This window comes from Pontibacter cellulosilyticus, assembly GCF_014306105.1.
GTDB classification, from domain to species: Bacteria; Bacteroidota; Bacteroidia; order Cytophagales; family Hymenobacteraceae; genus Pontibacter; species Pontibacter cellulosilyticus.
Genome location: NZ_JACRVF010000007.1, coordinates 114,590 through 163,439, shown reverse-complemented (window position 1 = coordinate 163,439; position 48,850 = coordinate 114,590). Strand labels below are relative to the sequence as shown.

General features: G+C 46.9%; 42 protein-coding genes and 1 pseudogene (1 of these 43 only partly in view). 23 read left to right on the top strand and 20 right to left on the bottom strand.

Annotated elements, in window-relative coordinates; translation table 11 throughout:
* From H8S84_RS20165 to H8S84_RS19200, 3 genes and pseudogenes are all read left to right on the top strand, one after another.
* Positions 1–127: pseudogene (locus H8S84_RS20165) on the top strand (glucose-1-phosphate thymidylyltransferase); the annotation flags it as partial.
* A 76-nt stretch (positions 128–203) separates the two neighbouring features.
* Positions 204–1,688: an MBOAT family O-acyltransferase gene (locus H8S84_RS19205; protein WP_187069006.1), complete on the top strand. Its 1,485-nt coding sequence runs from the start codon at positions 204–206 to the stop codon at positions 1,686–1,688.
* Positions 1,689–1,691: 3 nt separating this feature from the next.
* Complete coding sequence (locus H8S84_RS19200; protein WP_187069005.1) at positions 1,692–2,663, top strand: hypothetical protein; 972 nt, start codon at positions 1,692–1,694, stop codon at positions 2,661–2,663.
* Here H8S84_RS19200 and chrA read toward each other — a convergent pair.
* Positions 2,653–3,825, bottom strand: a complete 1,173-nt coding sequence (gene chrA / locus H8S84_RS19195) for a chromate efflux transporter (protein ID WP_187069004.1) — start codon at positions 3,823–3,825, stop codon at positions 2,653–2,655. The two genes, H8S84_RS19200 and chrA, sit on opposite strands and share 11 nt — an antisense overlap.
* Positions 3,826–3,888: 63 nt before the next feature.
* Positions 3,889–4,872, bottom strand: a complete 984-nt coding sequence (locus H8S84_RS19190) for an isopenicillin N synthase family dioxygenase (RefSeq protein WP_187069003.1) — start codon at positions 4,870–4,872, stop codon at positions 3,889–3,891.
* 103 nt (positions 4,873–4,975) lie between these two features.
* On the opposite strand from H8S84_RS19190, the gene H8S84_RS19185 reads away from it, so the two are divergent.
* Positions 4,976–5,812: a hypothetical protein gene (locus H8S84_RS19185; RefSeq protein ID WP_187069002.1), complete on the top strand. Its 837-nt coding sequence runs from the start codon at positions 4,976–4,978 to the stop codon at positions 5,810–5,812.
* Between the two features lie 92 nt (positions 5,813–5,904).
* Here H8S84_RS19185 and floA read toward each other — a convergent pair whose 3' ends face one another.
* The 3 genes from floA to proS form a co-directional block, all read right to left on the bottom strand.
* Positions 5,905–6,897 (bottom strand): flotillin-like protein FloA, encoded by a 993-nt coding sequence (gene floA, locus H8S84_RS19180; protein WP_187069001.1) that lies wholly within the window; start codon positions 6,895–6,897, stop codon positions 5,905–5,907.
* A gap of 5 nt (positions 6,898–6,902) precedes the next feature.
* Positions 6,903–7,382, bottom strand: coding sequence for an NfeD family protein (locus tag H8S84_RS19175; protein WP_187069000.1), 480 nt, complete (start codon positions 7,380–7,382; stop codon positions 6,903–6,905).
* 165 nt (positions 7,383–7,547) lie between these two features.
* Positions 7,548–9,026: a proline--tRNA ligase gene (gene proS, locus H8S84_RS19170; protein ID WP_187068999.1), complete on the bottom strand. Its 1,479-nt coding sequence runs from the start codon at positions 9,024–9,026 to the stop codon at positions 7,548–7,550.
* Between the two features lie 186 nt (positions 9,027–9,212).
* On the opposite strand from proS, the gene H8S84_RS19165 reads away from it, so the two are divergent.
* The 5 genes from H8S84_RS19165 (at position 9,213) to H8S84_RS19145 (ending at position 16,784) form a co-directional block, all read left to right on the top strand.
* Positions 9,213–10,403, top strand: a complete 1,191-nt coding sequence (locus tag H8S84_RS19165) for a hypothetical protein (RefSeq protein ID WP_187068998.1) — start codon at positions 9,213–9,215, stop codon at positions 10,401–10,403.
* 14 nt (positions 10,404–10,417) lie between these two features.
* Entirely contained in the window at positions 10,418–11,929 is a 1,512-nt protein-coding gene (locus H8S84_RS19160) for an OmpP1/FadL family transporter (protein WP_187068997.1), read from the top strand.
* A gap of 155 nt (positions 11,930–12,084) precedes the next feature.
* On the top strand, positions 12,085–14,316 hold the full coding sequence (locus H8S84_RS19155; RefSeq protein ID WP_187068996.1) for a S9 family peptidase: 2,232 nt from the start codon (positions 12,085–12,087) through the stop codon (positions 14,314–14,316).
* Positions 14,317–14,442: 126 nt separating this feature from the next.
* Positions 14,443–15,879, top strand: coding sequence for a S41 family peptidase (locus H8S84_RS19150; protein ID WP_187068995.1), 1,437 nt, complete (start codon positions 14,443–14,445; stop codon positions 15,877–15,879).
* Between the two features lie 98 nt (positions 15,880–15,977).
* Positions 15,978–16,784 (top strand): hypothetical protein, encoded by an 807-nt coding sequence (locus H8S84_RS19145; protein WP_187068994.1) that lies wholly within the window; start codon positions 15,978–15,980, stop codon positions 16,782–16,784.
* 16 nt (positions 16,785–16,800) lie between these two features.
* On the opposite strand, the gene H8S84_RS19140 is transcribed toward H8S84_RS19145, so the two are convergent.
* From H8S84_RS19140 to H8S84_RS19130, 3 genes are all read right to left on the bottom strand, one after another.
* Positions 16,801–17,667, bottom strand: coding sequence for a RelA/SpoT domain-containing protein (locus tag H8S84_RS19140; RefSeq protein ID WP_187068993.1), 867 nt, complete (start codon positions 17,665–17,667; stop codon positions 16,801–16,803).
* 179 nt (positions 17,668–17,846) lie between these two features.
* A complete protein-coding gene (locus tag H8S84_RS19135; RefSeq protein WP_187068992.1) occupies positions 17,847–19,292 on the bottom strand; it encodes an aldehyde dehydrogenase in 1,446 nt (481 codons plus the stop codon).
* A 57-nt stretch (positions 19,293–19,349) separates the two neighbouring features.
* Positions 19,350–20,138: an SDR family oxidoreductase gene (locus H8S84_RS19130; protein ID WP_187068991.1), complete on the bottom strand. Its 789-nt coding sequence runs from the start codon at positions 20,136–20,138 to the stop codon at positions 19,350–19,352.
* Between the two features lie 122 nt (positions 20,139–20,260).
* Between H8S84_RS19130 and H8S84_RS19125 the strand changes: the two genes are divergently transcribed.
* The 4 genes from H8S84_RS19125 to kynU all read left to right on the top strand — a co-directional run bounded on the left by H8S84_RS19125 (position 20,261) and on the right by kynU (position 24,202).
* Positions 20,261–20,800 (top strand): 3-hydroxyanthranilate 3,4-dioxygenase, encoded by a 540-nt coding sequence (locus H8S84_RS19125; protein ID WP_187068990.1) that lies wholly within the window; start codon positions 20,261–20,263, stop codon positions 20,798–20,800.
* An 86-nt stretch (positions 20,801–20,886) separates the two neighbouring features.
* On the top strand, positions 20,887–21,459 hold the full coding sequence (locus H8S84_RS19120) for a GNAT family N-acetyltransferase (RefSeq protein ID WP_187068989.1): 573 nt from the start codon (positions 20,887–20,889) through the stop codon (positions 21,457–21,459).
* Between the two features lie 79 nt (positions 21,460–21,538).
* The gene (locus H8S84_RS19115) at positions 21,539–22,630 is read left to right on the top strand and encodes an amidohydrolase family protein (RefSeq protein WP_187068988.1); all 1,092 of its coding nucleotides are present in this window, start codon (positions 21,539–21,541) and stop codon (positions 22,628–22,630) included.
* A gap of 297 nt (positions 22,631–22,927) precedes the next feature.
* Positions 22,928–24,202 carry a kynureninase gene (gene kynU, locus H8S84_RS19110; protein ID WP_187068987.1) on the top strand — a complete coding sequence of 425 codons (1,275 nt, stop codon included), beginning with the start codon at positions 22,928–22,930 and terminating at the stop codon, positions 24,200–24,202.
* A 77-nt stretch (positions 24,203–24,279) separates the two neighbouring features.
* Here the strand turns inward: kynU and H8S84_RS19105 are convergent, their stop codons facing one another.
* On the bottom strand, positions 24,280–25,638 hold the full coding sequence (locus H8S84_RS19105; RefSeq protein ID WP_394368006.1) for an alanine/glycine:cation symporter family protein: 1,359 nt from the start codon (positions 25,636–25,638) through the stop codon (positions 24,280–24,282).
* A 183-nt stretch (positions 25,639–25,821) separates the two neighbouring features.
* Here H8S84_RS19105 and H8S84_RS19100 point away from each other — a divergent pair, with 183 nt between their 5' ends.
* The 3 genes from H8S84_RS19100 (at position 25,822) to H8S84_RS19090 (ending at position 29,166) form a co-directional block, all read left to right on the top strand.
* Positions 25,822–27,084 (top strand): cation:proton antiporter, encoded by a 1,263-nt coding sequence (locus tag H8S84_RS19100; protein ID WP_187068985.1) that lies wholly within the window; start codon positions 25,822–25,824, stop codon positions 27,082–27,084.
* 27 nt (positions 27,085–27,111) lie between these two features.
* Complete coding sequence (locus H8S84_RS19095) at positions 27,112–27,699, top strand: alpha-ketoglutarate-dependent dioxygenase AlkB family protein (RefSeq protein ID WP_187068984.1); 588 nt, start codon at positions 27,112–27,114, stop codon at positions 27,697–27,699.
* Between the two features lie 66 nt (positions 27,700–27,765).
* On the top strand, positions 27,766–29,166 hold the full coding sequence (locus H8S84_RS19090) for an FAD-dependent oxidoreductase (RefSeq protein ID WP_187068983.1): 1,401 nt from the start codon (positions 27,766–27,768) through the stop codon (positions 29,164–29,166).
* 5 nt (positions 29,167–29,171) lie between these two features.
* Here the strand turns inward: H8S84_RS19090 and H8S84_RS19085 are convergent, their stop codons facing one another.
* The 4 genes from H8S84_RS19085 to H8S84_RS19070 all read right to left on the bottom strand — a co-directional run bounded on the left by H8S84_RS19085 (position 29,172) and on the right by H8S84_RS19070 (position 33,901).
* Positions 29,172–29,942, bottom strand: a complete 771-nt coding sequence (locus tag H8S84_RS19085; RefSeq protein WP_230407263.1) for a LytR/AlgR family response regulator transcription factor — start codon at positions 29,940–29,942, stop codon at positions 29,172–29,174.
* The gene (locus tag H8S84_RS19080; protein ID WP_187068982.1) at positions 29,920–30,975 is read right to left on the bottom strand and encodes a sensor histidine kinase; all 1,056 of its coding nucleotides are present in this window, start codon (positions 30,973–30,975) and stop codon (positions 29,920–29,922) included. The genes H8S84_RS19085 and H8S84_RS19080 overlap by 23 nt, the downstream gene beginning before the upstream one ends.
* A 50-nt stretch (positions 30,976–31,025) precedes the next feature.
* Positions 31,026–31,667 (bottom strand): tetratricopeptide repeat protein, encoded by a 642-nt coding sequence (locus tag H8S84_RS19075; protein WP_187068981.1) that lies wholly within the window; start codon positions 31,665–31,667, stop codon positions 31,026–31,028.
* A 62-nt stretch (positions 31,668–31,729) separates the two neighbouring features.
* The gene (locus tag H8S84_RS19070; RefSeq protein ID WP_187068980.1) at positions 31,730–33,901 is read right to left on the bottom strand and encodes a TonB-dependent receptor; all 2,172 of its coding nucleotides are present in this window, start codon (positions 33,899–33,901) and stop codon (positions 31,730–31,732) included.
* 238 nt (positions 33,902–34,139) lie between these two features.
* Here H8S84_RS19070 and H8S84_RS19065 point away from each other — a divergent pair, with 238 nt between their 5' ends.
* Positions 34,140–34,670, top strand: coding sequence for a DUF4168 domain-containing protein (locus H8S84_RS19065; protein ID WP_187068979.1), 531 nt, complete (start codon positions 34,140–34,142; stop codon positions 34,668–34,670).
* 70 nt (positions 34,671–34,740) lie between these two features.
* Here the strand turns inward: H8S84_RS19065 and H8S84_RS19060 are convergent, their stop codons facing one another.
* The 3 genes from H8S84_RS19060 to asnS form a co-directional block, all read right to left on the bottom strand.
* Positions 34,741–36,315 (bottom strand): hypothetical protein, encoded by a 1,575-nt coding sequence (locus tag H8S84_RS19060; RefSeq protein ID WP_187068978.1) that lies wholly within the window; start codon positions 36,313–36,315, stop codon positions 34,741–34,743.
* A gap of 86 nt (positions 36,316–36,401) precedes the next feature.
* Positions 36,402–37,889: a hypothetical protein gene (locus H8S84_RS19055; RefSeq protein WP_187068977.1), complete on the bottom strand. Its 1,488-nt coding sequence runs from the start codon at positions 37,887–37,889 to the stop codon at positions 36,402–36,404.
* A gap of 115 nt (positions 37,890–38,004) precedes the next feature.
* Positions 38,005–39,444: an asparagine--tRNA ligase gene (asnS, locus tag H8S84_RS19050; protein ID WP_187068976.1), complete on the bottom strand. Its 1,440-nt coding sequence runs from the start codon at positions 39,442–39,444 to the stop codon at positions 38,005–38,007.
* A 273-nt stretch (positions 39,445–39,717) separates the two neighbouring features.
* Between asnS and rpoN the strand changes: the two genes are divergently transcribed.
* Both rpoN and H8S84_RS19040 read left to right on the top strand, forming a co-directional pair.
* Entirely contained in the window at positions 39,718–41,157 is a 1,440-nt protein-coding gene (gene rpoN / locus H8S84_RS19045) for an RNA polymerase factor sigma-54 (protein ID WP_187068975.1), read from the top strand.
* Positions 41,158–41,267: 110 nt separating this feature from the next.
* Entirely contained in the window at positions 41,268–41,888 is a 621-nt protein-coding gene (locus H8S84_RS19040; RefSeq protein ID WP_187068974.1) for a hypothetical protein, read from the top strand.
* A 135-nt stretch (positions 41,889–42,023) separates the two neighbouring features.
* Here H8S84_RS19040 and H8S84_RS19035 read toward each other — a convergent pair whose 3' ends face one another.
* On the bottom strand, positions 42,024–43,418 hold the full coding sequence (locus tag H8S84_RS19035) for a T9SS type A sorting domain-containing protein (RefSeq protein WP_187068973.1): 1,395 nt from the start codon (positions 43,416–43,418) through the stop codon (positions 42,024–42,026).
* A gap of 240 nt (positions 43,419–43,658) precedes the next feature.
* On the opposite strand from H8S84_RS19035, the gene H8S84_RS19030 reads away from it, so the two are divergent.
* Both H8S84_RS19030 and H8S84_RS19025 read left to right on the top strand, forming a co-directional pair.
* Complete coding sequence (locus H8S84_RS19030; protein WP_187068972.1) at positions 43,659–44,441, top strand: enoyl-CoA hydratase-related protein; 783 nt, start codon at positions 43,659–43,661, stop codon at positions 44,439–44,441.
* A gap of 189 nt (positions 44,442–44,630) precedes the next feature.
* Positions 44,631–45,347, top strand: a complete 717-nt coding sequence (locus H8S84_RS19025) for a TapB family protein (protein WP_187068971.1) — start codon at positions 44,631–44,633, stop codon at positions 45,345–45,347.
* A 75-nt stretch (positions 45,348–45,422) separates the two neighbouring features.
* Here H8S84_RS19025 and H8S84_RS19020 read toward each other — a convergent pair whose 3' ends face one another.
* Together H8S84_RS19020 and H8S84_RS19015 are read right to left on the bottom strand one after the other, a co-directional pair.
* Positions 45,423–46,253 (bottom strand): hypothetical protein, encoded by an 831-nt coding sequence (locus H8S84_RS19020; protein ID WP_187068970.1) that lies wholly within the window; start codon positions 46,251–46,253, stop codon positions 45,423–45,425.
* A 91-nt stretch (positions 46,254–46,344) separates the two neighbouring features.
* Complete coding sequence (locus H8S84_RS19015) at positions 46,345–47,061, bottom strand: ABC transporter ATP-binding protein (protein ID WP_230407262.1); 717 nt, start codon at positions 47,059–47,061, stop codon at positions 46,345–46,347.
* 223 nt (positions 47,062–47,284) lie between these two features.
* Between H8S84_RS19015 and H8S84_RS19010 the strand changes: the two genes are divergently transcribed.
* Together H8S84_RS19010 and H8S84_RS19005 are read left to right on the top strand one after the other, a co-directional pair.
* Complete coding sequence (locus H8S84_RS19010) at positions 47,285–47,869, top strand: DUF4142 domain-containing protein (protein ID WP_187068969.1); 585 nt, start codon at positions 47,285–47,287, stop codon at positions 47,867–47,869.
* Between the two features lie 85 nt (positions 47,870–47,954).
* Entirely contained in the window at positions 47,955–48,515 is a 561-nt protein-coding gene (locus H8S84_RS19005) for a DUF4142 domain-containing protein (protein WP_187068968.1), read from the top strand.
* A gap of 48 nt (positions 48,516–48,563) precedes the next feature.
* Here H8S84_RS19005 and uvrA read toward each other — a convergent pair whose 3' ends face one another.
* A protein-coding gene (gene uvrA / locus H8S84_RS19000) for an excinuclease ABC subunit UvrA (protein WP_187068967.1) crosses the window boundary here: on the bottom strand, positions 48,564–48,850 show its 3' end. 2,620 nt of this gene lie beyond the right edge of the window; 287 of the gene's 2,907 nt are visible here — the last part of the coding sequence; its start codon lies off the right edge, out of view; the stop codon is at positions 48,564–48,566.

The window sequence follows — 48,850 nt, the reverse complement described above, 5'->3', positions numbered from 1 at the left end:
CGGCTGCATCGAGGAGGTGGCTTACCGCATGGGCTTTATAAATGCCGAGCAGCTGCAAAGGATCGCCGAGCCACTGCGCAAGAGCGGCTACGGCGACTACCTGCTAAGCGTGCTCAGAGAAGCTTAATATATACATGGCAGCCTGCACCTATATGTACAGACGTGAACACCATTCTTTTGCTGTAGTATAGTTGTAGGTTGCCATGTTATTTAACTCTTTTGAGTTCTTAGTATTTTTCCCGACAGTGGTGGGTTTATACTTTCTGCTGCCGCACCGCTTTCGTTGGGTTTTGCTGCTCATTTCCAGCTACGCCTTTTATATGTTTTGGCGTGCAGCGTATGCGATTATACTTCTTGTCTCCACAGTAGTAGATTATACTTGTGGGCGCATGATGGGGCGCTATACAGACAGTGAGAAGTATAAACGAAAACCGTGGCTATGGCTCAGCCTTATCTCCAACCTGGGCATCCTTGTAGCCTTTAAGTACTTTAACTTTTTTAGCGACACAACTGAAAGCCTCTCCAGGTGGTTGGGTATAGCATATGCTGCGCCGGCATTTGAGCTGCTGCTGCCCATGGGCATCTCGTTCTATACTTTCCAGACGATGAGCTATAGTATAGATGTGTACCACGGCAGGATTAAGCCGGAAAAACACCTGGGTATATTTGCATTATTTATATCATTTTTTCCTCAGTTGGTGGCGGGCCCAATAGAGCGGGCCGGTAATCTTTTGGGCCAACTCAAGCAGCGGCACGAGTTTAATTACCAGCGCGTAACCAGCGGACTCAGGCTAATGACGTGGGGCTTGATGAAAAAAGTGGTGATAGCTGACCGCCTGGCCTTGATGGTAAATCAAGTGTACAACGACCCAACAGCCTATGAAGGTATTCCGCTTATCATCGCTACTGTTTTTTTTGCCTTTCAGATCTATTGCGATTTCTCAGGTTATTCTGATATGGCTATAGGCGCAGCCAGAGTGATGGGATTTAAACTGATGGAAAACTTCCGGAGGCCATACTTCGCTGCATCCATTAGAGAGTTCTGGGCCCGGTGGCACATTTCGCTTTCCACTTGGTTTCGTGATTACCTCTACATCCCGCTTGGGGGTAGCCGAGTTGTAAAATGGCGCTGGTACTACAACTTGTTTATTACCTTCGTAATTAGTGGCTTTTGGCACGGTGCCAACTGGACCTTTATAGTATGGGGAGCTCTACACGGCATTTTTCTAATCGCCGGTGAAGTAATAAAGAACCAAAGCCACTTGCTGCCCAGAAGTATAGGCTTGGCCAAGTTACCGCAGCTGCAGAGGTTTATGCAGGTAGCGGCTATTTTTATACTTGTTTGCCTGGCGTGGGTGTTTTTCAGAGCAAATTCTATAACAGACGCCTTGTATATTTGCAGCCACATGATTTCTGGCCTGAGTGACTCGGTTAATGCCATAGTACATGACACAGATGGTCTTAGAAATACATGGCTTTTTCTGGGGCAAACAAGAACATCATTCCTGATAGCTTGTGGCGTTATACTTTTACTTGTTCTGGTGGAGTGGTTGCTAGAGCATCAAATCAGGCTTAGGGTTGCCTCGCTGCCTGCAGCTGTTAGAATAGCTGCTTACGGGGCTGTAGTGGCATTTATCTACTTATTTGGCAGCTTTAAGGAGACAGAGTTTATCTATTTCCAGTTTTAAGATATGAGAAAACTCCTGAGCAGGATCTTTGCTGTACTGGCCGTAGCGGTAGCTTTTTACGTCCTGGCGGTAGCATTACTGTTTACGTTCGGGAATGTGAACTGGCTGCCGAATGTAAAGTATACTTTAGGCGGAACAGGCTATACGTTGCTGCGGCTTCAGGAGGCTAAAAAGCAGAAGGATATAGAGGTGCTGTTCATCGGGTCTTCTCAAGTTTACAGGGGCTTTGATACCAGGCTTTTTGAAGAGCGCGGTATAAGCGCGTTCAACTTAGGCACTTCCTCCCAAACACCCGCTGACTCCTACTATTTGCTCAGGGAAAACCTGCAGCAGTTTAACCCCAAAGTGGTAGTTATGGACCTGTTCTGGGAGATTTTAGCCGAAGAAGGAGTAGAGGCTGGGGTAGATATAATATCAAACTCAGAAATAAGCAACAACATGGTGGAGATGGTGTGGCACCGCAAAGACCCGATGCTGCTGAACACATTGTTACTAAGTGGTGCGAGAAGCACCTTTAAGCCATTAGATCCATCTGACCAGGAACAGTTTGAAGAGTACCAGTATGTACCGGGAGGGTTTGCTGAATCGCACAGAAGGGAAAACAAACTTTCACCAGAGTCTTTAAGCTCACTAAGACCATACACTTTTACTACTGCGGAAATGCAGCTGAACTACATCCGAAAGATTGCTGAATTGTGTGCAGAGCAGCAGGTGATCTTAGTTTTTGTGGTTGCCCCTGTTACAAAGGAACTGAAGGACAGTGTTGAAAATTACGATGCTTACACAGCAGTAATAACTAAGCTAGCCCAAGAGAGCAACGCCAACCTTATAGACTACAATATCAAGCCCGGTTTAAAGCTCTCTTCCCGGTACGACTTTTTGGATGCAAATCATCTGAGCCAGTCTGGGGTAATAAAGTTTAACAAGCTATTGCTGTCTGACCTGCAGCGCATCGTGCCAACGCTTAGTAAATAACAATCCCGAGAAGTAAGCCTGTAAGTATAAGTATAGGCGGTGGAATTTTCGTGAACATCAGCAGCGCAAAAGTTACCACCACAATACTGAAGTTGAGAATAGTATTTTCGACAGGATGGTATAGAAGTATGGCTGCGGCTACCACCATGCCAGAGCTTACTGCGCTAACGCCCTCCAGAGAAGCTCGTACCACCCTATACTTTTTAAGCTCATCCCAGAAGCGGATAACAAAAAAGATAAGGAAAGTGCCGGGCAGGAAGATCCCTACCGTAGCCACAAAAGATCCAAGCAACTGCCCTGGAATTCCAAACCTGCGCATGGCTAAATTCCCGACAAAAGAGGCAAAAGAGAAGGTAGGTCCAGGCAAGGCCTGCACAATGGCGTAACCAGAGAGGAATTCCTCGCCGGTAAGGTAGTGCTTAAAGTCAACGAACTCGGTATACAGCAGCGGGATAAGCACCTGGCCGCCACCGAAAACAAGGCTGCCGTTACGGTAAAAGTTCTCAAACAAACGTACCGGTAACGAAGAGGTAAAAGCACCGAGCACGGCTGCCGTAATCAACACCCCTACGTAAAGTATAAAGTTTGCCCATTCAATCTTTATTTTCTTGTCCTTCTCCTCGGGGTGTTGCCTAAACCGCAGGGCAGTAACGGCGCCACCCGCAATTAGTAAAAGTGGCAATACCCACGGCGAACTAAAAAAGTAGGCTAGTACGGCCGAGATCATCATCAGCACAATGCCTGTTTTAGTGTTCACCACCTTTGAACTGATCATGTATGCCGCGTAAGCTACAAAGCCCACGGCCATGGGCTGTATAAAATTCAGGAACTTAAGCGAAATGCCTTGGTCTTGTAAGTATGAAATGGCAATGGCCGCAATACCCATGATGATAGCGGCAGGCGTTATCCAGACCAATAGGGTAAGGTAGGCAAGGTTTGGTCCGCCTATTTTGAAGCCGATTGCTGTTATTGTTTGGGTGGAAGTGGGGCCGGGTAAAATAGAGCAAAGGGCATTCAACTCGATCAGTTCCTGCTCTGTAAGGTAGTGCCTCCTGTCTACGAGCAGCTTAAACATCATAGCAATGTGCGCTTGCGGGCCCCCAAAAGCAGTAAGGGCCAGTAGCAGTACGTCCTTCAGGAAGATGTAGTAGCGCAAACTCATCGCATAAAAATAAAAAAAGAGAGACAGCTTTCGCCATCTCTCTTTAATTTATTGCTTATAAACTTATGCTTTTTTAAGACCAAGCTCTACAAGGCGCTCGTTCAGGTATTCTCCTGCTGTTGCGTCCGGGTAGGCTTTCGGGTTTTTCTCGTCTATGCAGCTCTCCAGGCAAGTCAGGTCCATTTCAGAACGTGGATGCATAAAGAACGGAATAGAGAAGCGGGAAGTATGCATCAACTCGCGCGGCGGGTTAACCACACGATGGATAGTAGACTTCAGCTTGTTGTTTGTTAAGCGGGCAAGCATATCGCCTACGTTAACCACTACCTGCTCTGGCAGGGCCGTAATCGGAATCCACTGGCCATCGCGGCGAAGCACCTGCAAGCCATCTGCACTGGCACCCATCAGCAACGTGATCAGGTTAATATCGCCGTGCTCTGCAGCACGTACAGCGTCAGCCGGTACGCTGTCCGGGTTCTCGATAGGGAAGTAGTGGATAGGGCGTAGAATGCTATTGCCAAACTTTACCTTATCGTCGAAATAGTTTTCGTCCAGGCCAAGATGAATAGCAATAGCGCGCAGTACTTCTTTACCTGCAGCCTCTAATCTTCTGTAGGCTTCTAGCGTTACTTCTTTAAACTCGGGTACTTCTGTCGGGAAGATGTTCTCAGGGTACTCCTCTTTGATAGGATCGCTGTCCGGAATATCACTTAGCTCCTGGCCTACATGGTAAAACTCCTTTAGGTCACCAGTGTTAAAGCCTTTTGCTTTCTCTTTTCCCTTACCTACATAGCCACGCTGGCCAGCAAGTTCTGGGTGTTCATATTTTTGTTTCACCTCATCTGGTAAGGCGAAAAATTTTTGTGTAGCAGCATACAGTTTTTCGGTTAAATCATCGCTAAGACCGTGGTTGCGCAAAGCAATAAAACCAATGTTCTGGTACGCATCGCCCAGTTTTTTTACAAATCGAGCCCTTCTTTCCGCATCACCTGATGTGAAATCTGCCAAATCCAGGGAAGGAACCTCATCGAACAATATTTCGCTCATATAGTTATTTCTGTATACTTTTTTGTGTTCTTCTCGTAGTTCGCAATATACGAAAAAAATAAAATCGCTAAATTAGCTGTAACGCTAACCAATCCTTAATTTCATGAAAAGAACCTATTTGTTACTAGCCTCTGCACTCATGCTTGGCTTTTCTGCCTGTGATACCGCCCGACAGACGCAGGAAAATGAATCTCAAAGCCCTGCTGCAACAGCTATAGGGGGGCCTACCCCAACAGGTGCTGTTATGAGCAAAAATGGTTTGCGGGTATTTGCATTTAACGATTCGCAGCAATACCCTGAGTCACAGCTACGCTTAAACGTGCCACCGGCAGGCGGAGTAGTAGAGGCTGGGCCGGTTCAGTTTGATTATGATCTGTCTAACTTCCAGCTTACGCGCATGACACCGCACTCTAATGCTGAGCACATGGCAAACTCGCAGGAGGGGCAGCATATACATAATATTGTAGATAATGAGCCTTACACAGCACATTATCAAACAGAGTTTACAAAAGATTTAGCAGAAGGCGATCACGTGATCCTGTCGTTCCTGTCAAGGTCTTACCACGAGAGCTTAAAGCACAAAGGCGCTTATGACCTACGTATGGTAACTGCCGGCAAGCCAACAGAACGTATGGAGTTTGACATGAATGCGCCGCACATGTTCTACAGCCGTCCTAAAGGTGAGTACGTTGGCAAAGACACAGAGCAGGTGATGCTGGATTTCTACTTAGTAAACACTGAATTGTCGCCTACAGGAAATAAAGTGCGTGCTACTATAAATGGTACCGAGTTTATACTTGATAAGTGGATGCCGCACATCATGGAGGGGCTTCCGATGGGTGAAAACACCATTAAGCTTGAGCTAATAGACAATAACGGTAGCCTTATACCTGGCCCGTACAACAGTGTAACTCGCACATTTACACTTAAAGCTCAATAGCAGAAAGTAAATAAAGTATAAATAAAAAACCGCCTGCTCCAATCAACTGGGGCAGGCGGTTTTTTATTGCTTAATTTAAAAACTAAGTATGATTATTCTTTAGACTTTCCAGGGCCACCTCCCTGCTGTCCAGGGCTGGCGATAGAGTTACGCATATCTGTATCAGACTGTATGTTCTGCATTTTATAGTAGTCCATTATGCCCAGGTTGCCGCTGCGGAAAGCTGCTGCAATAGCTTGCGGAATTTCCACTTCGGCCTGAATCACGTTAGCACGCGCCTCCTGCGCTTTAGCTTTCATTTCCTGCTCCACGGCTACGGCCATGGCGCGGCGCTCTTCTGCTTTGGCCTCAGCCACTTTTAGGTCAGCTCCCGCCTGATCTATCTGCAGCTTGGCACCAATGTTTTCGCCAACATCAATATCAGCAATATCAATAGACAATATCTCATAGGCAGTACCCGCATCAAGTCCTTTTTGTAGTACCAGCTTAGAGATGATATCCGGGTTTTCCAGAACGCTTTTATGAGAGGTGGAAGAACCGATTGAGGTTACAATGCCTTCGCCAACACGGGCAAGTATGGTCTCTTCGCCGGCACCACCCACTAACTGATTAATGTTGGCGCGTACGGTTACACGTGCTTTCGCGATCAACTGAATACCATCCTGGGCCACAGCGGCTACGTTTGGTGTGTTGATCACTTTAGGGTTTACAGATGTGGTTACGGCTTCAAAAACGTTACGACCAGCCAGGTCGATGGCTGTTGCCTGCTTAAACGATAGCGGGATATTAGCCTTGTCGGCAGAGATAAGGGCTTTGATAACGGTTGGCACGTTGCCGCCTGCCAGGTAATGTGTTTCCAGTTCAGTGGTTGTAAGATCGATGCCAGCCTTTGTAGAGTTGATCATGGAATTTACAATGAGACTTGGCGGCACCTTACGGATACGCATAAATACAAGTTCCAGTAAGCCTACTCTAACCCCCGAGAAAAGAGCAGTGATCCAAAGGCTGATCGGAACAAAGTATAAAAAGATCATGAGCAGGACTATACCTCCTGCAATCAAAAGTAATAAGGACAAGTTTTCCATCTGGGTTAGGTTAGCTTACTTTCTTCTACTGTTATTTTATTTTGATTAAGCTTAATAATGCGAACTGAGGTATTGGGCGGCAGAAACTCACCTTTGGTTTGTACTTCGTGGTGGCGTTCTCCAAAAACGGCTGTTCCTTGCGGGCGCAAGGCAGATACTGTTTTGCCGACGTCTCCCACAGTTAAAGCATGTGGGTGCTCGTCGTTAACACGGCTCCGGTTCTGGTTTTTTAAGGCAAAGCGTGTCCAGCTATCAGACCTGAAACTATAGACAAAAGCCAATGCCCCTATAAGTACCGTAACGGCAAGTATGGCATGTCCTGTGTTGGTGCCCAGTGCAGCATAACCTATCCAGATGCCAATACAGGTAAGCACAAAGCCTAGTATGCCAACAATGGTGGTGCCCGGTACAAAGATCAATTCCACTACCAAAAGCAAAAGCCCGATACCGATGAGCAGAATGACAGTAATCCAGTCTAATAGCATAAGTTGGGTGCTTGTGTAAGTAAATATAGTGATTAATTGCTGATTGTTCGTTGTTGGGTGCTGTAAAATGCACACGCAAGGGATGAAAATACAAACGCCACCTCCCAAGCAGAGAGGTGGCGTTTGAAAACTGCTGAAAAAAGATCAGCAACAAATAATCAATACTTAATACGCTTTGGCAAAGTATACACGCTGTTTGCTTGGTTTGCCGGTAAGCATATCTACGCCGTCCTCTTCTGGTGTATCAATGGCAATACAACGAATAGTGGCCTTTGTCTCTTCTTTAATACGTTCTTCTGTCTCAGGTGTGCCATCCCAGTGGGCAAGTACAAAACCACCTTTTGTTTCCAGCACTTCCTTGAACTCTTCGTACGTGTCTACTTTAGTAGTATGAGACTCACGGAAGGAAAGTGCTTTTTCGAAGATATTTTTCTGGATCTCGTCAAGTAAAGCAGGAATGTGATCTGCAAGGCCTGCAAATTGCTGTGTGCTCTTTTCTTTTGTGTCGCGGCGTGCAATCTCGGCAGTCCCGTTCTCAAGATCGCGAGCTCCGATGGCAACGCGTACTGGTACACCTTTTAACTCCCATTCGGCAAACTTAAAGCCAGGTCGTTCAGTATCACGATCATCAAACTTCACGCTAACACCTTTAGCCTCCAGCTCACGCTTCAGTTGGTTTACTTTCTCACTGATCTGCGCCAACTGCTCCTCACCTTTGTAAATAGGCACAATCACTACCTGGATAGGAGCTAGGTTAGGAGGTAATACCAGGCCTTCGTCATCAGAATGAGCCATTACCAGTGCACCCATCAAGCGCGTGCTCACACCCCATGATGTTCCCCATACGTGCTCTAGCCCACCTTCTTTAGTCGCAAATTTCACGTCAAAGGCTTTAGCAAAGTTCTGGCCAAGGAAGTGTGACGTACCTGCCTGCAACGCCTTGCCGTCCTGCATCAATCCTTCAATGCAATAGGTATCCAGAGCGCCGGCAAAACGTTCGCTAGGGGTTTTTACCCCGCGAATTACAGGCAAGCCAATATACTGCTCTGCAAAGTCAGCATACACGTTCATCATCTTCACGGTTTCTTCAATGGCCTCCTCTGCCGTAGCGTGTGCTGTGTGGCCCTCTTGCCACAGGAACTCTGCTGTGCGCAGGAACAGGCGCGTACGCATCTCCCAGCGCACTACGTTTGCCCACTGGTTAATCAGTAGAGGCAGGTCGCGGTAGCTCTGTATCCAGTTTTTGTAAGTGTTCCAGATTACAGCCTCCGAAGTAGGACGTACAATTAGTTCTTCTTCCAGTTTGGCATTAGGGTCTACGCGCAGTTTTCCTGGCTTATCAGGATCGGCTTGCAAGCGGTAATGCGTTACTACAGCGCATTCTTTGGCAAAACCCTCGGCATTCTGCTCTTCAGCCTCAAACAAGCTCTTGGGCACAAACAGCGGGAAGTATGCGTTGGAATGGCCTGTGGCTTTAAACATATCGTCTAGCACACGCTGCATTTTCTCCCAAATGGCAAAACCGTAAGGTTTGATAACCATACAACCACGTACCGCAGAATTCTCTGCTAAGCCTGCTTTTTTTACCAGCTCGTTATACCATAAGGAGTAATCTTCGCTTCTTTTTGGTAGCCCTTTGCTCATCTTTTGTTAAAATTTATACTATATCGCTAATGATTAATGTTTTTGGAATAATAATTGCTTTAATTGTACCTGAGAGTCAAATATCATTCTGGCTCAAAAATACGTTTAATATATTAGACTATTGATAAGGATTTGCGCCCATGTGTGTTTATCTTTGATATAGAGGAATTTACTACAGAGATGGCCATGAAAAAGTTTACGATATACGCCTTAGCTCCCGCACTAGCGCTTTTTGCACTGGGTTGCAGCGGTCCTTCGGCAATGCAGTCTACAGAGTATGATGATATGTACTATAGTTCTTCGGACAAAACCACTTATGCAGAGCCGGAGGCAAGATCGTACGATGGGCTAACTGAAACGGATAACAGAGAGCAGCAAAGATATAGTGAAAGCAGCAATGCAGTTACTGATAACTACTATGCCGAAGATTACGAATACTACGATGGCAGAGAGTATAACCCGCGCAATAATTGGTACAGGCCAAATTACTCGTATGTAGATCCGTATTGGGGAAGCGCCTATACGCCTCGCCATTATGCCTACAGTCGTTATAACTCTCCGTTCTATGATCCATTCTATGATCCGTTTTACCATGACCCATTCTTTTACGACCCATTTTACCGCAGACCATTCTGGAACAGTGGCGTGTCTGTAATTATCAGCTATAACTACGGCTGGGGAAATTGGGGCAGACATCATCCATACTACAGCCGCTGGTATCCGCACAACCCATACTACCACCATGGTTATTATAGCGGTTTTTACGGTAACAACTGGTATGGCAACAGATGGGTTTATGATAGCCCTATCATTGTAAACCGCATTAAGACACAATATGGCCCCCGCGATGCACGTGGAGGTGTGGTTACAGACGGCAACAGAGGCAATGGCGGCAGACCAGTAAGAGGTGAGGCTTATCAAGGAGATGTTATAGGCACAGAAAATGCACGTCCGTCACGCTCTAGCGATGCGGTGGCAGCGCCACAAACAGGTTCTGAAGCGAAACCGTCTATACCATCGCGTCCGAGTCGTACTGAGTACTATGACCCAAGCCAAGGTAGAAGCCGCGGCACAAGAGAGCGAGGCAATATTAATGAGCAGCGGCAGCAGAATGAACGCCGTGTGATACAGCCTTCAGAGCGACGCAGCCGTGAGTATACACCTACACCTAGGTCTACGGAAAGCAGACCTAGGACCCGCGAGTACAATATGCCGCAACAGCGCCAGCGTAGCACAGAGAGCAGGCCAAGTTATGAGCCGCGCCGCGAAAGTTCACAGCCTTCCCGCTCAAGCGAGGTAAGGCGCGAAAGCAGCAGCAGTAACTCATCATCCGGAAGTAACAACAGTGGCAGCGGCCGCCCAAAAAGAGGACAATAACCTAGATACACCCCATGAACATACATAAGCTAATTCTAGCCAGCCTGGCGTTAACGCTGGGCTGGTCAGGCAGCGCCTTTGCCCAGAACGAGGTAGACGCTTTGCGCTACACCCGACTCGGAGTAACTGGTTCTGCACGCATTCAAGGTATAGGAGGAGCACAATCTGCACTTGGTGCAGATATCTCTACCATCTCGTCTAACCCAGCTGGATTGGGTATGTTTCGCAGGTCGGAAGTTAGCATTAGCCCCGGCTTACAGTTTAACAGCACCCAAACAAAAGTTGGTGGCTTCTCGCAATCTATCGATCAGAACGCTGTAAGTATACCACATGCTGGTTTGGTTATTAGCAAACGAGACGAATACGAAGGTAGTGACTGGACCGGAGTTAACTTCGGTGTCAGTTTTACCAGACTAAATAATTTTAACCAGCGCCGGTCTTATAGTAACACTGCAGCCTCAGATCAACTAACGATTGTAGAATATTTTGCAGAGCAGGCCAATAAAAAAGGTGTTACCCTAAACGACCTGAACTCAGAGTTTAATAATGGTTTTACTACGCTGGAAGGGCTAGCTTTTGGAGCTTACCTTATTGATGTAGAAGTAGACGATGAGGGCAATGAGTTTGTGGTGCCACTATTTAGAGAAGGAGAAATACTGCAGCGGGAAGATATCCGTCGCAGAGGCTCTCAAAATCAGTTTGACATTGGTGTTGGCACAAGCTACAAAGACAAGTTATACTTAGGGGCGTCGTTAGGAATTGTAACATCTAACTTTACACAGGAAAGTATTTACCGTGAGTCGGAGAGCAGCACAAACACGGCCTTTACAGACCTGGAGCTGCGTGATGAGTTTACAACAGAGGGAGCAGGTATAAACTTGAAAGTGGGTGTTATTGCCAGGCCAATTGACGCTTTGCGTTTAGGCTTAACCTTGCAAACACCAACAGCTTATACTTTAAACGATACTTATCAACGGTCTTTATACGCCTCGTTTGATGATGGCCCGACTGAAAGTGCAATTGAATTGCCTGGCGAGTTTACCTATAGCCTGGTAACACCTTTTAGAGCCACACTTGGCGCGGCAGGGTTTATTGGTAAGTATGGCTTTGTTACGGCCGATGTGGAATTCGTAAACTACAGCAACATCAAGTTCTCGGAAGACGATGGCGATTTTACAACAGTCAACGATTATTTCAACGAGATAAACAACCGTATTTCCAATACCTACCAATCTGCTGTAAACTACAGAATAGGTGCAGAAGGACGTTTTGATTTATTTAGGGTGAGAGCCGGTTATGCTCATTCTGGTGATCCATATAAAAATGCCTCCTTCGACGGAAGTATAAATTCTTACACAGCGGGTGCGGGTGTGCGCCTGAAGAATTATTACTTCGATCTGGCGTATGTTAGAAGTACAGGCAATAGCCGTTACTCTCCGTTTACACTCGACAATGGAGATGAGCCTGTAGTCGATATCGATGAAAAACTCTCGACAGTGATGCTGACGTTTGGCTACAATTTTTAAAGAGTATAAGTTTAGTTGTTAAAGGCAGCCCAATGGGCTGCCTTTTTACATTTGTAGCATGTTAGGAGCAGACAGGTATGGTTTTGGCATTGATCTATGGCAAAACCATCATAAATACCTAACTTAGGGGTTAGCTAAACCTTAAATTCAAACTCATGCATATTAAACTAAGAACAGGCTTTTTAGCTGCCGTGCTTTTATGCTTTGCCTTTGTGGCGCAGGCGCAGCAGAAAAAAGACATCACCCTGGAGGATGTTTTCCGCAAAGGTACCTTCAGAACACAATCGGTGTATGGCGTAAACTGGATGAACGACGGCCAGTACTACAGCTCACAGGTACAGGACGAGCAGAACAAAGTAAACGACATCGTTAAGTATTATGTAACTACTGGTAAGCCAGTAGCCACCATTATTGAGGGTGAAAACCTAAAGCCGGAGGGCAGCAACACCCCGATTAAGTATGATGGCTATACTTTCTCTTCGGATGAGCAGAAGGTGCTTTTCTCTACAAACCGTGAGCAGATCTACCGCCGTTCTTCCAAGGCTGATTTCTACATCTACGACATCGCCTCTAAAAAACTGACTAAGCTAAGCGACGGCGGCAAGCAGATGTATGCTACCTTCTCACCGGATGCCAAGCGCGTTGCCTTTGCCCGTGACAACAACATGTTTGTAACGGACCTGAGCAACATGAAAGAAACGCAGATCACCACAGACGGTAAGTTCAACTCTATCATCAACGGGTATGCGGATTGGGTTTACGAGGAGGAGTTCTCTTTTGCGCAGGGCTTCCACTGGTCACCGGACGGCAAAAAGATCGCTTTTTATACTTTCGATGAAACCAACGTGCCGGAGTTTAACATGCAGATGTGGGGCGAGCTTTACCCGCAGGACAACAAGTTTAAGTACCCGAAAGCTGGTGAAGCCAACTCAAAAGTAAAAGTATCGGTGTATGATGTGGCTAGTGGCAAAACCACTAAAATGGACACAGGCACTGAGGAGGACATCTACATCCCGCGCATCAAGTGGACAAACGATGCTAACTTGCTTTCTATCCAGAAAATGAACCGCCTGCAGAACACACTGGAGATTTTGCACGCGAATGCTACTACCGGTAAATCTAATGTGGTGCTGAAGGAAACAGATAAGGCATACATTGATGTAACAGACGACCTGACTTACCTGAAAGACGGCAAGCACTTTATCCATTCTTCGGAGGTGAAAGGCTTCAACCACCTTTACCTGTACAACATGAACGGTAAACTGGTGCGCCAGATTACCGACGGTAACTGGGAGGTGAGCAACTTCATCGGCTACGACGAAAAGAACGACCGCCTGTACTATATGTCTACAGAGGTTTCTCCGCTGGAGCGCCACCTGTACAGCATCAGCAGCAAAGGCAAAAAGAAAACACGCCTCACTGAGCAAGCCGGTACGCATAATGTGAACATGAGTGATGACTATAAGTATTACCTGGATTATCACTCTGCTGCCAACGTGCCAACTACAGTTAGCCTGCACACGGCAAAAGACGGTAAGCTGATCAAAGTATTAGAAGACAACCAGAAGCTGAAGAACACGCTGGCACAGTATGATATCGCCAAACAGGAGTTCTTTACCATGAACACAGCGGACGGCACCAAACTGAATGGCTGGATGATAAAGCCAACTGATTTTGACCCGAACAAAAAATACCCTGTGCTGATGTTCGTGTACGGTGGTCCGGGCTCACAGACAGTGAACAACAGCTGGGGTGGCAACAACTACCTATGGTACCAGGTGCTGGCTGATAAAGGCTTGATCGTAGTAAGTGTTGACAACCGTGGTACAGGTGCCCGTGGCGCTGAATTCAAGAAAACTACTTATGCCAACCTGGGCAAGTATGAGATTGAAGACCAGATTGAAGCGGCGAAGTGGTTGGGCAAGCAGTCTTACATCGACAAAGACAGAATCGGTATTTGGGGGCACAGCTTTGGCGGTTACATGACGCTGCTGGGCTTAACCAAAGGCGAAGGTGTGTTCAGAGCTGGTATTTCAGTTGCACCTGTTACTAGCTGGAGATACTACGATAGCATTTACACAGAGCGCTTCCTGAAAACACCACAGGAGAATGCCGCCGGTTACGACGATAACTCACCGCTGATGTTTGCCGATAAACTGCAGGGCGATCTGTTGTTAATTCATGGTACTGGTGATGATAATGTGCACTTCCAGAATGCAGTAGCCATGCAGGATGCCTTGATCAGCGCCAACAAGCAGTTCGAGAGCTTCTACTACCCGAACCGTAACCACGGCGTAGGTGGTGGCATTACATCGCTGCACCGCTTTAACATGATGACGAACTTCCTGGAACGTAAGCTGATCAACCCAACAGAGGTGAACCAGTAAGCAAAGTATAAACCCAATGTATAAAGGGCCCGCCGGAAACGGTGGGCCCTTTATTTTTTAGTATGGTGCAACCTTCTACTTTATGTCTTCATCTATAGCTACATAAACGCCACTAAAGTATAAACTATGAAAAAAACATTATCTCTTTTGCTGCTGCTGTTCATGGCAGCCACACTAACTTTTGCACAACAGGCACCGCAAGAAAAACTTTTTACCCCAGAGCAAATGCGCCAGGACCTCGACAGCATGTATAGATGGGTTAACGCCACGCATCCTAACCTATACCTGCGCATTAAAAAAGAGAAGGCCGACAAAGAATGGGAGAAGGTAAAGAAGCAGCTAAAAACACCTTTAACTGCCAGAGAATTTTCCATTGTCGCTTCTCCGCTGCTGTCGCAGTACTGGGACGGACACACCAGTCTGGGCTTTGATCTGGAGGATAAGGGCTTGCAAGAGTACCACGAAAACGGCGGCAAGTTTTTTCCGCTTGGGATGGAGGTAAGAGACCAGGAGCTTATCGTTAAAAAAGCGACTGACGCTTCAGGTGTAAAACCTGGTGCTAAGATTACCAAAGTAAATGGAGTGAAAACAGGTGCTCTGCTTAAAAAGATGCTGTTCGTATGGTCTGCAGATAATCAAAAGAATCAGGCAGCTAACATGGGTAGGTTGTTCGGGATTACGCTATGGGGAGCCTACGGCTGGGGAGACAAAGTTGAGGTGGAGTACCAGAACTATGGTGACTCCAGAAAGCAGAAGGAAGTATTAAATGGTATAAGCTACAGTGACCTGTGGAAACTGATGAGTGCCGGCTCCAGGAGCTACAAGTTAACCATACATGAAAAGGAGAGCCTGGCGGTATTGGAGCTGTTCAGCCTGAACCGTACAAAGGCCTTGGAGGTTTTTCTGGACTCAGCATTTACTGCTATCAAGGAAAAGAACATTCAGCATCTAGCCATAGATATGCGCAGGAGTGGCGGTGGCAACTCTGTAGTAGGAGACATGGTGCTGCAATACACTACGACCAAGCCATACAAACAAGGAGACGCCAAAATAACAAGATACTCTACTGTGCTTGCTGCAATGCCTTACAACAAAGGTCTGAAGAGTACGATGGATAGGATTTCTCAGAAAGAAGGCTTTGATGGCAATGTTTATCGCTCGGAATGGGATGCTGTAGCCCCTGAGCCACTTGCCAAGCCGGAACTACTGTTTGAAGGAAAACTTTACATGTTGACAGCCCCACGAACTTTCTCCTCATCGCACATGATGGCCTCGGCCTTTAAAGCTTATAAACTGGGAACTATGATAGGAGAGGCTACTGGTGGCAGCATGCAGTTCTTTGGAGAGCCGGCCAGTTTTCAGTTGCCAAACACAAAGCTATGGGGCATCTGTGCTGTGGCAGAGTGGCTATCAGCAGGTTTTACAGAAGCAAGTGCAGACAAAGGAGTGCAGCCAGACGTAGAACTAAAGCAAAGTATAAAAGACTTGGCCGAAGGCAGAGATACTGTAATGGAGTACCTGAAAGAAAGTATAAGAACGGGTAAGCTGGCAGCGGCGAAATAAAAGTATAAGTGCTTAAAATTTAGGTAATTGGTAAGGCCAGGTATAGAAATAACAACTATATTTGGCCTTATTTTTTGCTACACTAATTACCTGAAACTATGAAGATTACCGCATTTCTATTGCTGGCACTTTTGCTGTGCGCTTTCCAGGTTAGCAACCCTACCCGCGATAAGGCCCTGGAGAGTTTAGCCAACGCCGAACGAAATTTCTCAGCCACTTCCGAAGCCAAAGGTTTGCACCAGGCTTTTGTGGATAACATGGCCGAAGACGGTCTAGTGTTCGCCCCCAAGCCCACCAATGCTAAAAAGTTACATGCTGCAGCACCTGTCAGTAAAGCTTACCTGAGTTGGTACCCAGCCTACGCTGACATCTCCAGCTCGCTGGACTGGGGTTATACTACCGGACCTTATCAACTAAAGCCAAGTGTAGAAGATGACAAAGTTGTAGGGGCAGGCTTCTACCTGTCGGTGTGGCGCAAGCAGCCGGACGGGCAATGGAAAGTTGCCATTGATATGGGAAATTCTTTCTCTCCGAACCTGCTTAAAGAAGAAGCCTACCAACCAACTCCTGTAGACTCAAAAACAAAGAAGACCAAAGGCGCAAAAGAGGAACTCCTGACCAAAGATATGCAGCAAGTGCAGCCATACTTCGCCGAAACACTGATCTACCGCCACGGAGAATATCCCTACAAGTATAAGGATGCAAGTATAGAGCCTGCCTCAAATATAGTATACACCAACCTGGGGCATGAGCTTTCACCGGCAGCCGACATGGCTTATACTTACGGCAGCTACGTTCAGCAAACCAGCAAAGGCGAAGTGGCCGGGCATTACCTAAAAGTATGGAAAGTGCTGGATGGGCAATGGAAGCTGGTGGCTCACAATCTTGTACCGGATAAGAAGTAGCTCATGATAAGTCAGCTCATTTGCCCGTTATCTTAGCTAAGCAAGTATAAAGATATTGCTTCTCCTGCTCGTCTACGGGTAACTTATCTATGTGGCTGTGAAGTTGTGCTACTGTAACTTCTGGGTTCGCTTTCTTTTCGTGTTTATACTTATGCAGTTCATTAGCCAGTGCCTGTATTTGAGTAGCCACCTCATCGGCGTTGGCCGTGAACTGGTTAAGCATCCAAAGCAGCCTGTTCAGCAGTTCGTTTGGCTCTTGGTCAGGATAGCGTAGGCAGTGATCGATTTCGCTCCAGGCTTCTTCCAACAGCGTTTTAACCTGAACCTCTACAAAGTATAGCTGCTTGTTGGGCTTTACCTTTATTATGTAGTGCTGCGCCTTGTATCCTTTTGTGTTAACTATCACCTTGTGGTTATTTAAAGTAAACTGCTTGGCTTGCTTCGTCTTTTCGTTATTAACATAAGCGTACGGTTGCCTTTTTAGCTCCCACACCTGCTGTATATAACTACCTATATCATACCAAGTATCCTTGTACAGGTGCAGAATGCGTACGCCTACTAAATCATTAATGTACTCTAGATAATTGGTGACGTTTATGTGGCGGTCGGGATATTCCTGCTTTTTCCGGATGATCTTTTTGAGCAGGTGCAGTGGCTCCTTTACCCTGTGCCGCACGGCATGCACGTCCTGCTGCCGTCTTAGAATGTTAGCTACCAGCACGGCAATCTCCTCCAGTTCGCTCAGACGGCTGATGTAATCGTTGTATATGGCCCGTAGCTCTTTTACCTCTATGTCCTGCTTGTACAGCGACTCCTCACTTTCGTCGAGTATGGAAAGTATAAACGGAATAGTTGCTTTATGTGCATGGCTGTGTAGGTGCATAGTATGAGGGCGTTAGCAGATCCTCCTATGGAAGTATAATAGGTTTAGGCGGGAAATGTTGCAGAGAAGGCATAATCGGTGCTATCCAAAAGCTTTATTTCGTTGCCACTCTAAACGCAGCGAATCATCTAAAACGCTTTATTAACGCTCAGATGACTCGCCTCATTTTGCTTTAGTTTTTACAGTTTCACACAAACATTCTGTGGCTCCGTAAAGAAACGCAGCGCCTCAAAGCCGCCCTCACGGCCAACACCGGAATTTTTCATACCGCCAAATGGAGTGCGCAGATCGCGCAGGAGCCAAGTATTAATCCATACTATGCCAGAATGCAGCTGGTGTGCCACACGGTGTGCACGGTTTAGGTTCTGTGTCCAGATGGTGGCAGAGAGGCCATAGTCGGTGCAGTTGGCGTATTGGATAACTTCTTCCTCGGTATCAAAAGGGATTAGCGTAACTACAGGGCCAAAAATCTCTTCGGTGTTGGTGCGGCACTCCGGCGATAGTCCTTCGATAATGGTCGGGGAGATAAACCAGCCGTTGGCGCAGCGTCCTTCTACTTGTACCTGCTGTCCGCCTGTAAGTATGGTTCCGCCTTCTTCTTTAGCTAGATCAATGTAGGAGAGTACCTTTTGCATGTGCTGCTCCGATACCACAGCGCCTAATTTGGTGCCCTCTTCCATCGGGTCGCCTACTTTCATGGCTTTTACTTTCTCTACAAAGGCATCTTTAAACTTATCGTACAGAGGACGCTCTATAAAAATACGGGAACCGCAAAGGCAGATCTGCCCCTGGTTGGCAAACGACGAATGAATGGAAGTATGAAGAGCGTTGTTAAAGTCGCAGTCGGCGAAAATGATGTTCGGGTTCTTCCCCCCCAGCTCCAGCGACAGCTTTTTGAACATAGGTGCCGCCGTGGCTGCAATGGTGCGGCCAGTGGCGGTGCCACCGGTAAAGGAAATAACAGGCACTTTCGGATGTGCAGTAATGGCAGCGCCTACTTTATGTCCGTAACCATGCACAATGTTTAGTACACCAGCCGGTAAACCAGCCTCAATACATAGTTCCGACAGCAGGAAAGCCGTCATGGGGGTTACTTCGGATGGTTTAGCCACTACACAGTTACCGCCAGCTAAGGCAGGAGCAATTTTCCAGGTAAACAAGTATAAAGGCAGGTTCCAAGGCGAAATGCAGCCAACCACACCATGCGGGTGACGCACTGTATAATTAATGGCATCAGTACCTTCCATGTAATGCGCCTCCGATGCAAAATGCTGAATGGCCGTGCCGTAAAAACGCATGTTGCTGCTGGCACGCGGAATGTCTACCGACTTAGCCAGTTTCAAGGGTTTACCATTGTCTACAGACTCAGCCTCAGCCAGCATGTCCAGGTTCTGGTCAATCAGGTCTGCAATGCGCATCAGAATCTGCCCACGCTTTTCGGCCGGCGTTTTAGACCATGCCGGGAAAGCAGCCAACGCCGCTTGTACTGCCTGCTTTACGTCCTGCTCGTCAGAGTCAGGTATAAGCGAATATACTTCGCCGGTAGCCGGGTTGTGGTTATCAATGTACTTGCCTGCCACAGGCATTACCAACTGGCCGTTTATATAGTTATGGATGTGTTGCACTGGAGGGTAATTATGAATTACAAATTATGAATTACGAATGCCTTAGGATCAACGACTCTATAAACAACCCGTTCTGCCGCCATCTACAGGCACGTTGATGCCATTGATGTATGCTGCAGCTGGTGTGGCTAAAAAGGCAGCGGCCGCTGCCACCTCCTCAGGGTCGGCGAACCGGCGTGCAGGAATCTCTGCTACCATCTCTTCTTCCGTAGAATCTATACTTACCCCGTTCTTCTTTGCTTTATTTTCGATGATAGACTCCAGTCTTCCGGTGCGGGTGGCGCCAGGCAATACATTGTTTACGGTAATACCAAAAACTCCCAGTTCATTGGCCATTGTTTTAGCCCAGCTGGCAACTGCCCCACGTATAGTGTTCGATACGCCCAAACCATGTAGCGGCTGCTTTACCGAGGTGCTGATGATGTTGATAATACGGCCATAACCAGCGCTTTTCATAAGCGGAATAACAGCCTGTGCCAACGTGTGGTTGTTAATCAGGTGCATGTTAAAGGCGTTCAGAAACTCCTCTGGCCTGGCATCTGTAATAGGTCCGCCTGCCGGGCCACCTGTATTGTTTACAAGTATATGGATAACCTCCTGCTGCTTCAGGTAAACCTCCAGCTTTAGCATAACATCCGAAGGGCTGGCAAAATCAGCTATCAGATAGTCGTGCTGCTGACCTTTGCTGCTGTCCAGTTCCTGCACCGTTTGCTGCAGTTTTTCCTCGTTGCGGGCTAACAGGGTTACATGTGCTCCGAGTTGTGCCAGTTCTATGGCTATAGCTTTGCCGATGCCCTGGGTGCTGCCGCAAACCAAGGCTCGTTTATCTGTGAGATCTAAGTTCATAGCTTAAATGTACAGAAAAGCCTCCAAACTTGCACGGCAGAAGTATAGCCGGTTTATACTTGCAGTACCATAATTGCTAGCTTTTGCGTACCTTCAGTTTATCAACCTAACAAAACAAAACTATGGCTGTAGCAAAACCTTTCAACTTTAAAAAATGGATAGACGAACACCGCCACCTGCTAAAGCCACCGGTGGGCAACCAACAGGTGTTTAGAGGCAACGACGACTTTATTGTGATGGTGGTGGGCGGACCAAACGCACGCAAAGACTATCACTACGACGAAGGTGAAGAGTTTTTCTATCAGTTGGAAGGCGATATTACACTTAAAATCATAGAGGACGGAAAACCTGTTGACATCGAGATAAAAGAGGGGGAGATTTTCCTGCTGCCGCCAAAGGTGCCACACTCGCCGCGCCGCCCTGCCAACACCATAGGGTTGGTAATTGAGCGCTACCGTAAGCCGGGCGAGAAAGACGGCTTCTTGTGGTTCTGCGAAAACTGCGGTAATAAACTCTACGAAGAGTACGCCGACGTTACCGATATCGTGGAGCAACTGCCCAAGATTATGAACAAGTTCTGGGAGAGCAAAGAATTGCGCACCTGCAACGTTTGCGGCACTGTAATGGAGCCACCGGTTAAGCCAGCAGAAGCAGCTAAATAGCATTTATACTTATTAACTAAACCTCCCGTGCCACCTTAGCTTGTAGTGCGGGAGGTTTACTTTAATTCTATCTTACACTTTTACTAATGCACCCGACCTTAACCACCAAAAGACTACAACTACGCCTGATTCAACCTGCTGATGCCTCATTTATACTTCAGGGATTATCGGATGAGCGGGTAACGAAGTACTATGCTGTGCACTACGACACGCTGGAGGAAGTGCAGGAACAAATGGAGTTTTACGAGAACCTGATTGCAGAAAGCACAGGGGTTTGGTGGGCCTTTTCGCTACAAGGCAGCGACGAACTAATCGGTGCCTGTGGGTTTAGTAGCGTGGAAGAGGGGCACCTAAAAGCTGAGATTGGCTTCTGGATTTTGCCGGCTTATTGGGGCAAAGGGTATATTGCTGAGGCTGCCAAGGCGATAATCGAGTATGGCTTTAATGAAATGCACCTGAACCGCATAGAGGCTATTGTAGAGGGCGGCAATGTGCAGTCGGAGAGCGTGCTGAAAAAGCTAGGGTTCGAGTTTGAAGGAAGGCTGCGGGAGCGGGAGGTTAAAAACGACCAATTTATAGACCTGCTTTACTACAGCATCCTGAGAGAAAAATCAGAAACTAATGCGCAACGCAAAGCTTTTGCCCCGAAAAGTGCGTAAAAAGTATAAAATGCTTATATTGTTGGATTGCCTAATTCAGCCATACACCGTATAGCAGCATTTTTGTCCCTTTACCAGCATGCAGGATAACACGAATAAATCGCCCATACTTACCGACAACGATCTGCTCAAGATCGATATACATACCCATATTTTGCCCGCTACCTGGCCAAACCTGCGGGAGCGTTATGGCTATGGCGGTTTTATCAGGCTGGAGCACCACAAACCCTGCTGTGCCCGCATGATGATGGACGATAAGTTTTTCCGGGAGATACAGGACAACTGCTGGGACCCAAAAGTTCGCATGCACGAGTGCAGCCAGCACAAGGTGGGGGTGCAGGTGCTAAGCACAGTACCGGTTATGTTTAGCTACTGGGCAAAAGCCGAACATGCCTACGACCTCTCCAGAATGCTGAACGACCATATCGCCGGCATTGTAGCGGATTATCCTGATCGCTTTGTAGGATTGGGTACCATACCGATGCAGGATACAGACTTGGCCATTAAAGAGCTGGAGCGTTGTGTAAAGGAGTTGGGGATGCAGGGGGTGCAGATCGGCACGAACATTAACGGCTGTAACTTAGACGAGCCAAAGCTTTTCCCGATTTTTGAGGCTGCCCAGGATTTAGGTGCTGCCATTTTTGTACACCCCTGGGATATGCTCGGCAAAGACCGCACAAACAAATACTGGATGCCATGGCTCGTAGGCATGCCAGCCGAGACTACAGTAGCTATCTGCTCGATGATCTTCGGTGGGGTGCTGGAGCGCTTACCAAAACTACGTGTAGCTTTCGCACATGGCGGCGGCTCTTTTCCGGCTACTATTGGCCGTATTGCCCACGGCTTCGACGTTCGCCCCGACCTTTGCGCCATCGATAACAACGTGAACCCACGCGATTACTTAGGCAAATTTTACTTCGATTCGCTGGTGCACGACCCACTGGCTTTGGACTATCTTGTAAACTTGGTTGGCGCCAACAGCATTGCCCTCGGCACCGACTATCCTTTCCCGCTGGGAGAACTGGAGCCCGGTAAACTAATAGAATCCATGCCTTATGATCTGGCTACTAAAGAGAGACTGCTAAGCGGCACCGCACTGGAGTGGCTGAATTTAGAGAAAAGCAGGTTTGTGAACAGTTCGGCTAGCAAAGTAAAAGCTGAGGAAGTATAATTTTACTGAACAATAGTATCCAACCACCCCTAGCCCCTCCTTATCCAAGGCGGGGAGCTCTACCACCACTTTAGCAAATTATAAACTCTGTTGCAGCAGCTTGATCTTCCTTCTCACAAGTTTTAGAAATGAAGGTAGCAGCTATCGTGATGATTGTTGAAGCAGTAAATAAGATTCCCCGCCTTGGATAAGGAGGGGCTAGGGGTGGTTGGACCAGGCAAAGCAAATCCCTATCTTCGCAGAACAAAGTATAAAAAGCTGATCTTGTCGGCTCTAACATAAATGTATCCGCACACCATGAATTATCAAAATACCCTTGCCTTTGCGCAGGAACAAGATAAACAAGATCCTTTACACCATCTTAGAGAACGCTTTTACTTTCCGCAGGTAAACGGAAAGGATGCCATCTACTTTTGCGGTAACTCATTGGGATTACAGCCTAAATCAGCGCAGATGTACATCGACAATGAGATGTATAAATGGGCAAATCTGGCTGTAGAAGGTCATTTTAAAGGCGAAGAGCCGTGGTTTGATTATCACAAATTACTTGCTGGCGGTGCTGCGCGTGTGGTAGGTGCCAAAGAAAGCGAAGTGGTGATCATGAACCAGCTGACTGTGAACCTGCACCTCATGCTGGTGTCATTCTATAGGCCGGAAGGCAAGCGATTTAAAATCATCACAGAGGGCGGTGCTTTTCCTTCTGATCAGTATGCCCTGGAAACACAGACAAAATTCCATGGCTATAACCCGGATGAGGCAGTAGTAGAATTGTTCCCGAGAGAGGGCGAGCACACGCTGCGCACAGAGGATATTCTGGCAAGTATAAAGGAGCACGGCGAGGAGCTGGCACTAGTGATGATGGGCGGCATTAACTACTACACAGGTCAGGTATTTGACATGGAGGCCATTACCAAAGCTGGACATGAAGTGGGCGCTGTGGTGGGCTTTGACCTGGCGCATGCTGCCGGTAACGTGCCGCTTAAGATGCACGACTGGGATGTGGATTTTGCTGTGTGGTGTACTTACAAGTACCTGAACTCTGGTCCTGGTGGTACATCGGGTGTATTTGTGCACGAGCGCCATGGTAATAACCCAGACCTGCCGCGTTTTGCTGGCTGGTGGGGCCACGATGCGCAGGCGCGTTTCCAGATGAAAAAAGGCTTTATTCCAATGCAAGGTGCAGAGGGCTGGCAGCTAAGTAACGGCCAGATACTTCCTTTTGCCGTACATCGTGCTTCATTAGAGATGTTTGATGCCGCAGGCATGGACAACCTACGCACTAAAAGCGAAAAGCTGACAGGCTACCTCGAGTACCTGATCGATGATGTACATGCCGGCAAAGACGTGATGGAGATGATCACACCACGCGATCCGAAGGCACGCGGCTGCCAGATTTCCATATTAGTAAAGAAGGATGCACGCAGGCTATTTAACATGTTGATGGAGGCCGGTATTATAGTAGACTACCGTGAGCCGAACGTAATTCGTGTGGCGCCTACGCCACTTTACAACAGCTTTGAAGAAGTATACCGCTTCTCAGAGATTCTGCATGAGTGCTTGCAGGCGCATTAGGAGATAGTCATAACATAAAAGAGAAGGCCGGTAAGCAAACTTGCCGGCCTTCTCTTTTATAAGTTCTTTAATTCGATCTATGCTTTCAGCCTCTCAGAAGCGATTTGCTCAGCCTGCTCTTCCCTAAAAGTCTTCATCCGCTTAAAGTAATCCTTGGCCGCAGCCATTACCTTAGGCGAAAGCAGCAAAGCCGAAACCATCGTCGGAATAGCCATCATCGCATACATACCATCAATAAGGGCAATAACCGCTGTGATAGTTGCCGTAGCACCAAATACGATGGTTACCACATAAAAGTAATTGTACAAGTGCTTATACTTTGCTCCGAACAGGAAGCTGAAGCACTTGGTGCCGTAGTAGGAGTAAGAGAACAGGGAAGTAAAGGCGAATATCAGTACGCACACCACCAGCACATAACTACCAAAGCCAGGCATCGCATTATTAAAGGCAGTGGCCGTCATGGTTACGCCACTGGCGCCGGATGTTTGCCAGGTGCCGGTAAGTATAATGGCTAAGCCCGTAAGGGTACATACTACAATCGTATCAATAAAGGGGCCCATCATGGCGACTAGGCCTTCGCGCACTGGTTCATCGGTTTTGGCTGCGCCGTGCATCATAGAGGCCGTGCCTATACCAGCTTCGTTCGAGAAAGCTGCTCTGCGGGCACCAGCAATAATAATGGCACCTACAGCTCCGCCTAATACAGAACTAGCTGTAAAGGCATCTTTAAATATTAAAGCAAAGGCATCAGGAATGTTAGTGTAATAGGCAAACATGATGTAGAACACCGCCAGCATGTACAGTACTACCATTCCCGGCACCATTTTACCTGCCACATGGCCAATACGCTGTATCCCTCCAAAAATAACCAGAGAGGTAATGAACACGAGCGCCAGCCCTATAATGAGATTGGTATAAAAAGGATCCGCGGTGCTAAGGCCGTTCGGCTCCAGTACTACCTCTCGGATTACCTGCGTCAGCTGGTTTGCCTGGAAAATCGGCAGCGTGCCAAACAAACCTGCAATGGCGAAGAAAGCAGCCAGTGGCTTCCATTTTTTGCCCAAGCCTTCTGTAATCACATACATTGGCCCGCCCTCCAGGTGGCCTTTGCTGTCGTAGCCGCGGTACATAACCGATAAGGTACAGGTAAAGAACTTGGTAGCCATACCTACAAAGGCGCTCACCCACATCCAGAACAACACGCCAGGCCCACCAATGGCAATAGCCACAGCTACCCCGCTAATATTACCCATGCCCACTGTAGCAGCAAGTGCCGCAGACAAGGCCTCAAAGTGATTTATGTCGCCTGGGTCATTTGGGTCGTCGTAGCGGCCGCGCAACACGTTTATGGCATGGCGCAGATAGCGGAAGGGTAAAAAGCCTGAATAGAACATAAAGTAAAAACCTCCACCCATCAATAAAATGAGCAGCGGCATACCCCACGCAGCATCGCTGAACGCAACAAATATCTTCTCTAACTCTTTCAAAATCTCAGATTATACTTTTATGTAAGGTACAAATATAGGCACGAAACTCAAAATAACGTATGGTAAGCTACAAACAGAAAAGCTGCCTGTTTATCTGATGTTATTGCAGGCGCTCTATGATAGATCAGCTGTATGTCTACTTATATCATTATTATAACAGTTGTGGGACTGGCGGCCCTTTCGATGGCATGGGTGCCTGCTATACTAAAGCGCACCTTTGTGTCTTACCCCATGGTGTACATGCTGCTAGGAATGCTGGTGTACCTGCTACCTTACGAACTGCCACAGCCTGACCCCATATGGCGTGAGGATTACGTAGTGCACCTTACAGAGCTAATTGTAATTATCTCGCTGATGGGTTCAGGGCTGAAGTTGCGAAGGAAAGTAAGTTGGAAGAACTGGCAGGTACCTATCCGGCTGATAAGTATAACAATGCTTCTGTGTATAGGTGGATTGGCTTTGCTAGGATGGGGCGTTTTGGGTATGGCGCCTGCCGCAGCTATATTGTTGGGTGCTGTGCTGGCTCCCACAGATCCTGTTTTAGCTGAGCAGGTACAGGTAGGACCACCCCACGAAAAAGAAGAAGACGACGTTCGGTTCTCGCTTACGGCAGAAGCAGGCCTGAACGACGGTATGGCTTTCCCTTTTACCTGGCTAGCAGTAGTAGTGGGCATTGCGGCCGGAGCAGAAGGCAGCTGGCTGTCTGACTGGTTTTGGCGCGACCTGCTGTACCGTATTGCAGCTGGTGTGGCTGTAGGTTGGCTTATTGGCCGTGGGCTGGCTTATCTCATATTCCAGCTGCCACAAAAATCAAAGTTCCCAAAGGCTGAGGATGCCTTCCTGGCCCTGTCGGCTACTTTGGTGTCTTACGGTATTACAGAGCTAGCGCACGGATATGGCTTTATTGCAGTATTTATTACAGCACTTACACTTAGCAGCTACGAACCCGACGACAAGTATCACACCGAAATGCACGATTTTATAACACAGGTGGAACAGATACTAATGGTGATTCTGCTGCTCCTCTTTGGAGGTGGCTTGGTGTATGGGCTGCTTAATTATTTAACATGGCAGGGCGCATTAGTAGGTCTGGGATTTTTGCTGGTATTAAGACCTCTGGCTGGTTTAGCTGGGTTGATAGGAATAAAAATGCCTTTGCATGAAAAGATGGCTATCAGTTTTTTTGGTATCCGGGGCATAGGCTCATTCTTCTATCTGTCGTTTGCATTAGATAAAATAGATTTTGTAGATGCTAACCAACTTTGGTCTGTTGTAGGCTTTATTGTGATGGTGTCTATTATCATTCATGGTTTTACTGCTTCCAAAACAATGGGCTATTTAGATAAGCGCCGTAAAACTAAGCTGATACCAAAAGAAGATGATATAATTGAATAAGGCTTTATCAGGTTACTAATAACTCTCATGCACCAGCAACAAGAATTAAATCTTCCAGATGCCGAAGTATACTTCTTCCCTCAGTTCTTAAGCAAAGAAGAAAGCGACTTATACTTTGTTATGTTAATGAAGGAAGTAAATTGGCAGCAGGAGAGTATAAAAATGTTTGGTAGGCAACTGTCAATGCCGCGCCTCACAGCCTGGTACGGCGACAAAAGCTATACTTACTCCGGTTTGCAAAATAAGCCGCAACCGTGGCTGCCGGTGCTGTTAGAGTTAAAAAAAAGAGTAGAGGTGGTTAGTGGGCAGAAGTATAATAGTGTATTGCTTAACCTCTACCGTAGTGGGCAGGATAGTATGGGCTGGCACGCAGATGATGAGGCAGAACTAGGGCAGGAGCCAAGTATAGCCAGCCTTAGCTTTGGCGCCGAGCGCAAGTTCAGTTTTAAACACAAGAGCCGAAAAGACCTTAAGGGGCAAAGTATAACCTTGCATCATGGTAGCCTGCTCCTGATGCAAGGGCAAACACAACACCATTGGCTGCATCATGTTCCTAAAACCACTCGTACAGTAGAGCCACGTATAAATCTTACCTTCCGGATGGTGGTGGAGTAAAGGCTTGCCAATACCAACCGGAAACCGTTACTTTACGCTAAATAAACTGCGCAACCTCTAAGAACTATGACCCAAAAAAAGAACATTGCCATTATGGGAGCCGGACTGGTTGGTTCGTTGCTTTCTTTGTACCTGGCCAAGCATGGGCATAAAGTAGATGTATATGAACGCCGCCCCGATATGCGCAAAATTACCCTGGATGGAGGCCGTTCCATAAACCTGGCTCTTAGTGACCGTGGCTGGCGCGCCCTGCGTGGCATTGGCATAGAAGAGGATGTGCGCAAAGTGGCTATACCTATGCACGGCCGCATGATGCATGATGAGGAGGGAAACCTTACTTTTCAGCCTTACGGCAAAGAGGGGCAGTCTATTTACTCGGTATCAAGGGGAGGGTTAAATGCTGCCCTGATGAACCTGTCGGAGCCGAACGAGGATATTACTTACCATTTTAACCGCCAGGCCACAGACGTAAACTTACGCGAGAATACCATAGAGTTACTCAACACAGAGACAGACGAAACAGAAACGATAAAACCCGATTTGCTCTTCGGCGCTGACGGCGCTTACTCAGTGGTGCGTAGCGCCATGCAGAAAGCAGAGCGCTTTAATTATGAGCAAAGCTATCTGGAGTACGGCTACAAAGAACTAACGATACCTGCCGCACCCGACGGAGGCTGGCTACTGGAGAAAAATGCCCTGCACATCTGGCCGCGTGGCAATTACATGATGATCGCCCTCCCAAACATTGACGGTAGCTTTACCTGTACCTTGTTCTTCCCTTATGAAGGAGAGCGTTCTTTTGCAGCCATTAAAAACGATACGGATCTGCTCAACTTCTTTTTAGAGGTTTTTCCTGATGCAGTGCCCCTGATGCCTGACCTGGCAGAGGACTATTTCTCCCACCCAATCGGTTCGCTGGTAACTATTAAATGCTTTCCGTGGAGCTACAATGGAAGTGCCTTATTGATCGGGGATGCCAGCCATGCGGTGGTGCCATTTTACGGGCAAGGTATGAATGCCGGCTTTGAGGATATTGCTGTGCTGGACCAGATGCTGGAAGACTTTGATGGGGAGAATTGGGAGGAACTCTTCAAGTCCTTTGAACTCCGCCGAAAGTCTAACGCCGACGCTATTGCCGACTTGGCCGTGCTAAATTTTATTGAGATGCGCGATAAAGTAGCCGATCCGCGTTTTCTACTTCGAAAAAAGATAGAAACTAAAATTTCAGAGCAATATCCTGATAAGTGGATTCCACTTTATTCTATGGTTACCTTCACGGATTTGCCTTATTCATATGCTTTAGAAACAGGCCAAAACCAGGACAAAATAATGAAGAAGGTGATGAAGCACATTAAAACCATAGAAGACTACGATAAGCCTGAGGTGCAGCAGCTCTTGCAAGAGGAACTAGTGCATAAAGAAACGCTTAAACGCTATGCCGGCGAAGAAACAGGTGTGAAAGGGTAGAGGCTCTACGAATCCAGCCAGTTTTTAAAAGCTTGTACCTTCTCCCGGCTCACGACTACCTCACCGGCTGGTGTAGGCTGGTGCAGTTCTAGTTTTAAGCGGCTGTTTGACCAGGCAATTATATCCCTCACTGCTTTCAGGCTTACCAAGTATCCACGGTTCACCCTGAAGAAAAGCTGCGGATTTACGAGCTGCTCCACCTGGTCTAAAGTATAATCAATAGCATAGCGTTTGCCGGTGTGCGTTTGCAGAAAAGTAGCCTTTTCGTAGCTGTAAAAACAGGCCACATCTTCCACGGCAATGGTATGCAGGTGCTCTCCAACCTTTACTACAAAGCGACTCTTGTAGCTCTGGCTGCCGTTTAGCAACTGCATCGCCTGTTCCAGCACACCCAAAGCAGGGACCGCAACAGGTTCAGGACGCACCCTTTTATACTTCTCCAATGCAGCCTTAAGTTCGTCCTCGTCTATGGGTTTTAGCAGGTAATCAATACTGTTTACTTTAAAAGCCTTGATCGCGTAGATATCGTAGGCCGTTGTAAAGATAACGGGCACTTTTACCGGCACCTGCTCAAAGACCTCAAAGCTTAACCCATCGGCCAGCTGTATGTCCATAAAAATGAGGTCGAGGTGGGGCTTAAGGCGGAGCAGCTCTACTGTTTTGCGGACAGAGGGAGAGATGGCAACAGGATCTATACTTCTGTCGCAGGTGCGTAGTAGGCTTACAAGGCGCTCAGCAGCCAGTTTTTCGTCTTCAACTATCAGTACCCGCATCATCCTTAAAGTATAAAATAGGAAGCTTTACTATAAATTCCTGCCCGGTACGCTGCACCTGTACCTGCTTCGTGGTAAGGTAGTTATAGCGTTCCTCAATGTTAGCTAATCCGGTACCTGTTGATTCTTCTCTGATGCGACGCTCCTGCACATTATTCTGCACCACCAGGTAATCATCCTGCAAGTATAAACAGACATTCAGTGGCTCCTCGTCAAGCGCCACGTTGTGCTTAATGGCATTCTCCAAAAGCATCTGCAGGGCAAGTGGCGGTACCATTAGGTTACTGCTTTGTGGCAACTTGTTCTCTACCTGTAGCGCCTCGCCATGCCGTATCTTTTGCAGGTAGATGTAAGAATCCAGAAATGCCAGTTCCTCTGTTAAAGGCACCACTTCTTTCTGACGGCTCTCGAGCACATAGCGATAAACTTCTGATAGCTTCCGGATGAATTTTACGGCCAGTTTCTGGTCTGTTTCTACCAGGCTGGTAAGTGCATTTAGGCTGTTAAACAAGAAATGTGGATTTACCTGTGCCTTCAGGGACTCGTACTGTGCGTTTAGTTGCTCACGTTTCAGTTTTTCCTCGTTCACAGCCAGGTTACGCCAGTTGTGGAAAAACGAGAGGCTATACATGATAAACGTAATAACTGCTGTAATTCCAACCTGGAACAGCATCATGTTTTTAAAACCCTTAGAGGTTACAATGCTACTGTCGTTTCCTTTGATAAGCACGAAGACAACGAAGTTAATCAGCAAGAAAATAACGGTAGAAAAAATCAGCATAGCCATCACCGACATTACTAGTCGCTTTCCAGGCTCTTGCAGCCAGCTGATGTGTCTGTTTAGCCGTTCTGCAATAAACTTGTTGCCAAGCCAAATGGGCAGAATCAACGAGAAATTATAGGCTGTGTTGTGCAGGAACCGAGTCCAGGTAGACGTTGAACCGAGGCTAAACCACAACTGTATAAGCACAGCCAGCAAGACCATGGCTATGATCTGCTTGTACATGGGAGTATGTGATGTGTCTGCGCGGGTCATTTGGCAAGTAATATAGTGCTAAGGTAAAAGAAACGGTAAAAAAGGTGCACTTAATTGTAGTTGGCAAGCATAGCCTCCGTTTGTGACTTACCCCAGTTTGGTGCGATGGCAGAAGCGGGCTTAAATACATCAAACTTTTCCTTTGCCTGATCAAGGTATGGCTTTGCTGCCTCTGGTCCGCCACCGAACATTTTAGGTGTGTTATACTTGGTATTGGCCAGCATAAAGTATACACGTGGGTTCTCAGGGTTAAGTGTCTTTGCCTTCTCAAACGCCTTAGTAGCCATACCACTATACTTCATACCACGCGCTATCGGCGACACGTTAATGCGTGCCAGGTGCACATAGCCCTGCAGCACATGCAGCTCCGACTCTTTAGGTACCAACTTAAGTGCTTTATTCAGATGCTCCTGCCCCTTATCCAGGTACTGGTCCTTTTTGCTTTCGTCTTTTTCTTTTGCGCTGATGTTGATGTAAGTGAGGGTGGCGTAGTACAGTGGGAGCCATTCTTTCTGCTCTGCCGTGGCAATACGTTCAAAACCATTAGCCGCTTGCTGCAGTTCCTCTGCTGTTTTGCCGCTTCTCATCAGCTCCAGGTTTTTGGCCATAGTCGTTTCATAATTGTTATTCTGCGCAAAGGAGCTGCTTACAAAAAGTATAACTGCTGCAAAAAATAAGATGTGCTTTTTCATGGTTGATAAAGTTTTATAGTTGTGATTTTATACTTGAGATTCATTCGTAATTGAGCTCAGCCCTAATGGTGTATGCTCTGGCCACCGAAGTTGATGAAAAGGCCGGCGAACAGGAAGCGTTTGGCTGGCGGACCAACCTGCATGCTATTGTAAGTGCCCGTTTCGTCGGGGTTGCTTGTGTAGCGATAGCCAAACACCTGGTTGCTGCCCAGCAGGTTTGTAGCTGATAGGTACAGCACCGTGAAGTTGCCCCGAATGTTGGTGAGATAACTAACGTTCAGGCTAAGGTCGTTATAGTTTGGGGTGCGGCTCTGGTTGAAGCCGTCCTGGTTAGGATCGTTGTAAGGGCGGCCGCTGGCAAAAGAGTAGGTGGCGCCAAACTGCGTTTTCATATCTGGTACAAAGTGTTTGTATACAAGTGCCAGGTTGTGTTTAGAGGCAAAGGCAGGTATAGCCTGCTGCGGATAGTCGCGGTAGTTACGGCGTGTGTCCAGTAGTGAGTAAGAAATCCAGTAGTCGCCGTTTTTGATGCTTTTGCGGTCGCGCCAGAACAGATCTATTCCCTGAGCATAGCCGCTGCCGCTGTTGCTGTAGCTGACTGGCAAGCGTGGCAGCTCTGGGTTATACTTTGTAAGGTGGTTATATTTTTTGTAGTATACTTCTGCCCTGAAAGTGCGCTTGTCTTGCTGGCGCTGGTAGTTCAGGATGTAATGTGTGGCGTTCTCGTAAGTAAGCTCGTCATTTATTTTCAGGAACTGTGCCTCTGGCAGCTGATAAAATTGCCCGAAAGCTGCTGAGATTTGCCCATGCTCATCGGTTTTGTAAGCCAACGATAGACGTGGAGCTATATTTGCCTTCTCCAGCAAAGCAGAGTACTCTGCTCTTACACCTGCACGTGCTACTAAGTTGTTGCTCAGGTACCAGTCCGCTTCGGCAAAGGTGGCGGTTAAGGTCTCATCGAAATCGCTGGTTATACTTTGGGCGTTAGCGTTTTGCTGATATTGTTGCTCGTATCGGCGCAGCGTTAACTCAGAGCCAAATTTTAACCAGAGTGGGTCCGCCAGTTGGTGCTCCAGCGTTGCCTTTGCCTGCACTGTATTATCTTGCTCTGCGATGTTTTGCTCGTCTACCTTTATGTCATCGGCATTGTGCATGTAGCTGATGCCGGTGTGCAGCGTCCATTTTTCTGTAAGTAGGTCTTGGTAAGTAATGTTACTGAAGAAGTTGCGGTTATCTAAGGCTACTGCGTTTGCTGTGCCTTCTGGAGTTGCCTGCGAGAGTGCTAATCGTGATCCTGCGTAGCTGCTGTAGGCTTTCAGCATGCCTGTTTCGGAAGTTTTATGGCGAAGGACAATGGAGCCGCCTTTGCTTTCGGGTGCACGCTTCCAGTCTATGTTCTGCTTTACCAGCCCCACGTAAGGTGCCATGTTGCTATAATCAGCAGTAAGGGCAAGGGAGGTGTTCTCCCAGCGCTGCGTATGCGATGCTCCCACACCTACCGACATGATGGAAATGCCTGTTTCAGTTTTCTCCGGCAGTCCGTTTGTCTTTAGCAGTAAGGCTGATGAAAGTGCCTGCCCATACTCTGCAGAATAGCCGCCGGAGCTAAAGGTGGTACCGCTGAACATGAAAGGGGAGAAGCGGCCACGTGCGGGCAAATCAGGCACCGACGAGTTGTAGGGTTTCTGCACCAGCAGGCCGTCGATGAATGTTTTTGTTTCGTAGCTGTCGCCGCCGCGCACAAACAGCTTGCCCTCTTCGCCTACACGCTGTGCACCGGGCAAAGTGTTGATGGCTCCATAAATATCGGCAGTAGCCCCGGCTGTAGTGGCAATATCCAATGAGCTAAGGATGGTGCTGCGCTTTTCGTCGCCGGCCTCGAAGGCACCTGCAGTTATGGTAACGGCAGTTAGCTGGCTCAGCTTTTCCTTCAGCTTAAAGTATACTTTGGCCTCGCCTGTCGCGCTAATGTTTATACTTTGCTCCTGCGACTCATAGCCCAGAGAGCTTGCTGCTACGGTTTGTGCGCCTGTGGCAGCAGTGGTAAATGTAAAAGAGCCATCGGTGCCGGAGGAGGTGCCATCGTAGCTGTCTTTGATAAAAACATTGGCACCTATAACAGGCTGGCCTTTAGTATCCAGTACCTGCCCAGTAATAGTGTACTGTTTTTGCGCCAGAACCAGCAGCGGCACCAGGCAGAAGAAAATTGTAATGCTTGTGGATATCTTTTTCATAGTCGTAACAGTTAAGCTTCGACTCAAAAGTGCACAGCATTGTAGGCTAATAAAATTTATATCTGATGAACTGTCGGATAAGGTAGATGAACTGTAACAGTTCCTATTTAAAGTATAAAAGCAGGTTCAAAAGCAGCTGATTCAGAACAATCTACACAATAAATAAGTATACCCTTAGTTATAGCAGGACTAAAACAGTCCAATTTTTATTCACTTCTAATTTTTTAATCCTGAATTTATGAACATCCTATATAGAAAAGTTAAAGGGATTGCTGTAGCTATACTTGTAGCGGGCACGTGTGCTGTAACAAATACAGCTGTAGCGCAACAGAAAGGGAAACAGAAGAAAGCAACTCCACCGCCAACCGAGACGCCTGTGCAGCAGCCGGCTCAGACGGGTAGCTTTACAGATGCAGAATTAAAGCAGTTTGTGGATGCCAGCGGTCGTTTAATGGAGATACAGAAGAACAGCGAGCAGAAGATGATGAAGATTCTGGAAGAGGAGAAGCTAAGCGTTAATAAATTTAACGAGATGGCGCAGGCACACCAGCAGCAAAAGCTGGCAGAAGTAAAAGCTACACCAGAAGAAACGGCAGCGTTTAACAAGGCAGCACAGCGGATGATGGAAATGCAGCCGGAGATGCAAAAGGAGGTAGAAACTGCTATTCAAAAAGACGGCATGACACTGGAAAAGTATGAGCAGATTATGGTTGCTTACCGCCAGGATCCGGTTGTTCAAGAAAAAATAAACAAGCTGATGGGGCAGTAAATGCCAGCAGTTTCCAAATAAAAAAGCCCGCTAGTGATAACGGGCTTTTTGCTTATCGTGCTATAGAATACTATTGCTGTTGTGCCTCTTTTGGCTCCTGACCATGCGCAAACTCTACAATCTTGAAAGTTCTATTGCGGCGGTCGTAGTAACCATAGTGCAGCTTATTGCCATAGCGGTAAACCGTTTTTAGCTCCGGTTCGGGCTTTAGCTCCTGCTCGTATGTATCTATCTTATCCTGCAGTACTACCGGTTGTTTGCCTTCTTCGGTAGGTACTTTTGCTAAACCGTCAGCTGTAACCACAGATCTGAAGTACGTACTGATACCCGGGCCTGTAGGCAAATTGCCACCTCGGTTAAACGGGTCGTAGAAATAACGGCTGTAGTATGGCGAATTCAGGTAATAGCTCGGTATGTTGTATGCCGGCACCCATCTGCCTGGTAACATCATCAGGCCACGCGATGTTTGCACATAACGGTCAGGGGTTCTAACTAAGCGGTTCTGATCTTGCGCGAAAGCATTGTTGTTTGCATCCGGCGCTTTGTAAGAGCCAATTGTCAGCTGCAGTGAGTTATCTGCATAGGTATCCACAGTGATAGCCGGAACGCCGTTTGCCAGATTTTTCATCACCTTAGATGTCTTCTCGATCACTTCGCTATCCGAAGAAAAAAGGCCTCTTACACCACGCTGATAAACAGGCGTAGACTTGATAGCAATCTCTTGGTCGCCGGTGTAGGTATACTCTTTTATTGGCTGCAGTGTGTTAAAGTCATAAGCCGTAAGTTTAAACTTGTCCTTCTCCATGTTTACACGGAATAGCGTGTTTTTGTGCAGGAAAGAGTTAAAGCTCGGCGAGTTTCGCTGCTCAATTGCTGGCAGGGTGCGGTACTGTGTCTTGCCAGAGTTCCAATCCAGTGTCAGGATCTCGGTGGTAGTATCGTCGCTGCTCTTGCCTCTCAGGTAATAGCCATCAAAAATCATATGGATCTTATCGCCAGCTGAGTATATTTTGCTGCGATGATAGCCGGTAAACACGCTATGCTGCATGTCCGGGTGCACATACATCATATCCGACTCGCGTGCATAACGCTCACGGGTACGCGGCATTTCTTCCGATTTAAACACTTTATGCTCCAGGTGTGCCACGTCTGCATCTGAGTCGCGGTACAGGTGCATGTTGTTGTCTTTATCAGTGTAGAGCATGTAAAAATGCTCTTTATCGCCAAAGCCACCAACAAAAGTTGTGTTGCGCTCCAGATTTATCTGCTCGTCCTGCATGCTTCTAAAGGCGCCTGTTTCACGGTTAATGGCAAAGGGGCGCAGGTATTCGCGGCGGCCGTTCACGTAGCGGCTGTAAAACACAAACTCATCGTCGGTAACGCGGGTGCCAAGCAACTGCGGCTCTTGTGCATAGCGGTAAGGTATCGAGTGGCGTGCAATCTGCTTGCCATCTGGTGAAATCAGGGCAAAGTTCAGTTCACGGTTCTGATAATAGTAAATGCAGACATTGCCATAGTCATCAGCCAGGGTTACTAAATCCTCGGCACGGTTCATAGGCAACTCTACAGTGGCAAACTCCTGCTGCGCATTTGCGGCAAAAACCGACATGCCTGCCAGAAGTATACTTAAGATTAGTTTACGCATAGTATAAAAACTTGAGAATTATACTTTTATAACGTGCAAATTTCTAGCCAAAGTGTAGCTAAAGCTATGTGAGCAGTTATTAAATATTAGTTAACGCTACTTGTCGCCTCTGGCGTTGCCTCTGCAGGAGTAAGTGTCAGTATCTTTAGTTGCCTGGTTTTCTTGTCTACATACCCATAGTGCACATTGCCTTTGTAAGCATAAGTAACCACAGCCCCAATTCCTACTTTCTCCATCACTAATCGGTTGGTTTGCAACTGAACCATGTCTGAGGTGCCTGTTCTGCTTACGTCATTCACAATTTCAAACGTTTCAGCGTTCAGATATGCCTTGTAGTAAGAGTTTTTCTCTTTTGGAGGAGCGTCGGCAGCAGATGCTTTTATGATCAGCATGGCTGCCATGATCGGTATGGCTCCGGGTCCCATAGCAGGTAGAAGGCCTGCGCCTGTAGGTAACATGGCTGCAGGATTATTCTTCACATCATAGGTGCCCAACTGTAGTTCTATGGTGTTATCAGGTGCTTTGTTTACCACAACAGCCACTGATCCGGTGTGCATTTTCTGAATCATGGAGCGGGCTGTTTCTGCTTGGCTGACATCTGGTAATTTACCTGTTTTGGCAACTGCCGTAGCCTGTAGTGTTACTTTCTCATCAGCGGTATACTTGTAACTTTTCTTCAGAGCCAGGTTCTCCACATCGTAGATCTCCAGTTGCACAATGTCTTTGCCCGTCATGATGTAACGGAACAGTGTGTTCCCGAACAAGTAGGAGGAGATATTTTCTTTATGTGTGTCTTCTATAGTAGGCAAAGCCGATAAAGAGGAAGTCTCAGTATTTAAATCAAGTGTGAGTACCTCAGTAGTTAAGTTTTTGTGGCTGGCACCAGGGCCCACAAAACCGTCGAAGAGAAAGTATAGCTTGTTCTGATGCAGGAATAGCTTCTTCGTGAATTGCGCCTGGTATAGCTCATTGTCAAGATCGGTGCCTATGTAAACCGGAGAAGTGGTTGGTTTAAATAAGCGATCTTCCATGTATAGGATGGAGTTCAGGTTGAACTTCTTGATCTTGTAATCAACTGCCGATGTAAAGGCAAAAACCTGTATGGTGTTCGTTTTTTTGCTGTAGTACAAGGCATAAAACGTGCTGTCGGAGGTAAAGGCCTGCAGGAGTTGGCTGCGCGGGTCTAGTGGCAGATCGGCTTCCTCGGCGTGTAGCAGCCTGCCATCAGCCTTGTTAAGGTAAAATGGCTGTATTTTTTCCCCGTTAGGGCCGTTTCTGCGCTCAAAGTATACAAATTTATCCCGGAGCGGGAGGTCGCCGAGGAGTTGCGGCATTGCACCCAGCGGTGCTGTGTTAGACGCACGCGCTTTTACCTGTCCGTTGCTGTCGAGGTGCAGCAGGTGTATAAGGTTTTGGCTATAAGCATAAAGGCAGATCTCGCCGTCAGCAGAAACAGAAGACTTCAAATACTCAGCCGACCTGAATGGCACCTGAAAGCTGGAGAATTCTGTTTGGGCGAAAGCAGAACCTGTTACCACTAGCACAGCGAAAAGTAGGGTATAAAATTTCCTCATATAGCATCACATAGTTATCAATGATGAATATAAGGTAAAATCTGTTCTGTGATGTCGGTGCCACAAAAAAAGCCCGACCAAAGTATAGCCGGGCTCTTCTGTAAGTATAAAATTCTTAAAACTCTGCGTTCTGCGGTGTTCTCGGGAAAGGAATTACGTCTCTAATGTTACCCATGCCCGTTACGAACTGCACCATACGCTCAAAGCCCAATCCGAAGCCTGCATGCGGACATCCACCGAAACGGCGGGTATCCAGGAACCACCACATGTCGTCCGGGTTAATGCCTACGGCCTTCATGCGCTCAATCAGGATGTCCATACGCTCCTCACGCTGCGAGCCACCTACAATTTCTCCGATACCCGGAGCCAAAATATCCATAGCCGCTACGGTTTTGCCGTCGTCGTTCTGGCGCATGTAGAAAGACTTTATATCCTTAGGGTAATCCATTACGATCACCGGCTTTTTAAAGTGCTTCTCCACCAGGTAACGCTCGTGCTCACTCTGCAGGTCAACACCCCATTTCACGTCGAACTGGAATTTCTTTTTCTTATAGTGATTTGAGTTGAGCAGAATATCAATGGCCTCGGTGTACGTGATGCGTTCAAAGTCATTGTTAACCACAAACTCCAGTTTCTCGATCAGTGTCATCTCCTGGCGTTCGTTCTGCGGCTTGCTCTTGTCTTCCTCTGCCTGTCTTTGTGCTAGGAACTCAATATCCTCGCGGTTGTTCTCCAGCGCGTAACGGATGATATACTTGATAAACTCCTCGGCCAGGTCAGCATTCATCTTCAGGTCGTAGAAAGCCATCTCCGGCTCAATCATCCAGAATTCTGCCAGGTGGCGCGTGGTGTTGGAATTCTCGGCACGGAAAGTCGGACCGAAAGTATAAATATCGCTCAGTGCCATGGCAGCCACTTCGCCTTCCATCTGGCCCGATACAGTCAGGTTTGTAGAGCGGCCGAAGAAATCCTCTTCAAAATTAATGTTGCCATCCTCAGTGCGCGGAGGGTTGTTTAGGTCCATCGTGGTTACCTGAAACATCTCACCTGCACCCTCTGCGTCAGAAGCGGTGATGATAGGCGTATGCACGTAAACGAATCCGTTCTCGTTAAAGAACTTGTGCACGGCAAAAGCCATAGCGTTACGCACACGGAATACAGCGCCAAACGTGTTTGTACGGAAGCGCAGGTGCGCAATCTCACGCAAAAACTCCAGCGAGTGCGCCTTCTTCTGAAGCGGATAAGTCTCCGGGTCGGCTTTTCCCAGTACTTCTATACTTGATGCCTGTACCTCGTAAGCCTGTCCTTTGCCCTGAGAGGCAACCAACGTGCCTGTTACGGCGATGGCGGCACCCGTAGTAACATCTTTTAATGTCTCTTCGCTAAACTTCTCGGCATCGGCCACTACCTGCAAATTATTTATCGTAGAGCCGTCGTTCACGGCGATAAAATTCACAAACTTGTTCCCGCGCTTAGTGCGCACCCAGCCTTTTAGCAGAACTTCTTTGTCTACCTCGGCACCCTGTAGCAGATCTTTTACTTTTGTGCGTTGCATGTGTAATGGTTATGTTGCCTGTATCAAAGGCACAAAATGGCCTAGAAAGTATAAACTTACAATCAAATGCAGTAAATCCCTAGCTAACGTAGCTGTAGTAAGACAAGGTTTTGCCACTGCTTTATACTTTAAATAGGTGCTTATGTGCCAGCCTTAAACGATTTTCTTAAAAAATCCCTCAAAGTAACGATATTTTAACCTTTTTTGTAAACTAGAGTAAAATTATCCTAAATTTGAAGTAGCGCGAAAGCGTATCCGATTTTTCTAAAAACTATGCAGCGACTCGATCTAAGACAACTTTTATCCCAGAAGCTATCGCCGCAGCAGATACAATTTATCAAGCTGCTGCAGATACCTACTGCTGAGTTGGAGATGCGCATAAAAGAAGAACTGGAAGTAAACCCTGCACTGGAAGAGGGGCGTGAGGAAAACACAGACGAATACAGCGACACCGACGACTACGAAGAGGAGTACAGCAAGGACGATGACCTTGATATAGACGACTATCTGCATGATGACGAGATAAGCGGTTATAAGATGCAGGGCGACCGTGGCGGCGATGACGAAGAAGACCGCGAGATGCCAATCGCCATGACTTCTACGCTAACCGACTCGCTTATGGACCAGCTGAGCTTCCTGAGCCTGGACGATAAGCAGTATAACATTGGCATGCAGCTGATCGGAAGTATAGACCATGACGGCTATATTCGCCGGGAATTGAGCTCTATTGCCAACGACCTTGCTTTTTCGCAAAATATCGAAACCTCTGAAGAAGAGATTGAGCAGGTGTTGCACCTGATCCAGACCTTTGACCCAGCAGGTATAGGTGCACGCGATCTGCCGGAGTGCCTGCTGCTACAACTGGAGCGCCGCGAACAGGATGAGACAACCATTCTTGCCGAGCGCATTATCCGAGAAACATTCGATGAGTTCTCTAAAAAGCACTACTCCAAAATTCAGAGCAAATTCGGGGTATCGGAGGAGGAGCTGAAAAAGGCTATCGACCTGATCATTAAGCTGAATCCTAAGCCGGGTGGGGCAGGTGCCAGCATGACACGCGTGCAGTACATCATCCCGGATTTTATACTTAACAATAACAACGGGGAACTGGAGCTGTCGCTTAACTCGCGCAACGCCCCGGACCTGCGCATCAGCCGTTCTTATGCCGACATGTTCGATGCCTATGATAAGTCGGACAAGAAGGATAAGAAGCTGAAGGAGACGGTGGCTTTCGTGAAGCAGAAGCTGGATGCGGCCAAGTGGTTTATTGATGCCATTCGCCAGCGCCAGAACACGCTGCTGCGCACGATGGAGGCTATCATCAAATACCAGCACGACTTCTTTTTGGAAGGTGATGAAAGTATGCTGCGCCCGATGATCCTGAAAGATATTGCCGAGGAGATCGGTATGGACATCAGTACTGTAAGCCGTGTGGCCAACAGCAAAGCCGTACAGACGGAGTTTGGTATCTACCCGCTTAAGTATTTCTTCTCAGAGGGTATTGCCACTGATTCTGGCGAGGATGCCAGCAGCCGTGAAGTAAAGCATATCCTAAAGGAAATCATCGACAACGAGAGCAAGCGCAAACCACTCTCTGACGAGAAAATAGAGAAGATGCTGAACGATAAAGGCTATAACATTGCCCGCCGTACCGTAGCCAAGTATAGAGAGCAGCTAAATATACCTGTGGCTCGCCTGCGTAAAGAGTTATAGTATGGAATTATAAATGCTGAATTATTAATTATGAATTTTGGCAAACTTTAGTCTGTTTATCTGTTTAAGTGTATCATCATTCATAATCAATAATTTATAATTAACCGTAAGTGAACCGTTCCTTGGCGCAGTTGTTATCAGTTGTTTTTCACCCGCTGCTTCTGCCTACATATTTGTTCTCCTTCATACTTTACTACATGCCGGCCTCCATGCTCACGCTGCCGTTGGAGAGCCGTTGGGTGGTGTTAAGTATGATCGTGCTGTCTACGTTTATAGTACCGGGACTGGGAGCCTATAGCATGATGCGAATGGGATACCTGGACAACCTGGAGATGGACAGGCGAGAACAGCGCCGGTTGCCGCTACTGTTTACGGGTGCGTGCTATACTTTAACAGCTTACCTACTATACAACACTTCCGCCCTCGACCAGATCTTCTTCTTTGTGATGGGGTTGATCGCTGCCTCAGTTTTTCTAACCTATTTCGTTTCGCTTTTCTGGAAAGTAAGTGCCCATAGTGTGGGTATGGGCGGGGCCTTGGGGCTGCTGCTGGTGTTAAACCGCCTGATGCCTGATGGCTCGATTACAATGGCTATTGTTGTCGTAATCATACTTAGCGGAGCAGTACTTTCGGCTAGGTTGGCTTTGCATGCACATACACCGGCACAAGTCTATACCGGTTATGGGGCAGGTTTGCTTCTTACGATCACTACTGCATATATCGCCATTTAATAAGAAAAGCTATCAGGTGTTACCTTTTTATATCTAGGTAGTCTCCTTATGCATCTGTTATAATTGCTGAGATAAAAAAAGAGCAGCTCCATTAAAGTCTGGAGCTGCTCTTTTCATGTTAAAGTATGATCGTACTTACTGCTTCACAATTCTGCGAACCACAGAGGCATTTTTATCATCAGCAATTTTTACCATGTATACACCTGCAGGTAGTGTGCTTACATCTACAGTAGTAGTAGCGGCCAGTCTGCTTTGCTCGTATACTTTCTGGCCAGTAATGCTGTAAATATTTACGGTGGCATTGCGAACCTTAGCGGCATCTAACGAAATGCGCAGCGTGTTTTGTACAGGGTTTGGATATACTTCTGTTGCCTGAGCCAGCGCATCGTCGGCTGTGCCAGTTACTGTAAGGGTAGTAAAGTTAGAGTACAGGTATCTTTCTTTGTTAACGAAAGCGGCACTTAGTGGGGTGTACTCCTGCACTACAATTTCTGTAATGCTGCCGCTGCCATCTTTTGTGATAATTGCTTTTTCCTCGTTGCTTCGCACCCAAAGGTCAGTTTCATCATCGTAGATCTCTTCCAGCGTGCCAAAGGTGAATGTGGATAAGTATGCTTCGCCGGTAGTTATTTCTTTGGTAGTATAGCGCAGGTGTGGCGTGTGAGTAGAGCCTTCTACATAAAATTCAGTTTCTACAACTGTTCTGGTGCCGTTGGCAGCATCTGGGGTATACACGTATTCATACTTATACTTGCTCCAGGTGTTCAGCATAGTGTCCAGTTCTTCAAGGTAATAGCTGCTGCGCTCTGAGGTACTGCCCACGTAAGCTATATTTGTCTCTTTTTCAACTAATACCCAAGCGTTATTACTATGGTTATAAGTGGTAATGCTGACAGGTCTGTTGTCGCTGCCGTTGTAAGTATAAACCATCTTCTCATCAAGTGTCCAGGCAGATACGGCAGGGGCTGGAAGAAGCACATAAGACTCTGTAACGGTTTCTGTTAGCTGGCCATTTGTACGGGTGTTTGTGCTGCGCATACCCACCGACATTACCCAGGCGCCGTTAGTCCAGTTATAAATGCCAAAGTTTTTTAACGATTCCCCTTCCATCTCAAGCGTCATCTTCATGGAATTAACCCACGCATTATTTTGCCAGGTTTTCAGAAGCATTTCCGTTGACTGACCTAGAGAATTATAGGTATACGTGTACTGCGACAGGTTTATATTATCTGGCAGGCTTATAACAGTAACGGTTTCCTTTAAGCCACGGCTGTTGTAGGTAATGTTGGTACGAATTTTCTCTTCCCACTGGTTTGTCTCGCTCCAGGTGCTGTAAACCTCTGTTTGGGCAACGCGTATGGCTTGGGCTACAGCAAGCCTGGCATTGTCAGTTGCTGTAAGTTTGCTGCTGCTTTTTAGCGGTGCTTTAAAAGAGGGGGCGTTGAATAAAGCTGAAAGATCCTGGGCCTGAAGTAAAGGGCATGCAAGAAGTGCTGCTGTAAACAGCAGAAGCGTAAACATTTTTTTCATAGTAATATAGTTTTATAGGTTTGGTAGCGCTCTTAACTATACAAGTATAGCCTTGAATATCAGTGTTAAACTGATGCAAAGTGTAGCAAATATACAGCGAAGTTTTATAAGTTGTATATGATTAATTATAATATTTGTTATAATTGTTTTAACATAAGGTGTAGGTGGTATGGTATTGTGTTCGCCTTGCCAAACGCTACCGTTTTACTAACTTTGGGTATCACAACAAATAAGAAAAGTATGACTTACGAGTGTTTATTATATGATGTACAGGATGGCGTTGCGACCATCACTCTGAACAGACCTGATGTTTTTAATGCCTTTAACGACCAGCAAAGCTACGACCTGCAGGATGCCCTGAAGCAGGTTGCCCGCGATGAGCAGGTGCGTGTAGTAGTATTGACGGGTGCAGGCAAAGCGTTTTGTTCGGGGCAGGACCTGAAAGCCATTGCAAGTGCCAGCAAGCGCGACCTATCGGAGTCTCTGGAGAAGCGCTATAACCCGATTATAAGCGCCATGCGCAATCTGCCTAAACCTATCATCTGCAAGCTTAATGGTGTGGCTGCCGGTGCAGGCTGCTCGCTTGCCCTTGCCTGCGACATGGTGGTGGCATCTACAGCAGCAAGTATGATAGAGGTGTTCGTGAACGTGGGGCTGGTGCTGGATTCCGGATCATCGTTCTTCCTGCCGCGTGTGGTTGGCTCGCTCAAGGCATTTGAGTTGAGCACACTGGGTTCTAAAGTAACCGCAGAAGAGGCACTGCAGCTTGGTATGGTAAATAAAGTGGTGGCCCCAGAAGAGTTGGATGCTGCCGTAGCAGAGCTTGCCGCACGCTATGCATCAGGCCCTACCAAAGCCATAGGCTTGATGAAGAAAATGCTGAATAAGTCTTTCAACTCTACACTGGACGAAATGCTGGATTATGAGGCTTACTGCCAGAAAATTGCCGGCAACTCTGAAGATTATAAAGAAGGCGTTACCGCATTTAACGAGAAGCGAAAACCACAGTTTAAAGGCGCTTAACACCAGAAACCCTTTACAGGAAAGCCAGCCCACGTGCTGGCTTTTTTTATGCTAAATATTTTTGATGCTACACGAAAATAAGCTGACACTATGCCTCTAAAACCCAAATGCCACGTTTTAAAAAGGACGCTGTTTACCTACATTTATATATGCATTAAAATTAATTATTCGCCTCTTAACTTTCTGATTATGAAAAATTTAGTAAACTGTCTGCTAATCCTATTAATAGCTGTGTTGGCTTTACCAGCCAAAGCACAAAACTGCAATGAGTACATGCTGCTCAGCAACAATGCGCAGTATGAGATTCTAACCTACAACAACAAAGACAAATTAGAGAGCCGGGCCACTTACCATGTAAAGAACGTAAACCGGAACAATGGAAAAGTAGAAGCTACTATCCAGACTAAAATCTATGATAACAAAGACAAGCCAGTATCGGAAGGAGAGTTTACTGTTGGCTGTGACGGAGGAAACATCTCAATGGACATGCGGTCTATGATGAACCCGGGTATGATGGAAGCTTATAAAAACATGGAGGTAAGTATGGAAGGAGATAAAATGTTGTACCCTGGCAGCCTGAAGGCGGGGCAGAAACTAGAAGACGGCACCATGACCATAACCGTAAAAGACAGCGGCAGCGGGCAAACCATGAGCACCATGGCCATGAAGATCACGGATAGAACAGTAGAAGGGAAAGAAAGTATAAAAGTGCCTGCCGGAACGTACGATAGCTATAAGATAAGCCAGAACACTGAGATGGAAAATCGGGCCATGGGTATGAAGATGCCGGGCATGCGCATCCAAACAATAGAGTACTATGTGCCTAACATTGGCATGGTGCGCTCAGAGAGTTACCGCAACGGAAAGCTTATGTCGTACAGCGTGTTAAATAAAGTAAGCAAATAAGCTGCTGCTGATAAAAAGCAAAAGCCGGTTGCACAAGTATGGCGCAACCGGCTTTTGTATAAATAGTCGCTATACTTAGCGTAATTGGATCAGTTTCTTTCTGCCGTTTATTGTTACTTCGGCAACCTTATCGCATGGCTCTCCGCCAATCGGGTCGTAGTTAACGGATAGTGTGCCGCCGCGCTGGTTGGTAATAGTTAGTACACCTGAAACAAAGTTTCTTGCACAGCCAAAGCTCAGTACTTTTTTAAGCGGCTGCTCAATTACGGCTGTGTAGGCTACTCCTCTTCGGTTTACGCCTGATGCCTCGCCTGTTATCAGCCATACATCATCCGTTATAATCGGTGTGTCGTAGCCTGCAATTTTCTCTATTACCCTGTTTGCCTGCCAGGTAGCAGTGCCCTTGGGTGTAGTTATACTTGCGCCTGTTACTACCACACTCATTTTCCTGTTACCCAGGTGTGTTCTAACCTTTGTGCCTGCTATTTGGTTGTCGTTAACGAAGTAGTTCTGTGGCGTAATAGTTACCGATGATCCAACTTCGCCATAACTCCCGTTAAACACCGCTACAAGCTTACCTCGGCGGTAAAGGCCATCGCGGCACAGGCAATTGGTGGTACCAAAATCGATGGTAAGGGTGCGTGAGTCTCTGTTGTAAGAGGTGGTGGCGCACGATGGCAGGCTTGCTGCAGTGGCCATACTTCCTGCCAGCAGCGGCTCTGCAGCAGAGGCATCTTCCACAAACGAATCCAGTGAAGTAAATTCTCCCTCGGCAAGTGCATTGTCTTCAGCAGACTCTGCTTCTATAGCAGCCTGCGCATCCTCGTTGTCTCGTTGGCAGGCAGTAAGTATAAACGTGCTTCCTAGTAGCAAGAGCACAAACAAGTTAAGCAGGCGGTTTTTCATTTTATTTCTCTTTATAGGTGTAGCGTTTAGATGTGCATAATCTACAAAAGTTAAACTCTATATAGAGAAATTTATTATACCTGTAAATGCCTTAAAAAGAATAACCTACCGAAAAGTTAAGCTGTGGCAAGGGCACTAGGAAAATGGCAGAATTCTTTTCGGCAACCACGGCATGCCCGATGATATGTTCCGTTAGTAACTCGTCGGCGCCAACGGAGCGGGCATATTTAATACGGCCACCTAAAGCCAAGCCAATTTCTGTAGTAAAATGCTTGCCCAACTGAAACTGCCCACCAATCTGGTAGCTAAGGTCAATAGAGTTTTGGTATAGCCTGCCAACAAAGCGGTAGTTAGGGTCTGATGGCGGAAGCTGATCTAAGCCAAAAACATTTCGTTCAAAAATAAGCAGCCTGTATCCGAACACTGGGCCGTGGTAAAAGCCAAAAGGAGCTAGTTTCTTATTGGACGTATAGTGGCGCTGGCTCATGCGCACGCTCAATCCATTTACTTTTTTCTCTTCCGGACCGGTTATAAAACCAGCGCCCTCGTCGGAGTCTTTTAAATAAGTTGTGTAAATGTAGCCAAGGCCAAGTTCGTTCGATACACGAGACGACCTCAGCTTTTCGTAAGCAAAACTAACCTGCCCCAAATCAAATGGCCTGAATTTAATTATGCGATCATGCGCTGTGTTGATAACCTTATCTTCAGTATCCAATACTTCCTCATCCTGCACTTGTGCCATGGTTATAGGCGAAAGTATAACTAAGGCTGCAAAAACCAGCCAACGTAAGTGTTCTATGTATTTCATTGTAAGAAAGTTAATTCATCTATCAAGATAAAAGACTGCAAAATAAAGCGTTAGCTTTTAGCTACGGCTGACTAATTCTTTTCGTTTAATATTGCACTATGCGGTGAGTGCGCCCTGAAAAGTAGAACAGCCTGTAACAGTCCGCAATTTAAAACTTGTAAGATTATAGGGCGTATACCCAATCGATTTATATGGAAATCAGCTAACATAAATTTCAAAAGCTATGAAAAAAATTGCATCAACAGGAGTATTGGTGGCGGCTTTCTTATTTGGAATGTCATCTTGTAACCAGGAGCAAGGAGCTGTAGAAGAAGCTCAGGAAACAAACGAGCAAATGGCCGAAGGCACTGAAATGGAAGACCAGATGACAGAGATGTCTGACTTCATGACCAAAGCCGCATCTGGTGGTATGATGGAGGTAGAACTGGGCAAAATGGCACAGGAGAAAGGCCAGATGCAGGAAGTAAAAGACTTTGGGCAAATGATGGTGACTGACCACCAAAAGGCAAACGAACAGCTAAAAGCACTTGCCGCTCAGAAAAACATTGCGTTGCCCGATAGCATGAGTGAAAAACACATGGAACATGTTAATGAACTGCGCAATATGACAGGAGCAGAGTTCGACAAAGCATACATGAGCCTGATGGTAGAAGATCACCAGGAAGATGTTAATTTGTTCGAAGACGCTGCTAATAACCTACAGGACCCAGAAGCTAAAAGCTTTGCAAACGCTACTGTAACTACACTTCTCCAGCACCTGGACCGTGCCAAGCAAGTGAAAGACATGGTGGATAAAAAGAACCAGTAAGGCAAAAGTAGCCTATTAAAGAAAACATATGAAAGCATCTGTAAGTATCTATACTTACAGATGCTTTTTATTTAACCCCATTACTATGAAAGGATATTTAACTTTTGGCTTTTTGCTCTGTCTGCTGTTTATAGTTGGCTGCAACTCTGATGATAGTATAGAGCAGGCAAAAGAGCAAAGTATGCAGCAGTTCGAGGCGGCTGGTGTAGAAAACATGGAGAACGACGCTTTGTTTGCAGCAGAAGCCGTTAGTGCTAATATGCTGCTGGTACAGCTAAGCGATGCAGCCGTAAACAAGGGTGTGAGTCCTGAGGTGAAAAACTTTGCACAGCGCGCAGAGAGCACACATCGCCAAATGAACAACGAACTGGAGGATGTGGCTCGCCAGACAGATATCGTCCTACCTCAGACATTGGGTAATGCAGACCAAAAGATTTATGACGAGCTGATGGAAAAGGAAGGTATAGCCTTTGATGTCGCGTTTATTAGAACAATGCGCGAGCAGCACAAAGAGTTGCTAAGAAGATATGATGATATAGCCGAAAACGGCACCACCATGGAGCTTAAGCAGTTTGCATCAAGGCAACTACCCCTACTGCGACAGCACGAAGAAGCTACCGAAAGATTGGAAGAGAAGATAGAATAAAAAACGGCAGCCACTATATTTTAGTAGCTGCCGTTTTCTTGATATGAACTAGGCCTGACCGTTTTCGCGGTAGTGGCTGGTCTTCAGTTCTTCTTTTAGGAACCGGGAAGTATAGCCTTTTTTCACATTGGCCACCTCTTCAGGTGTTCCGGCTGCAACTATAGTGCCTCCGCCTTCGCCGCCCTCAGGCCCAATGTCGATAATATAATCAGCTACTTTAATCAGGTCCAGGTTGTGCTCGATAATAAGTACTGTATTGCCTTTGTCTGTTAGCTTATGCAGTACCTCCGTCAGGTGCTCAATGTCCTGGAAGTGAAGTCCCGTAGTTGGCTCAT

Coding starts and splice junctions, on each gene's coding strand:
- H8S84_RS19140 (WP_187068993.1), bottom strand. CDS start 17,667: ATGCACCTACACAGCCATGCACATAAAGCAACTATTCCGTTTATACTT.
- H8S84_RS19015 (WP_230407262.1), bottom strand. CDS start 47,061: ATGAAATACATAGAACACTTACGTTGGCTGGTTTTTGCAGCCTTAGTT.
- chrA (WP_187069004.1), bottom strand. CDS start 3,825: ATGAGTTTGCGCTACTACATCTTCCTGAAGGACGTACTGCTACTGGCC.
- H8S84_RS19205 (WP_187069006.1), top strand. CDS start 204: ATGTTATTTAACTCTTTTGAGTTCTTAGTATTTTTCCCGACAGTGGTG.
- H8S84_RS19025 (WP_187068971.1), top strand. CDS start 44,631: ATGAAAAATTTAGTAAACTGTCTGCTAATCCTATTAATAGCTGTGTTG.
- H8S84_RS19065 (WP_187068979.1), top strand. CDS start 34,140: ATGAACATCCTATATAGAAAAGTTAAAGGGATTGCTGTAGCTATACTT.
- H8S84_RS19145 (WP_187068994.1), top strand. CDS start 15,978: ATGAAGATTACCGCATTTCTATTGCTGGCACTTTTGCTGTGCGCTTTC.
- H8S84_RS19190 (WP_187069003.1), bottom strand. CDS start 4,872: ATGAGCGAAATATTGTTCGATGAGGTTCCTTCCCTGGATTTGGCAGAT.
- H8S84_RS19080 (WP_187068982.1), bottom strand. CDS start 30,975: ATGACCCGCGCAGACACATCACATACTCCCATGTACAAGCAGATCATA.
- asnS (WP_187068976.1), bottom strand. CDS start 39,444: ATGCAACGCACAAAAGTAAAAGATCTGCTACAGGGTGCCGAGGTAGAC.
- H8S84_RS19085 (WP_230407263.1), bottom strand. CDS start 29,942: ATGATGCGGGTACTGATAGTTGAAGACGAAAAACTGGCTGCTGAGCGC.
- H8S84_RS19030 (WP_187068972.1), top strand. CDS start 43,659: ATGACTTACGAGTGTTTATTATATGATGTACAGGATGGCGTTGCGACC.
- H8S84_RS19095 (WP_187068984.1), top strand. CDS start 27,112: ATGCACCAGCAACAAGAATTAAATCTTCCAGATGCCGAAGTATACTTC.
- H8S84_RS19115 (WP_187068988.1), top strand. CDS start 21,539: ATGCAGGATAACACGAATAAATCGCCCATACTTACCGACAACGATCTG.
- floA (WP_187069001.1), bottom strand. CDS start 6,897: ATGGAAAACTTGTCCTTATTACTTTTGATTGCAGGAGGTATAGTCCTG.
- H8S84_RS19120 (WP_187068989.1), top strand. CDS start 20,887: ATGCACCCGACCTTAACCACCAAAAGACTACAACTACGCCTGATTCAA.
- H8S84_RS19055 (WP_187068977.1), bottom strand. CDS start 37,889: ATGAGGAAATTTTATACCCTACTTTTCGCTGTGCTAGTGGTAACAGGT.
- H8S84_RS19105 (WP_394368006.1), bottom strand. CDS start 25,638: ATGCCGCTGCTCATTTTATTGATGGGTGGAGGTTTTTACTTTATGTTC.
- H8S84_RS19130 (WP_187068991.1), bottom strand. CDS start 20,138: ATGAACTTAGATCTCACAGATAAACGAGCCTTGGTTTGCGGCAGCACC.
- H8S84_RS19060 (WP_187068978.1), bottom strand. CDS start 36,315: ATGCGTAAACTAATCTTAAGTATACTTCTGGCAGGCATGTCGGTTTTT.
- H8S84_RS19005 (WP_187068968.1), top strand. CDS start 47,955: ATGAAAGGATATTTAACTTTTGGCTTTTTGCTCTGTCTGCTGTTTATA.
- H8S84_RS19150 (WP_187068995.1), top strand. CDS start 14,443: ATGAAAAAAACATTATCTCTTTTGCTGCTGCTGTTCATGGCAGCCACA.
- rpoN (WP_187068975.1), top strand. CDS start 39,718: ATGCAGCGACTCGATCTAAGACAACTTTTATCCCAGAAGCTATCGCCG.
- H8S84_RS19175 (WP_187069000.1), bottom strand. CDS start 7,382: ATGCTATTAGACTGGATTACTGTCATTCTGCTCATCGGTATCGGGCTT.
- H8S84_RS19035 (WP_187068973.1), bottom strand. CDS start 43,418: ATGAAAAAAATGTTTACGCTTCTGCTGTTTACAGCAGCACTTCTTGCA.
- H8S84_RS19165 (WP_187068998.1), top strand. CDS start 9,213: ATGAAAAAGTTTACGATATACGCCTTAGCTCCCGCACTAGCGCTTTTT.
- proS (WP_187068999.1), bottom strand. CDS start 9,026: ATGAGCAAAGGGCTACCAAAAAGAAGCGAAGATTACTCCTTATGGTAT.
- H8S84_RS19200 (WP_187069005.1), top strand. CDS start 1,692: ATGAGAAAACTCCTGAGCAGGATCTTTGCTGTACTGGCCGTAGCGGTA.
- H8S84_RS19125 (WP_187068990.1), top strand. CDS start 20,261: ATGGCTGTAGCAAAACCTTTCAACTTTAAAAAATGGATAGACGAACAC.
- H8S84_RS19075 (WP_187068981.1), bottom strand. CDS start 31,667: ATGAAAAAGCACATCTTATTTTTTGCAGCAGTTATACTTTTTGTAAGC.
- H8S84_RS19010 (WP_187068969.1), top strand. CDS start 47,285: ATGAAAAAAATTGCATCAACAGGAGTATTGGTGGCGGCTTTCTTATTT.
- H8S84_RS19160 (WP_187068997.1), top strand. CDS start 10,418: ATGAACATACATAAGCTAATTCTAGCCAGCCTGGCGTTAACGCTGGGC.
- H8S84_RS19100 (WP_187068985.1), top strand. CDS start 25,822: ATGTCTACTTATATCATTATTATAACAGTTGTGGGACTGGCGGCCCTT.
- kynU (WP_187068987.1), top strand. CDS start 22,928: ATGAATTATCAAAATACCCTTGCCTTTGCGCAGGAACAAGATAAACAA.
- H8S84_RS19020 (WP_187068970.1), bottom strand. CDS start 46,253: ATGAAAAACCGCCTGCTTAACTTGTTTGTGCTCTTGCTACTAGGAAGC.
- H8S84_RS19090 (WP_187068983.1), top strand. CDS start 27,766: ATGACCCAAAAAAAGAACATTGCCATTATGGGAGCCGGACTGGTTGGT.
- H8S84_RS19155 (WP_187068996.1), top strand. CDS start 12,085: ATGCATATTAAACTAAGAACAGGCTTTTTAGCTGCCGTGCTTTTATGC.
- H8S84_RS19070 (WP_187068980.1), bottom strand. CDS start 33,901: ATGAAAAAGATATCCACAAGCATTACAATTTTCTTCTGCCTGGTGCCG.
- H8S84_RS19185 (WP_187069002.1), top strand. CDS start 4,976: ATGAAAAGAACCTATTTGTTACTAGCCTCTGCACTCATGCTTGGCTTT.